Source organism: Chryseobacterium oranimense (assembly GCF_900129755.1).
Classification (GTDB): Bacteria; Bacteroidota; Bacteroidia; order Flavobacteriales; family Weeksellaceae; genus Chryseobacterium; species Chryseobacterium oranimense.
Genome location: NZ_FQWT01000001.1, coordinates 57,672 through 115,342 on the forward strand (window position 1 = coordinate 57,672; position 57,671 = coordinate 115,342).

Sequence of the window (57,671 nt, forward strand, 5' to 3'; positions counted from 1 at the left end):
CTGTCCCAAAGATCTGCGGAAGGCTTTATTTCGAGCCTTTCGTAATCAGACTTTAATTGTTTCAGTATTTCTTTTTTCATTTTCTTTTGCTTTTAAAAATTCTGTAAGCCATTTCTTTGCTTTGCTCAGCTGGCTTTTGCTGGTACCTTCTGAAATATTCAGGATCTCTGCAATTTCCTGATGCTTTTTTTCTTCAAAGACATACAGGTTGAAGATCAGCCTGTATCCTGCCGGCATCTGCGAAAATATCTCTTCAAGATTGATTTCTCCGAGGCTTTCGTCCATATCTTCATCAGAATAGTCATCCGCCACTTCTACATCCACATACAGGATGTTTCTGTTTTTCCTGACGAAACTTATAGAATCATTCACCACTATTTTTCTCAGCCAGAACGGGAAGCTTTTCCAGTCCCTGCATTCATCCAGTTTGGTAAAACATTTCATAAATGCACTTACCAGAATATCTTCCGCATCATGAAGGTTATTGGTATAAGAATTTGATATGGCCAGCATTTTCGCCGAAAACATTTCATAGAGAGCCTTCTGGGCCATCCGGTCCTGCTTTTTTGCCAGTAAAAAATTCTTTTCAAGGTTCTCCATGTATCAGTTTCTATCTATAAGACGAAATTTATTATAAAAGGTTGCCTGAAAATAAAAAAAATTGCACTTTTTTTCAAAAGTGCAATGTAATATTTTAATAATCAGCGTAATAAATTAATGATTTACATTCTCTACATCTTTCGGATCATGTTTGTGTTTAAACAAAAATGCAAAAAGAACAGCAAGAACCAAAGCATACGTCGCAAAAGCCAGCCAGATATTTGGCCAGTCTCTTAGCATTACTGCAGATGATAACGTACCGTCTGCATTTACTGCAGCATTGAATGTATTTTTAAGAATCTCTAAAAAACTCTGGTTATCAGGTGTTGTATCCAGATAAGATGATAATTCTGCCGCATTTGTAAATTTGTGCGTAAAGAACTTATCAATAGCCCAACCTGCAATATTACTTCCGAAATAAGCCCCGAAACCATTGGTCATCATCATGAATAATCCCTGTGCAGAAGAACGGATTTTTTTATCAGTAGTTGTTTCCACGAAAAGCGATCCCGAAATATTGAAAAAATCGAAAGCCATCCCATAAACAATACATGATAAAATGATCAATGAAACTCCATATCCGTCAGGAGTTCCGTAGGCAAAGAACCCGAATCTCAATACCCATGCAAACATTGAAATCAGCATTACTTTTTTAATTCCGTATCGCTTTAAAAAGAAAGGAATTGCCAGAATAAATAAGGTTTCAGAAACCTGGGAAATAGACATCACAATCGTAGATCTCTGAACTACAAATGAATCTGCATATTTGGGGAAATGAGAAAATTCACTCAAGAAAACATCTCCATAAGCATTGGTCAGCTGAAGGGCCGCTCCCAAAAGCATTGAAAACCCAAAGAACAACGCCATTTTATAGTTCCCGAATAGTTTGAACGCATTCAGTCCTAATTGTTCGAACAGAGGGGTATTTTTATCTATTAATTTCTGAGGCGGGCATTTCGGTAAGGTTAATGCATATATTCCCAAAATAATAGCTGCCGCTCCTCCAATGTAAAACTGGCCTTCTGTAGCTTTATTTCCAGTAAGGTTGGTCACCCACATTGCCACAATGAAACCTATTGTTCCCCAAACGCGAATCGGGGGGAAATCTTTAACAACATCCAGATTACTGTTCTTTAAAACAGTATAAGAGATAGAGTTTGCAAGGGCAATTGTCGGCATATAAAAGCACATTGCCACAAGCATTACATAGTAAAAAGAGTCAGGAGTTTCCGTATGAGGCAAAAAGAAAAGAACCAAACCATACAAAATTTGTAAAGCCGAAAAAATTCTTTCCGCATTTACCCAGCGGTCGGCAATAATTCCGGTAATAGTCGGCATAAAAATGGAAGCAATCCCCATTGTTCCGAAAACAGCTCCAAACTGTGCTCCGTCCCAATGTTTTGTGCCGAACCAAAAATTAGCCATCGTAATCAGCCAGGCTCCCCAAACAAAAAACTGGAGGAAGCTGAGGATGGTAAGTCGTAATTTTAAATTCATAGTTTATATAAAGTATCTCTTAATCAATTCTTTTCTTCCTTCTTTTAATTTCTTCCTGAATTTCCAAAGCGGTATCAAAATCTTCTTCCTTTACGGCTTCTTCAAGCAATTTTTGAAGTTCTTCCATAGATACGGCTTTTAAGTTGTCTTCAGACTGTACAGTTTCGGAGAACGGCTGTTCTTCTTTTGAAACATCTTCCAGCTCAAGAAGAATTCCCGCTTCATTAAGTACCTGCTGAGTGGTAAAGATAGGCGCGTCAAACCTTACGGCCATTGCTACTGCATCAGAAGTCCTTGCGTCCAGGATCAGTTCTTCATTATTAGCTTTATTTCTGAAATTAATATTAGAAAAAAATACGCCGTCTACGATCTGGTAAATAATTACTGAAACCAATTCATAATGGGTAGAAACTATAAATTTTGTAAATAAATCGTGAGTAAGGGGACGGGGCGGATGGATGTCTTTTTCCAGTCCCAGCGAAATAGACTGAGCCTCGAAATTTCCTATAACAACAGGTAATTTTATATGTGTTTCTTCATGCTCCAATAACAAAGCGTAAGCCCCCGATTGGGTCTGGCTGTACGATATTCCGCGAATAATTAGCTGCTTATAATCCATAGCTACAAATATAGATTAATTTTTTTATTGTGATTTCAGTTTTTACGCAAAAATAAAAGCCCGGAAAAGCCCGAGCTTTTATTTTTATTGTGAAAATTGTGAATGGTAAATAATCAATTTACGCTTTAATCTTCTGATCATATCAAAATTAAAAGCGCAACGAATTGATCATTCGCCATTGACTTTTTATCCTTTAATTGCTTTAATTTTCTCCGTTAATGCAGGAATGATCTGGAATGCATCTCCCACTACTCCATAATCAGCAGACTTGAAGAACGGTGCTTCAGCGTCATTATTGATTACTACGATTGTTTTAGAAGAGTTTACCCCAGCTAAGTGCTGAATAGCTCCTGAAATACCTACCGCAATATAAAGATTAGGTGAAATTGCTTTACCTGTCTGTCCTACGTGCTCTGTATGAGGTCTCCATCCGATATCGGAAACCGGCTTGGAACATGCTGTAGCAGCCCCAAGAACATTAGCCAGATTTTCGATCATTCCCCAGTTTTCAGGACCTTTCATCCCTCTTCCTGCAGAAACAACGATCTCAGCTTCTTTAAGGTCTAATTTACCTGAACTCTGCTCATGAGAGATTACTTTAGTATCTTCGTTTGCTACTGATAAGTTTTTAACTTCTTCAGAACCTGAAACTGCACTTTCTTTTACTCCGAAAGCATTCTGTGAAACCGTGATGATCACACCGTTTCCTTCAGCTTTTGCATGCATGAATCCTTTTCCTGAGAATGCTTTTCTCTTCACCTGGAACGGAGAAAGGCTTTCAGGAGCTTCCAGAACGTTGGTAATTAAAGAATAGTTCTTCATTACCGCAAGCATAGGAGCTACAGAAGATGCATCTGTCGTGTGAGGAAAAACGATAGTGTTTCCGTCCGCCACTTCACTTACAGCCTGTGCATAGGCTTTTGCCGAGAAGTTTTTAAGACCTTCATCTTTGATATTGATAACGTTTGATGCTCCATATTTGTACAATACATCTGAAGAATCCGTTGGGTTTACAGAGATCGCCGTAACGGTGTCTCCTGCCTGATCTGCAATTGCCTTAGCATAAGAAACTGCCTCCAAAGCTGCTTTTTTGTAAACTCCGTTTATATTTTCTGCGTATACGAATACTGCCATTTTTTTAAATTTAAAGATTAAAAAATTTAAGAATTAAAAGATTGTTAGATTACTTTAGCTTCTTCGTGAAGTAATCTTACCAATTCGTCCAGATTATCCGGAGAAACCATTTTAACAGCAGCTCTTGGCGGTACACTGTCATAAGTTACCCCTTGAACTTTCACTTCTGAAGAAGCAGGCTCTACTACTTGTAAAGGCTTTGTTCTTGCAGACATAATTCCTCTCATATTCGGGATGATAAGATCTTTTTCGTCTACCAATCCTTTTTGTCCTGCAATCACGGCAGGCAATTTTACTGATATAGTTTCTTTTCCGCCTTCAATTTCTCTCACTGCAGTAGCATCATTTCCGTTTACATCCAAACCTACAGATGCATTTACGAAAGGCTGGTTCAATAGCTGAGCCACCATTCCCGGTACAGACCCGCCATTGTAATCGATGGATTCTTTTCCGCAAAGAACAAGATCATATCCTCCGTTCTGAGCTACAGCAGCAATTTCTTTTGCTGTAGAATAGCTGTCCTTAGGATCCAGGTTTACTCTCACTGCATCGTTGGCACCAATAGCTAATGCTTTTCTTATTACAGGTTCTGTAGCAGCATCTCCTACATTGATCACTGTTACAGTTGCACCCTGAGTTTCCTGAAGTTTAACCGCTTTTGTCAATGCAAATTCATCTAGTGGATTGATTACCCACTGGATTCCATTTTTGTCGAAAGCAGATTTATCTGCCGTAAAGTTAATTTTGGAAGTAGTATCCGGAACACTACTGATACAAACTAATATTTTCATGTGTACTATTTTATTTTTTCCCTTTTTGTGCATAAAAACATAGCGTTCTATGCTGAGATTTTGTTATATTTTACAGTTGCTAATATAATTAAAAAATATATTATGCATGCATAATACTTATTTTTTTACTATTCAATACATTAAATGCATTGATCACGCTGGTTTTGTTGCCCTAAACTCTATCTTGCTGGGCAGGACACGGGGATTCATCTTTAAAATATCAAGCACAAGATTCCCCATATCTTCAGGCTGAATCTTCCAGTTATCTTTTTCTGAAGGAATATTCCCGTTAAAATTTGTAGCTACTGAGCCCGGCATAATGACGGTAGATTTGATGTTGTATTTTCGAAGATCAATCATTGCAGCCTGAGTGAATCCCACTACCCCAAATTTAGAAGCATTATAGCCTGTTCCGTTTTCAAAGAAATTGGCACCGGCAAGGCTTGAAATGGTGATATAATAACCTTCTGTCTTTTTCAGTTCTTCTACGGAAGCCTTTAACGTATAGAAAGCACCGGTCAGATTGGTTTCTATCATATCATTCCATTCTTCGGCAGTCAGTTGATCTACCGGTTTGAATATTCCCAGGCCTGCATTGGCAATGACAAAATCCAGCCTTCCAAATTTTGCAATGGTATATTTTACAGCTTCTACCTCACTTTCTAGGTTTCGTACATCTGAAACAATTCCCAGAACATTCTCTGAATATTTTTTAAGATCTTCTTCAGCTTTCGCTACATCATTTCTCTTACGTCCTGAAAATGCGACTGAAATACCATTCTCCAGTAATATCCTGGCTATTCCAAAACCTATTCCTTTGGTTCCTCCTGTTATATAAGCGACTTTATTTTCCGGCATATTGCTAAATTTTAATTCCCTAAAATAACAAAAACGCTCCAATTGAAGCGTTTTATATGACTAAGATTTGTCAGTAGTTTATTTTTTAATGAATTTAGTCAGAACAATTACCGATTTGTACAGATTATTATACTTTTTATTAAAAATAAATTTAAAACAATTTTATAATTTTCTCTGACTTTTAAATAAAAAACGCTCCGATGTGGAGCGTTATGTAATTAAGAGTTATCTATCTTATTTTTTTACAATTCTTTCTGTTACTTTTCCGTTAGAAGTTTCAATATTCAGTATATATACTCCAGCAGGTAGTTTTCTTAAATCTACTTTGTTATCTGAAACTGGTGTATCCAGCTTTTTGCCACCAAAATCATAAACTGCAATTGAGTTTATTTTGTCTTTTGATTCTACTACAACAAAATCGGAAGTTGGATTAGGATACATTTTGTAGTCCACTTTTTTCGTTGCTTCAGATGTGCCCAGTACACCGCTCACTACCTGAATTCCATCAAAATAAGCTGAACTGTTATAATTATCATTGGTAATCGCAATATTTCCAACCATAGTACCTCCTGCTACTACTCCGGTATAGATCAATGTTCCGTTTTGATAATATTTGGCTTCGTTATTTGTAAAATCCAATTGTATTTTATAGGTATTCCAGCCATTTCTGGTAAAGTTTGCCCCTGTGTCAATGTAAGCAAGCTGAAGAGTTAGCGGATCCATATCAATCACGTGAATATTGTTCTGGTAATCAAATCTCATCCTAGCATTGATTGTACTTTGAGCAGGTGATTGCGGAGAAAAGAAGAAATCACATTCATCTCCTGCCGTAGCGGCCGATGTAAAATAAGCATTAAAATATACGGTCACAATAGGTCCGTTTACAGTTACTGTAGGGCTAATGGCACCTGCTGAGGCATGGTTGGTTCCATTATTACCTGTAATTTTCAATGATTGTGTTCCCGGCTTAGCCTGCTCTGTTGTAACCACTGCAATATGTGCTGCAGCAGTACCTCCCCAGCCACCCTGACCGGCAATATTACCTGCATTAAATCCTTGAGATGTCTCAAAACTGTAGTTCATTTGAGCATTACCTAGCAGAAAACCGAATAATGCACCAGATAGTAAAATTTTCTTCATGATATTTTTTTTCATTATTAATTAGTCTAGTAAATATAGAACTTTTATTCTAATTTAAAAAGAAATTCCTATAATTCAATAACATAAGTTAATGTTTTATTCAAAATAATCAAAATATAACATTTATACCATTTTTGTTAAAAACATAAAATATAAATCAATTTTCTAAAAAAAAGACTTTTATAAAATATTTTAACTAAAAAAATAACAAAATACAAAAACAAATACCAGATCACGAAAAATCACCATAAGTACAAGAAAACTAACGCATTATAAATTCTTACATTATTTTTTAATAAACTTCTCAGAAAAATTACCATTTTCAGCTCTGATATTAATCAAATAAGTCCCCGGAGAAAGATTTTTTATGTCTACTCTATTATTTTCCAGCCCGGCCTGAACTTTTTTACCCGCTGTATCATAAATCTCTACGGTTTTTATTTTACCTGAAGAACTTATCTTAATGAAATCAGAAGCGGGATTTGGATATACTTCTACAGCTTTTTTATTCATTGCTTTTTCTGCTACGGATAATAATGCCTGATTATATACTTTAATATTATCAATATAGGCTGATCCGTCTGCATTATCATGCACAAAACGCAGCTGATTTATATCCATGGACTCTGCTGCCGTACCGGAATAGATCAAAACCCCATTGAGATAATACTTGATATCTGCTGGTGTTCCTACTACCGTTACTGGATACCACACATTCGGAAGCCAGCTTCCTGAGGCAGATTCCATTACGGGTATGCCTGAAATTGTTTTCAGAACCTTAATTGTGCCGGTATTATCAAAATCAAGTCTCACAATATATTTCTCGTCCGCACTGCTTACTCCCTGAAAGCTAAAAACGGATCCATTGAGCTGAGACATATTGATATCAAAAGAAACGGTAAAACTATTATAAGGAAGCAATACAGGAAGGTTATCAAATGCTCCGATTATCGGAATCGACTGGGTTCCATATGTATTTTCCTTCACTATCTTCAGGGAATTGGCTCCATGCGTTGCTGTATCAGCGCAAACCATCTGGTTAAGTACATTGGGAGGTACATCGCCTGTTGGAGTGCTGATCCATGTCCCCTGGCCATGAATGTCTCCGGTATGAAAGCCGTCTAAATATTCAAAAGAAACCATTTGCTGTGCAAGGGAAAATGTTGAAAACAAGCACAGTGTGAAGGGATAGATTTTTTTCATAATATTATTTTTAGGTTGAACTAAAAATAAACACATACATTATCAAAAAAAATATCATTTGATAGGGATATTATCATAAAAAAGCGTAAAGCGCTCCAATGTTGGAACGCTTTATACATTATGTTTATAAAATATTAATTATTTAGAATAATTTTCGAAGAATAAAGGGATGCTTTCAATTCCCTTATAGAAATTGAACAACCCGTAATGTTCGTTCGGTGAGTGGATTGCATCTGAATCCAGCCCAAAGCCCATTAATACAGACTTAGCCCCTAAAACTTTTTCGAACATCGCCGTGATCGGAATACTTCCGCCACTTCTGTAAGGAAGAACCTCTTTTCCAAAAGCAGTTTCCATAGCTTTTTTAGCAGCTAAAAATTCTTTAGTGTCGCTTGGTAAAACATATGGCATTCCTCCATGGTGAGGCGTTACTTTTACTTTCACATTCTCTGGAGCGATCTTTTCAAAGTATTTTGTGAATTTTTCTGAAATTTCTTCAGGAGTCTGATATGGAACCAAACGCATTGATATTTTAGCAGAAGCTTTGGAAGGAATCACTGTTTTGGCTCCTTCTCCCGTGTATCCTCCCCAGATTCCGTTGCAGTCCAAAGTAGGTCGGATAGAGGTTCTTTCAAGCGTTGTATAGCCTTTTTCCCCTTCCACACCGTTAAGACCGATAGACTTTTTGAATTCTTCAGGATTATCCTTCAGTTTATTCATATCTGCTCTTTCAGCATCTGATACGGTTTCTACATTGTCATAGAACCCATCGATAGTAATGTGTCCATCTTCATCAATCAGCTTGGCAATCATTCTGGAAAGCACATGAATAGGGTTGGGAACCGCTCCTCCGTAAAGCCCTGAATGAAGATCTCTGTTAGGTCCCTCCACTTCCACTTCTACATAGCTCAAACCTCTTAAACCTGTAGTTACGGTAGGCTGCTCATTGCTGTAGATATGGGTATCAGAGATAAGAATGCAGTCACAAGACAATTTTTCTTTATTTTCATTAACGAAATCTCCCAAACTTACAGAACCAACCTCTTCTTCACCCTCCAGGATGAATTTTACGTTGCAAGGAAGTGAGTTAGTCTTCATCATCGCTTCAAAAGCTTTCACATGCATGAAAAACTGTCCTTTATCATCTGCGGAACCTCTGGCAAAGATGGCTCCGTCAGGATGAAGTTCCGTTTTCTCGATATAAGGTTCAAAAGGTGGTTTTTTCCATAATTCCAGAGGATCGGCAGGCTGTACATCATAATGTCCGTATACAAGTACCGTAGGAAGGGTTTTATCTATGATTTTTTCTCCGAAAACGATAGGATAACCATTCGTTTTGCATACTTCAACATGATCGGCCCCTGCATTTTTAAGATGTTCTGCACATACGTCCGCACATTTCAATACATCATTTTTATAAGCCGGATCTGCAGAAATAGAAGGAATTCTCAATAACTCAAATAATTCATCCACGAAACGCTGTTTGTTTTCGTTGATGTAATTTAATGTCTCTTGCATTGTAAAAATTTGTTTCGTTAAAAATAAAAAAAATGCCCTGCTTGAGCAAGGCATTTATATACTTTATTGTATTTAACTTATTTTGTAAATCTTACAGACATTTTTCTGTCAGACGCTCTTTCTGCATCGGATGCTTTTGCGTCTACTTTTGCAAACTGGCTTCCGTATCCTTCTGCTGAAACGATCTGTCCTCCTGCACCTAGGCTTGTAAGTTGAGCTTTAATGAAGTTGGCTCTGTCCTGAGATAATTTCACATTTTTAGGTTCGTCTCCGGTTTTATCAGTATAACCGCCAATTTTAATTTTTGCATCCGGGTAAGCTTTCAGAATCTTGGCCAGGTTATCCAGCTGCTCCTGAGAACCTGCCTCTAACTGATTGGCAGAACCCATTTTGAAGTTCACATTATCGAAATCATACCATACAGATTTTAATCCGTCTTCAGTTGCAGAAGCGTATTGACCTGACTTCAGGTATTTTATCATGCTGTCTTCCATTCCGTTTGCAAAACCTTTCAGGGCAACTCCATTCAAATCAATAGAAACCTGAGATTTTTTCTCAGCATGTTCAGAACCGTGTCCTGCAGCAGCTTCATGACCGTGTGCTTCACCTCCTACCTGTACATCGTCGGAATATCTTTCTACTCCTTCTTCCAGTTTCAGAGTATTCTTGTTTCCTCCTGCCTGAATTTTTTTACAGCTTACGGCTACTGTTGCAACAGCTAAACATATAATTAATTTTTTCATATGCAAAATTTATTTTTGTAAGGTCATATGGAATCGCATTATTTAGTCTGTTTCAATTATTTTTACAGCAAGCGATTTCATGCTTAAATTTTTGATTGCCCAAAAGTAAGAAATCCTGCTTTTTTCGGCAACATTTTTATACTGATTTTAAAATTATTTTCCCTTTTTTGGATTGTGTAAAAATAAGATACCTGTCTCCCCCATCTTTTATCCCATATTTTTTTTTGATATCGTCAGGTTTTAAGGGATAGTTCTTTGAAATAATATTAAACTGCCCTTTCTTTTTAATCTGCTTGGATTCAACAACTTCCATTTCCAAAACCCTGCCGGGAAAACCGTCAGCCTTTTGAGCCGAAGTATAGAGGTGGGTATTCGGATGAAGTTTTTTAAGGTTGAACCTTTCTGAAATCAGATTAAAAACTCCGGCTTTTAAAATACTGTTATTGGGAATATAGATGAACTTTTCTGGCTCAGAATATACAGCCTGTACCTTTTCCTCTTCTCCAAATACAAACGAAAAATCAGATTCTTCACTTTCCAGATTGATACAGTTCACTGTAATGCCATCTCTTTTTTCATTGGACAAAAAGACAACAGCTTCTTTCACATCATTCTTTACAGCTATGATTTCTATCCTGAAAACACCTGGTAAAACTGAGATCAGATATTTCAAATCGATTAACGGTGAAAGTTTTATAATCACCTGATCTGCAGTCGCAAGAAGAATATCTTTAATCTGCAGGATATCCGGCGAAAGATCTTCCAGCAGAAAAACTTTGTTTTTATTCTGATCTCTCCTTGCAGGATCTAAATAAACAACATCAAAATATTCTTTATTCGTACTTAGAAAGTCTTCCAGATTTTGATTGACAAACGATGCTTCTCTGCCTAAAATTCCCCAATTATGTTCTACTATATCCAGTAATTCGTGGTTTTGTTCAACGAGAGTCACCTCATTGAAATTCCTGGAAAGATAATAGGCATCAATCCCAAAACCACTGGTCAGGTCCACGAATCTATTTCCTTTAAGGATCTTCGACTTGTAAAGTGCCGTTGTTTCCGAAGAAGCCTGTTCTAAATTAAGTTGCGGCGGGAAAATAATGCCATCTTTCAGCAGAAACGGAAATTTCTTCTGTGCTGTCTGTTTTCCTTTGATCTGTTGAACAATTTCCTGCATGGAAACATCAGGAAAGGGAGATTTTTTTAATAATAGTGCGTGCAAATCCGAATTCAGATTTACATTGATGTAGTTTTGAATGTCTTGGTTTACTATTTTATTTCTCACAGATTTCTCAGATAACATTTATCTTTTATAAAAAATATAATCTGTCAGTAACGGATCAATACCGATTTGCTTTAGAAGGGAATTGATCTGCCCCCGATGATAGGTTGAATGGTTTATGGCATGAAAAAGCATTTCGAAAATACTGTTTTCAAATTTTGTTCCTCTTGAATTTTGATATTCCACTCTTTGATCCAGATCAGATTTTTGGATGATATCAATACTTTTAAGAAAGTTCTGCTTATTAATTTCGTGGAGGGACTCAAAAGGGTTGACTTGCCAGACTTCAAATGATTTTTCACCCAATATTCTTGAATTCCAGATCTGTTGGGCATTCAATGTATGATTGATCAGGCTGATTGTTTTTTCATCAACTTTCGGCTTGTTTTCTGAAATATATTTTATCATTTCTTTATTGAAATGATGGGTGTATTCAAAAAGGTCAATCAGTTTTTCTTTCATTACTTTAGTTTGACTCTTTATGCATTATGATCGTATTGCGGGATAATGGATCTAAGATTTTAGGATCTTCATTATCAAAATCTATAAAAAATAAAAATTCCTTTTCGTTGGTAAATTCAATAAATCCCTTTAAAAATTGAACTTCCTCCAAATGTCCTTCCTGATTATTATAGGAAGCAATCATTTTAAACCTGTAAGGTTTTGCAGAAAAATCTACATCATATTGAACATGACCTTTTTTACCCTGATTAGGGCCGTCCGGAATTGCATAATCTCTGCCGTCGATCACCATTCCATTGTATTCAACATAGATAAAGCCGTCCGGAAAAAAAGTAAAAGACCCCTTATTATTTTTATCATCTGTTCCCGTCCATTTTCCATATAAATCTTTTACAGATTGTGAAAAACATGTTCCAAAAAACATTAGAAGAAGAAATATCCAGCTTTTTCTCATGAGAATATGTTATTCAAACATTTCAGCCCAACGTACGGCTTTTATTTCTTTTTCGCTGTAAAGATCTTCAATGGATCTTTTAACGTCCAATTTGGGGTATAAATTCACTCCTATCAGTTTTATTTTTCCTTCTTCCACCCATCTTTGCTCTTCAACGGCGTGGTCATAAATCTTTTTCTGAATGATTCCCTGTTTCAAAAGTTCCAGGTACCCTCCAGCCTCTTCTATTTCAACAAACAGTGCCCAGGATTTTTCTGCCATCTGACGGGTAATGTCTTCAACGTAATAGCTTCCGTTCGATGCATCTTCAAATACATTAATGATACTTTCGTAAGCCAGAACAATCTGCTGCTTAAAAGAGATCTCTTCGGAATTATCAGTACTCCTGTTCACGAGATAATTATTGCTGAAAACAGCATCTGCCCCTGCAATCATAGCAGAAGCGAGTTCTAAGGTTGAACGGATCAGGTTATTTTCATTATCGGCAACCGCTTTATTTCTTAAAGATGTTTCTGCAAAAATGTATGGGGTTTCATTTAGTCCGTATTCCCTGGAAAATTGGTTAAAAACGATCTTAAAAGCCCTCAGTTTAGCCATCTCAAAGAAATAATTTCCTCCGACCGCGATTCTGAAAATCAGTTTATTTAAAATTTCAGGACCATAGACTTCAATAAGCTCTTTAGCTTTTGCCAATGCAATTCCCAGCTGCTGATAAATAGCAGCTCCAGCATTCTGATGGAGCGAAATATCAACACAGATGTTTCTTCTGAAGTCTTTTGATAAAAGTTCTTTCGTCAGCTGGTCATCAATAGTTCCTTCATTTTCATTAAAAACATCAATCAGGGAAAAGTACTGGTCCTCTTCTTTCGGACTGATGTGGCCGGCAAGGTCTTTATTGTTTACAAAGATGGTTTTCTGCTCAAGATTTTCAACGTTATGGTCTAGAATAAAAGCAAAAACATCTTCTTCCAAACTTTCATGATATCTGGCTACAAGATGGGTGTTTTCTTCCACTTTCGGCAGATTTGCCAAGGGTTTCTGAACTTCACTGTAAAAAGGTTTTACATCAATTCCTTCAAGATTTTCTTTCTTTAGAATGGAATAAATGTCTTCTGTTTTCAGTTGTTTTTTTACTAAATTTTCCCAGTTTGGAAGTATATCTGCTGACATTGGCTGTTTATTATGGATCAATGGTGAATATTGCTTCGCAAGCCAGTAGTAAATTATAAAAATTGACTATTGAACATTCCAAAGCTCATTGAAATTTCACACTTTAAAATTCTTATTTTTTGGCAACATTTGTACTGTCTACCACCAGAATGAAGATTTCTTCATCCGGTTTTTTCATGAAATAATTTTCTCTGGCGTATTTTTCTTTCTCCGACTTATTGTTCATCAGCTTTTTGTAAAAATTATCATTTTTTTCATACTCTTTTTTATAGTATTCAAGCTGGTCTTCATATCGGCTGATCTCGCCGTTCAGTTCATTAATAACAAGGAAAGAGGTTTTATCAAAGAAAATCATCCAGACAAGGAACATACAAATGGTAATGGTGTATTTGTTCAGAACATATTTCTGGATCATTCTGAATGTTTCAGATTTCGGCTGAATGTCTTTAATAAGTTTGTTTTCTTTCATTTTAATGTTTTCTCAACGAATTTTTAATAACAGTAGTTAAAAAATCAATCGCTACGGAATTCTGTCTCATGTTCGGAATGATCAGATCGGCTTCATTCTTCGATGGTTCTATGAATTCCTGATGCATTGGCTTCAGTGTGGTCTGGTACCTGTGGAGTACCTCGTTCAGGTCTCTTCCCCTTTCCTGGGTATCTCTCCTGATTCTTCTGATCAGTCTTTCATCGGAATCTGCATGAACGAATACCTTAAGGTCAAACTCTTTCAGCAGTTCTTTATTAGTAAGGACCAGAATACCTTCTACCACCAATACATTTTTAGGTTCTACAGTGACATGGTCGCCGGTTCGGGAATGGGTTACAAAGCTGTAAATGGGCTGTTCTATAGACTCATTGTTTTTTAAAGCTTTTACATGTTTTATCATTAAATCGAAATCTATTGACTTGGGATGGTCGTAGTTGAGCGCTTCTCTCTCGGTCAGTGTCAGATTCGGGTTGTCGTGATAATAATTATCCTGGGAAAGGATGTTCATTCCTTCAATATCAAGCTGCTGCAGTATCTTGTCAACAACTGTAGTTTTGCCGGATCCTGTACCTCCGGCAATTCCTATTACAAGCATTCTTTTTTTGTTTCTTTATAGTTGGTACAAATATACTATTTTAGATGAATGCAAGTAAAACAATCCTTTTAGAATTTGTTTACAATAAAAAAATCCGGTGCCTGTCATCGGATTTAAAATGTTATCAGGTTTTATTTCCTGTTAAATTTAATCATTAATTCTAATAAAAAACTCTGCCATCCGGCAGAGTTCTGTTTATACTATTTCGCTTGTTAATTCCCTTGAAAGCAATTTCTCATGCATCGGCTTAAGAAGATCCATGGATCCTGTTTTAACGGTGCATTTTCCTTTGTAATGGACCAATATGGTACACTGTTCCGCCTGTTCCAGAGTATGCTTGCAGATTTCAACCAGACAATCTATTACATAATCAAAGGTATGAATATCGTCATTATGAAGCACCAGCTTATATACTTCATCAGTATCATCCAAAACCAGCACTTCTTCTTCATACTGCCGTTTCGGATCTTCGTAATCTTTTATACTGTTAAAAAAAATCATCTCTATTTTTTTAAACTTCTCCTATTTTATCGGCCAGGTCATTAATCACATTCGGGCCTTCATATACCAGTTCTACAAGCTCAACACTCTTATTATTCATTTTCAGAATTTTGAAGTGATAGTTTTCCAGATCGAATTCATCATTTTCTTCAGGAATATCTTCCAGTGCATGCAGGATGAAGCCTGCTAATGAGTTGTACTCACTTTCTTCAGAAAGAGGCAGCTTTTTAGGCAAATGCTCATTAATCTCGTCCAGCGGCTGTGTGGCCTGAATCCAATAAATATTATCGCCCATTTTATCTACCAGCTTATCTTCATCGTCTTCTTCGTCCTGAATTTCTCCCACAAGTTCCTCCAGAATGTCTTCCAGAGTTATAATTCCTTCCGTTCCACCAAATTCATCAATAACAATCGCAAGATGCTGTTTTTTCTGCTGGAAGATCTTCAGAAGGTCTGAAATCTTTTTACTTCCGACTACAAAGAATGCATCACGCATCAATTCTTTTAGGTCTTCATGATTAAGCTCTCCTTTTCTTTTAACAAATTCCCTGATGATCTCTTTTGTATAAAGAACTCCAATTATATTATCGATAGAATCAAGATATACCGGGATACGGGAATAGCCGCTATCCATGATCTTGTTGATGATTTCATTGATATCTTCCTCAAAGTCGATGGATGTGATATTCTGTCTCGGAACCATGATCTGCTTGGCCGAATGATCCGTAAAATCAAATGCATTCTTAATAATTTCATAGTTCTCTTCTTCAATTTCACCACTGTCCGCACTTTGCTTTACCAAAAGCTGAAGCTCTTCCGTAGAGTGAATTTCCTGTTCTGAAGCCGGATGTATTTTTACTAATCTTAAAAAAGTATTGGACATCAGGTTCATCAACCAGATAAAAGGCTTGAAAATCGTATAAAAAACTCTTAACGGCACTGCTGTAGCCATTGTAGTAGACTCAGATTTTCTAATTGCAATTGATTTTGGGATAAGCTCTCCGAATACGATATGCATTACCGTAATCAATACAAAACTGGTCACCACTGAAATTGTGGTGATTGTTGTTTGGGTTAAATCCACATTCAGAGAATGGAAGATACTTTCAACTACATGATGAAGAGCACTTTCTCCCACCCACCCCAATGCAAGGGATGCCAGGGTAATACCAAGCTGTGTAGCAGACAGGTACTCATCAAGATGCTTGATAATATGCTCTGCCTGTTTCGCCATAGAGTTACCTTCGGCTGCTTTTAACTGGATTTGTGAATAACGAACTTTAACAATTGAAAATTCTGCGGCCACGAAAAAGCCATTTAATAAAACAAGAAATAAGGCTAGCAAAAGCCTGACTATGTCCGAATCCATTTAGAAGTTGTATAATATTTTAGTTTACAAAGATAGATAAAATATAAATAACAAAAAAAGCATCGACAGTATCGATGCTTTAATATTATGTTAAAATAATTCTTTACGAATTTTTCAAAGCTTCTGCTCCTGAAACGATCTCAAGGATTTCGTTTGTAATAGCAGCCTGTCTTGCTTTGTTGTAGAAGATCACAAGATCATTCTTCAAAGCCTGGGCATTGTCTGTAGCTTTGTGCATGGCAGTCATTCTCGCTCCGTGCTCTGAAGCAACTGAATCTAAAACCGCTTTGAAAACCTGGGTTTTGATTGCCTTAGGAATCAAATTGTCCAGAATTTCGTTTCTGTTCGGCTCAAAGATATAATCTGTTTCTACCTGAGTATCTTCAGCTTTTTCAGCCATAGAAATCGGAAGAAGCTGTTCAGCGGTTACTTCCTGGGTAGCAGCATTAACAAATTTGTTGTAGATCAGATAAACTTCATCAAATTTGCCTTCTCTAAAGCTGGTCATTACTCCTTCAGCAACATGGGCTACTGTATCAAAATTTAAGTTATCAAAAACAGCACTTTCGTTGGAATATACTGCACGGGTTCTTCTTACCGCATCAAAAGCCTTTTTACCAATAGTAAGAACTTCAACTTCGTATTGAGATTTATCTCTGAACTGGTTGTTTAGCTCTTTTACAATAGATGAGTTAAAAGCTCCTGCAAGACCTCTGTTTGAAGTAACAGCGATGAAAAGAATTCTCTTCACTTCTCTTTTTTGAGCATAAACAGAAATCTGATCAGGATCAGAGCTAGAATTCACATTCTGGATGATTTCCTGCAGTTTTTCAGAATATGGTCTCAGCATTACGATTGCATCCTGTGCTTTTTTAAGCTTCGCAGCGGAAACCATTTTCATAGCACGGGTAATCTGCATCGTAGATGTAATTGACGTAATTCTGCCTCGTATTTCTTTTAAGTTTGCCATTAATTTGGGTTCAAAGTGTATGGTCTAAAGTTTAAGGTTCGAAACAGATTTCAAACCTTAAACAATGAAGATTTTAGTTATATTTAGAAGCTAAGTCGTTAGCTGCCTGCTTAAGAACGTTTGTAATATCGTTATCGATTTTACCAGCTTTAATAGCTGCCATTGTATCAGGGTGCTTAGATCTAAGGAATTCGATATATTCTACCTGGAATTCTTTCACTTTTCTGATAGGCACGTTTCTTAAAAGGTTCTCTGTTCCTGCGTAGATCATAGCTACCTGGCTATCTACAGGAAGTGGAGAGTTTACCGGCTGCTTAAGGATCTCAACGTTTCTTTCTCCTTTAGAAATTACTGCTAAAGTAGAAGCATCAAGGTCTGAACCGAATTTAGCGAACGCTTCCAATTCTTTATACTGAGCCTGGTCTAATTTAAGAGTACCAGATACTTTTTTCATTGATTTGATCTGAGCGTTACCTCCTACTCTGGATACAGAGATCCCTACGTTGATCGCAGGACGAACCCCTGAGTTGAATAGATCTGATTCAAGGAAAATCTGTCCGTCCGTAATAGAGATTACGTTGGTTGGAATATACGCAGAAACGTCACCAGCCTGAGTTTCGATAATCGGAAGGGCAGTTAATGAACCTCCTCCTTTTACGATTGGCTTAAGAGAATCCGGTAAGTCGTTCATCTGGCTCGCAATCTGGTCGTCAGCAATTACTTTTGCTGCTCTTTCCAATAGTCTTGAGTGTAGGTAGAAAACGTCTCCAGGATAAGCTTCACGGCCCGGTGGTCTTCTCAATAGTAGAGAAAGCTCACGGTAAGCTACCGCTTGCTTGGATAAATCATCATAAACGATCAATGCCGGTCTACCAGTGTCTCTGAAGAATTCACCGATAGATGCACCTGCCATTGCAGAATATACCTGCATTGGAACCGGATCCGAAGCATTAGCCGCAACGATTACAGTGTATGCTAAAGCACCTTTATCAGAAAGGGTTTTAACGATCTGTGCTACGGTAGAAGCTTTCTGACCGATCGCAACATATATACAATATACAGGATTACCTGCATCAAAGAATTCTTTCTGGTTGATGATCGTATCGATCGCAACAGTAGTTTTACCTGTCTGTCTGTCACCAATGATAAGCTCTCTCTGACCTCTTCCTACAGGAATCATAGAGTCGATCGCAACGATACCTGTCTGTAAAGGTTCAGTTACCGGCTGTCTGAAGATAACTCCAGGAGCTTTTCTTTCCAATGGCATTTCGTATAAATCCCCAGTAATAGGACCTTTACCATCGATAGGGTTACCAAGAGTATCTACTACTCTTCCTAACATACCTTCTCCTACTTTAATAGAAGAGATTCTGTTTGTTCTTCTTACTGTATCTCCTTCTTTTACTAATTTACTTTCCCCAAGTAGAGCAACACCCACGTTGTCTTCTTCAAGGTTAAGTACAATACCTTCTACATCACTAGAAAATTTCACCAACTCTCCGTATTGTACGTTTTCTAACCCGTATACACGAGCAATACCATCACCGATGGTTAAAACTGTACCTACTTCCTCAACGTTGGATTGAGTGTCGAAGTTGGCCAATTGCTGTTTTAAGATCGCAGATACTTCTGCCGGATTTATTTCTGCCATTGTATGGTTGTTTTTTCTTTAATTTAACTGAAAATCTTTTTTAACTTGGTTCAATTTGGTCTTTACAGATGCATCTACCTGCTGATCTCCTACTCTTAGAATGTATCCTCCTAAAATTTCAGGTTTTACGTTTAAGTTCAGATCAAAGTTTGAACCTGCTTTTACCAGATTGGTAGATCTTAGGATCTGATCAAGGTTTTCTTTGGAAAGCTGAGTTGCTGTTGTAAGAGTTACTCTCTGTACTCCGTTGATATCCTCTACTTTATTGATGAACTCCTGAGCGATATTTTTCAACTGGTTTTCACGTCCGTGCTTGATCACTAATCTGATCAGGTTCTGTGAAGAAACCGAGAAGTCTTTAAAGATCTGGTCTGCTACCTCTATTTTCTTTTTTGCATCAATGTAAGGCGTAAGAAAGAATTTGTTCAAATCTGCAGATTGAGACATGATCTTCTTTACATCTTTCATTTCAGAAAATACAGCAGCGGTCTGGCCTGTTTCATTGGTGAAATCAAGCAGTCCCTGTGCGTATCTTTTAGCTACTTTAGATGTAAGCATTCTTAGTTAAGGTTTGATTTGTTTAGATAATTTTGAACTAATTCGTTTTGAGCTTCGTTGTTATCCAACTTCTGCTTAAGGATAGATTCAGCGATGTTTACAGATAAAGCACCGATTTGAGTTTTAATGTCTGCCATAGCAGCATTTTTCTCAGTCTGGATAGTTTGCTTAGCTGCCTCGATCATTTTATCTCCTTCATTTTTAGCAGCATCTTTAGCCTCACCTACGATTCTATCTTTAATTTCTCTGGCTTCTTTAAGGATAGCATCTCTTTCGATTTTAGCTTCACGAATAATTCTTTCGTTATCCTCTTTTAAAGTCTCCATCTCTTTTCTTGCCAATTTAGCTTGATTAAGAGCATCAACAATAGAAGTTTCTCTGTCGTTGATTGATTTTAAAATAGGTTTCCAAGCGAATTTACCTAACAAAAATAATAATGCTAGAAAAATAACAGACTGGATAATAAATAATCCTGATGAAAACTGGTGAATTAATTCCATTATATAAATGTATAAATAATTATTACTTTTTTCTTTTTTAAATTAACATTGCTGCAGCCAACCGCTGCAACAATGTTTTTTTTGTTTGGCTTATGATGCGAATAACGCAGCAAATGCAACACCTTCTACTAGTGCAGCTGCAATAAGCATAGCAGTTTGGATTTTTCCAGATTGCTCAGGCTGTCTAGCGATAGCTTCAAGAGCAGCAGCTCCGATTTTACCAAGACCGATACCTACACCAAGTACGATAAGACCGCCACCAATAATTCTAGGGATTTCCATAATAAATATAATTTAAAAAATTGTTTTTAATTTAAGCTTCAAACTTGTTCTATATTAATGAGCAGCGTGATGTTCGTGCTCATGCTCTTCCACAGCCATTCCGATGAACAATGCAGAAAGCATTGTAAAGATATAAGCCTGAAGGAAAGCAACCAATACCTCAAGGATATAGATTACTAAAGTTAAGAATGGGAATGCAACTCCGGCAATCCAGTTCTTGAAAATATAAATTGATCCGATAAGCGTCATTACAACGATGTGTCCTGCCGTCATGTTCGCAAAAAGACGAATCATCAATGCAAAAGGCTTAGTCAGAGTTCCTAATAATTCGATCGGCAACATGATGAATTTCATTGGAACCGGTACACCTGGCATCCAGAAAATATGCTTCCAGTAATCTTTATTGGCTGAGAATGTTGTAATTAAATAAGTAAGGATAGCCAGGAAGAATGTCATGGTAATATTACCTGTAACATTGATTCCGAAAGGCATCAACCCTAAAACGTTTAAAAGTAAGATAAAGAAGAATACAGTTAATAAATAACCCATAAATCTTTTATACTTGTGTCCGATGTTCGGAATAGCGATCTCGTCTCTTACAAAAATAATCAAAGGCTCTAAAAATCTTGCAGCTCCTGTAGGAACTACAGACTTCTTATATGATCTTGCCATTCCTGTAAACAATACAAACATTAAAACTGCAACTAAGAAAATGATCAGTACACTTTTAGTAATTGAAAGGTCTAGAGGTTTTTCGTTTGTAGGATGACCGTCTTTATCTAAAGTTAAAGTTCCAGCAGCATCAGTCTTGTAGATTTTTTCGTGGTGCAATTTATAATAAGAACCATCTACTTCAGTGGTTTCACCATGCATAAAACCTTCTTTACTGTTGCTCATGAAAGCGTGAAAACCGTTATCATAAAAAATAACAGGAAGAGGAAAACCAATATGGTGCCCATCCTTATCTACCATCAATGTAAAATCGTGAGCATCCAACAAGTGGTGAGTGATGAACTCCTTGTTTTCTTTCGTTGCTTTGTCTTTCTCTGAAAGCTCTGTAGTAGCTGGACCTGCCTCAGCAGTAGCCTCACCGTGCTGTGCAGACACTAAGTTTAATACAAAAATACTGTAGAATAAAACTGCGAATTTCTTAAACATTGATAGGTTTTTTTCGTTGTGCAAAAATATAATATTTTTTCTAGTTTCAATAAATAATTTTACTGTTTTTTATCATGATTAATCAGCGTGATTGCATAGTACGTAAGCAGCGTAGTCAGGACAAAATATGGCAATATAAAATGAAATTTATAACCAGGAATCATTTCAAAGTTCAATTTTTTACGAATTAGATACATTAAACCGAATTTTAATAAGATAAGACCAATCACAGACAATCCTAAAAACTGTGGTACCGTTCTGTTGATTAATATTACCAGAGTAATCATCATCATAAACATCACACTTAAAAAAAGATAAAATTTGACGATAATAATCTCATCTAAGTGAAAAACAAATTTCCAAAGGGAAAAATGGATCAGAAATGTTAAGAAGAATAATACGGTGACAAGAATATTAGGGTTTAATTTCATTACAAACTATTTTCAGCTCTTAAATTAATAAGGTTTATTTAACTGATCGCAAAAATAGACTTTTTCTATTGAATTTTACATGATTTGATTTTTATCATTTTTTTTAACAATAATATTATAATACTATTTCCATGTTCTTACAGTAAAACATGCTTCTGTTTAGATTAATGAATGATTTTGCATCAACTACTCTACTATAAAATATTCATGAATTTATAAATATATAGCCCTAATTTATAAATATACATAGCCTTAATTTCTTTTATCTAAGATCGCATAGTAAGTTTGTTAAAGACAAATCATATGAGATTCTTTTCTAGATTCAATTAAAATTATAAGTACAGATCTTTTCGAAGCATTAATTAACTTTTACTATAAACCTAGGTAATATTATAGAGTCTGCTATTTGGACAAAATTAAATAGCTATCAAAAAAATTCCTTGATATAAAGAATGGAATTATCATTTAAAAAATTAACAGTATGAAATTTAAGTTCAATTTGAAATCAGATGCAAAAAAAATGGCAAAGCATTCTGATTTGTTGCAAGACAAGTTTTTAAAAAGAGAAATGAGCAAAACGATCAAAGGAGGTGAGGGTGAGCTTGAGCAACCTCTTGAAGAATGGTCAAATAATTGGTCAAACCTTGGCTGGAGCAATGCCTGGAGAAATGGCATTAATTGGTAAAATCAAGGCCTGTTTTTAACAGGCCTTTTAAATTAAAAGAAATGGAAATTAAAATTGTTGTATTAAAAATTGCCAGCAGATGTAATTTAAATTGTTCTTATTGCTATATGTACAATTTAGGTGATAAAACCTATAAAAATCAACCTAAAGTAATGAGCAAGGAAACAATTGAAAACATTTACAATAGAATAATTGAGCACTGCGAAGAACATAAAATTAAAAATTTCGGCATTATTCTTCATGGAGGAGAACCATTATTGGCAGGTCAGAAATACATTGAAGATTTTGTAAATACCGGAAGAAAATTATCAGAAGGAAAAGTAAATTTTCAATATGGCCTTCAAACGAACGGAATTTTAATTAACGAAGAAATTGCCAATTCTCTTGAAAAACTGCGCGTACACATCGGAGTAAGTCTTGATGGTCCCAAGGAGGTAAATGATAAACACAGGTTCTATCATAACGGAAAAGGCTCTTATGATGATGTTATTAAAGGTATAAATGTTTTACTTAAAAATAATTCATATAAAGACCGCTTAGGGTTATTATCTGTAATGAACATTGACTCGGATCCTATTAAGGCCTATAATCATATAAAAGATTTGAATTTAAACGGTGGAGATTTCTTATTTCCATATGGAACATACGATAACCCTCCGTTAGGCAAAACTGAAAACACTGAAAATACTCATTATGCAGATTGGCTGATCAAAATTTTTGACACCTGGTATAATGAAGATGAAGAAACAAGACCCTCAATCAGGCTATTTAAAGATATCACAGCTTCGATACTTGGTAATGATATTATGGCAGATTATCTGGGTAATAAAAACAATGAGGTCCTTGTTATCGAAACCGATGGTTCCATGGAAGCCGTGGATGGCTTGAAGTCATGCGGAAACGGATTTACAAAAACAGGTGCAAATGTAAGTTCATTTTCAATCAATCAGGCTTTAGATACTCCACTCGCAAAACTTTATCATTACAGTCATAAGCATCTGTGCAAAAAATGCAGATCATGTCCTATTAACGAAACATGCGGTGGTGGTGATTTAGCGAACAGATATTCTACCAAAAACGGATTCGATAATCCATCAATCTATTGTTCCGATCTGGAAAAACTGATTTCGCATATCCAAAATAAAATAATAGACAGGTTGCCTGAGCAGCTGATAGAAGAAGCAGAAATAGAAAGGTTAATACCCTCAAAAATCCAGGAAATCAGGAATCAGAATATCATTAAAGACAATGCCGTTTACGAAGATGAACTTTTAAGCTACTTTTACGCTAAAGCTTAATTCATAAACATATATTATATGATGTATAAATAAGAATTTTAAAATTAAATTCCTTATTTTTGCAAACCTATAATTTACAATAAATATGTTTAATAGTTTACAGGATAAATTAGACAAGGCTCTACATAATATTTCCGGACGCGGAAAAATCACAGAGATCAACGTAGCGGAAACCGTAAAGGAAATCCGTAGAGCGCTGGTAGATGCTGACGTTAACTATAAAGTCGCAAAAGATCTTACAAAAAGAGTTCAGGACAAAGCTTTAGGACAGAACGTTCTTACTTCCCTTACTCCGGGACAGCTGATGACCAAAATCGTTCATGACGAATTGGTAGATCTTATGGGAGGTTCTCAGGAAGGAATCAATCTTTCAGGAAAACCTACCGTAATCCTTATTGCCGGTCTTCAGGGTTCGGGTAAGACGACTTTCTCCGGAAAACTTGCCAATTATCTAAAAACAAAAAGAACCAAAAAGCCTTTATTGGTTGCCTGTGACGTTTACCGTCCTGCAGCAATTGACCAGCTTAAAGTTCTGGGTGGCCAGATTGGGGTTCCCGTATTTACAGAAGAAGGTTCTACCAACCCTTCCACTATTGCTGAAAATGCTATTAATTTCGCAAAAGCAAATGGTCATGATGTAGTAATCGTCGATACAGCGGGACGTCTTGCAATTGATGAGCAGATGATGAATGAGATCAAGTCTGTACATTATTTCATCAAGCCTCATGAAACCTTATTCGTGGTAGATTCCATGACAGGTCAGGATGCTGTAAATACAGCAAAAGCATTCAACGATGCCCTAAACTTTGACGGTGTTGTCCTAACTAAATTAGATGGTGATACAAGAGGGGGTGCTGCTTTAACGATCCGTTCTGTTGTTGAAAAACCGATCAAATTTATCTCTACCGGTGAGAAGATGGAAGCCTTGGATCTTTTCTACCCGGAAAGGATGGCAGACAGAATCTTAGGAATGGGAGACGTAGTTTCCTTAGTAGAAAGAGCCCAGGAGCAGTTTGATGAAGAAGAAGCTAAAAAACTTCACAAAAAAATTGCTAAAAACGAATTCGGTTTTGATGATTTCCTGAAGCAGATCAACCAGATCAAAAAGATGGGTAATATGAAAGACCTTATGGGAATGATTCCGGGGGTCGGAAAGGCCATTAAAGACGTCGAGATCAGTGATGATGCTTTCAAGCACATTGAAGCTATTATCTACTCTATGACACCTGACGAAAGAAGAAGACCTTCTATCATCAATACCCAGAGAAAGCAGAGGATTGCAAAAGGAGCAGGAAGAAAGATCGAAGATGTGAATCAGCTGATGAAGCAGTTCGAGCAGATGGGTAAAATGATGAAGATGATGCAGGGACCTCAGGGAAAACAGATGATGCAGATGATGAGCAAAATGCCGAACATGCCTGGAATGGGCGGAATGTTTGGAAAATAACAAAGTTTATAACAAAACACTATAAAAAAAACTCTCAGAAATTTCTGAGAGTTTTTTTATTTTATTTGAATTTGTATCCTAATCCGATCTGGAAGAAATTCATTTTCAGTTTTTCGTCGTTTACAGGATGCTTGATCATATTGGTCAGTCCGAAGCTGTAACGGGCATCTACAAATAAACCTTTATATATGTTGTAATCAGCCCCTAAAACCAAACCGAATTCTGAAGACTTAAGATTATCATCAAAATTCTTTTCAAGGAACTGTTCACCTTCATTAATCGCCTGTTGATTGGCCATTCCTCCTGATACGTCAATATTTACTTTCGTGCTTGTTCTAAAGCTTACGAAAGGTCCTGCGTATACTCCAAGCTCAGGGGTAGCATAATATCTTGCCGTTACAGGAATCACAATTCTGTTGAAATTGAATTTTTCTGTAACCGTAATTCCCATTGTTGAAACTTCAACTTTTCCGCCCAGATTTGCATACTGAACTTCTCCCTGTACAGCAAATTTATTATTGAATTGATGTTCTACCAAAGCGCCTACATAAAAGCCTGATTTAGATTTCAAACCTCCGCTTACGCCTTCAAAGGCATCAAGATCGTCATTAGAGTTTAGTTTTGATAAGGCATACCCTGCTTTTACGCCAAATTTTGTCTGCGCATTCATTCCTGCACAAAAAGCAAGTGCCGATGCCAATAAGATTTTTTTCATGGTTATTTATTTAAAAAATGTTTTCAAAGATAAAAAAAGCCCTAAATAATTAGGGCTTCTATGTTTACAAATGCTTTGTTACTATTACTTAGCAAATACATATTTAACTCCGAAAGTTACGGAAGATAAGTTCAATCCGAACTTGTAGTTATTTACGCTCTTAGCACCATCAACATCTAATTTAGAAGTGTTGTATCCAAATTCACCGATAGTAGCTTCAATGCTCCAGTTTTTGTTTAAGAAATAATCTAAACCTGGCTTAACGTTAACACCGATTGAAGTGTAGTTAGCTTTGTCAGAAGTAGAAGTAGTGTTCGTAGTTGATCCTAATGTAGTTGTTGTTGTAGCTTCGTCTTTAAATTGTCCGAATTCCATTGGAACTTCCAATTGACCGAAGATATATAATTTATCAGCTAAAGTCCAATATTTTCTTACGAAAGGAGCAACAACAAATGCAGATTGAGTACCTTTAGTTTCAGAAACAAAGCTACCTCCTCCAACTGATCCAGTTGTAGTTTTAGTAACTTTATCACTTGCATAACCTACTCCTAAACCTACAGCAAGGTTAGTACCTACAAAGTAACCAGCAGTTGGAACGATTCTGAAGCTTTCTACTTTAGTATCATTGTTGTTGTTTTCTTCCTGAGAATAACCAACTTGCCCTGAAATATATGCAGTTCCTTTTGCAATCTGTGCATTAGATAAACCAAAAAGTGCAACAGCACCCGCTAATAATAATTTTTTCATTTTTAAAAAATTTTAATACTTTCTGAGGGCAAAGTTACACTGGGTCCCGCTAATATTAAAATTTGTTAATGTGATTAATATCATCGATAGATATTGGTTTTTTCCGGCAATAAAATGTAATAAATATAATCCTTTGACTTTTTCACAATATTATGAATAAAAAAATTACAATTTCTCAATAAGAGCGAAATATACTTAGTTTATTTTATTTCACAATTTTCTTCAAATTATGTATTTTTTCAATAGGCATCAGGGATAATCAGACGATAATGTGTTAATATTTAACATATTAGTATTAATATTAAGCAAAAATTTATACTCAAAAATGTTTTTTCTCTTTATAAAGTTATAATTATAAAAAACTCCGGCTGTTAACAGCCGGAGTTCTTAATTATTTTCTACTTTTTCTTATTTGATAAAGAAATTGTATCCAAGATTAATAGCACCTACGTTCCAGTTTGCTGTATACCAACCGTAATCACGTTTGTTGCTGATCGTCTGATACCCTAAATAAAGCTCACCTGTAGCCATCTGGTAACCAAACTTAGGCTGTGCATAGAAACCACCGTCTACCCCATCTTTTACAGAAATTCCATATCCAAGGTCTAATCCTACAAAGATAGGCGCTCCTGAAAACTTATATTTTCCGGAAACCGCCACAGGAATAAATCCGAAATCATCGAAATGATCTTTTCCAAAGAAATGAGAATATCCTGTTGCCACCCCAAGATCTAGACCTTTTGTAATATTCCACATATAAGCAGCATCTACTCCTAATGTAAATGAAGAGGCATCGCTGGCATCACCTACCGGAACACCGATATGACCACCCAGTTTAAAACCTTCCTGCGCCTGTGCAGCACCGCCCAGCAGCGCAAAAGCACCTAGTAAAAATAACTTTTTCATTTTTTAAATAGTTTGATTGATGCCACAAAATTACTAATTATTTTTATTATTAACATAAAATTAACAGCAACCTCTATTCAGAAACAAAAAAAGCGGGTCAAGATTGGCCCGCTTCATATTCTTAAAAAGTCTTTTAAAAATTAGTTTCCTCCGAATTTGAAACCAACACCTACCTGGAAGAAGCTGTTAGTTAATTTTCCGTCTCCGGAATCTTTAGCTAAGTTAGAAACTCCCATGTTGTATCTGGCGTCAAAAAACAAACCGTTTTCCAATGCATACTCTGCCCCTAAGAAAGGAGCAATATTCAGAGTATTGGTTTGATCTTTAATGTCTCTCTCATCATCTGCAGAAATTTCAAATCCAGGGATCATACCTAATCCAAGGTCTGCCACAGTTTTTGTTTTGGCAGAAATGATCAGTCCGAAATTTGCTCCCGCAGAAACTGATAAACCTTCAGTAATAAAGTATTTAGCAGAAACAGGAATCAAAATAGTTCCGAAAGTGGTCTTGTTCTTAATGTTAAAAAACGTACCTGCTTCATCTTGATCTTCTACTCTTTCAGTGATTTTACCTCCCAGTGGCGAATATAAAACTTCACCCTGAAGAGCAAATTTATCACTTAGTTTATGCTCTACCAAAGCACCTACATAGAAAGTGTGTGAAGGATCTGTGTTTTCAGAATCTCCGTTGTCTTTAAACTTTAAAGTTGAAAGTGAGTAACCAGCTTTAGCTCCAAATCTTGTTTCTTGAGCGCTCAGATTAGCGCCAACCACAGCCGCTGCTGCAATTAGTAAAAATTTTTTCATGATTATTTTTTAGTATTCGGTGGCAAAACTAAGCTTTTTTTTTAAAACACCAAATAGTGGCTAAAAATTAGTGCAAATAATTAATCATAAACAGGAAAAATTTAATTAAAACAAGTTCAGATAGCCTGAATCTAATCTTTCAGTCTTTTATCTTCTTCATTGTAGGCCAGAATGATCTTTTTCACCACAGGATGTCTTACAACATCTTCTTCTGTAAGATGTACAAAACCAATTTCTTTAACGTCTCTTAGAATTCTCATAGCTTCCTTTAATCCGGATTGTTGTTTCGGCGGCAAATCGATCTGAGTTGGGTCTCCGGTGATGATAAACTTGGCATTCATCCCCATCCTTGTCAGAAACATCTTCATTTGGGCATGGGTCGTGTTCTGGGCTTCATCCAGAATTACAAAGGCATCATCCAGCGTACGTCCTCTCATAAAAGCCAGCGGAGCTACTTCAATTACTTTTTTCTCCATAAACCCTTCCAGCTTCTCATGAGGAATCATATCTCTTAATGCGTCATATAGAGGCTGTAAATACGGATCCAGCTTTTCTTTCAGATCTCCCGGAAGGAATCCAAGGCTCTCCCCTGCTTCTACAGCGGGCCTGGTCAGGATAATTCTTTTTACCTGCTTATCTCTTAAAGCTCTTGCTGCCAATGCCACACTGGTATAGGTTTTCCCGGTTCCGGCTGGCCCGATGGCAAAAACCATATCTTTTTTCTCGGTCTCTTTAACCAGTTTTTTAAGATTGGTAGTTTTCGCTTTAATGATCTTACCATTAACGCCTTTTACAATGATATCCTGATCAAAAATCAATTGTTTCTCATTCTCATCCTTAATATTCAGGACATTTTCAACGTCTTTTAAAGCGATAGAATTATTTTCAGAGATAAATTTTACAAGGTTATCCAGTTTTTGTTTTAATATATCCAAAGCTTCCTGATTGCCCATTGCAAAGATAAAATGATCTCTTCCTGTGATCTTAAGCGTGGGAAAGCTTGATTTTAATAAGTTGAAATATTGGTTATTAACGCCATAGAAGGTCTTTACATCGATGTCCTCCAAATCATATGTTAATTCAAACATGCAGTATTTTATTTTTATTAGATTTTAAAATTAAAGCTTTTTTTCAAATTTATATCAATTCTTTTCTACAATCTTTTGTGGCTTTCTTTATATTTTAAATAACTTTGCAGGAAACACTATTTATTCTATCACAATCCATGTCGATTATTACCCTTACTTCGGATTTCGGAAATTTAGATTACAGAGTTGCAGCTGTGAAAGGCAAAATCCTGTCTCTAAATCCTAAGGTTAATATTATTGATATTACCCATGATATCCAGGCTTTCAATCTTATACAAACCTCATATATAGTACGGAACGCCTACAAATATTTTCCAAAAGGAACTATTCATATCCTTTCTGTAGACAGTTTTTATAACAGATCAAGGAAAAATATCCTGTATAAGGCAGACGGATCTTATTTTTTGGCAGCAGACAACGGACTTCTAAGCCTTATCTTTTTTGATATAAAGCCGGAAGCCATATATGAAATTACCTTAAACAACCGCTTTGATGATGTGATCAACTTCACTTCTACTGATGTTTTTGTTCCTGCGGCAGTACATCTGGCCAATGGCGGACTTCCGGAAGTGATCGGAAGGAAAATAGACACCTCCAAACAACTTCTGTTCCCGAAACCCGTATTCAATGAGTCTGAAAAAATGATCATTGGAGAAGTAACGTATATTGATAATTTCGGAAATATAATATCAAATATCAGCAAAGACTTTTTCGAAAGCAGTGGTAAAGGAAATGAAGGTTTTACCATAAAATTCAGAAATTTAACTCTTTCGAGGGTATATTCCAGCCATACAGAAGTGGTTTCGGACTGGGAAAGAGAAACGGAATTTCACGGACAGTCCGCAGCAATCTTCAATGACAGTCAGCTTTTGGAGCTTACCATCTATAAAGGAAGTAAAAAAAACGGGGCAAAAAGCCTGTTTGGACTCAATGTAGGCGAGAATATCTACGTTGAATTTGTCTAAAATTATATATTCCATAAAAAAACCGATTTTTTTTATATATTTGTCAAAATCTAAAAATTAAAAATGGCAGAATACAAATTATTGCTTCCTTCCATGGGAGAAGGTGTTATGGAAGCGACAATTATCACTTGGTTATTCAATGAAGGTGATAATGTAAAAGAGGATGATTCCGTAGTAGAAATTGCAACAGATAAGGTAGATTCAGACGTTCCGACACCAGTTTCGGGGAAAATTGTAAAAATACTTAAACAGAAGGACGAAGTTGCTAAAGTTGGTGAAGCCATTGCTATTTTAGAAATTGAAGGAGAAGGCGGAAATACAGCTTCAGAAGAAGTAACAACAGAAGCTCCGGCAGCTACTCCTGATACAGAAACTTTAAAGACCATTGAAGCGCCGTTACAGGCTACTCACTCCAATGTAGAATTTTCAGGTGACCTTTACCTGTCGCCGCTTGTAAAATCAATTGCACAGCAGGAAAACATTTCCGAATCTGAGCTTAAAACGATTAAAGGAAGTGGTTTAGAAGGAAGAATTACAAAAGAAGATATATTAGGATACGTTTCCAACAGAGGAAATCAACCGGCTCAGCAGGCAGCACCTGTACAAACTGCAACTCCGGCAGCACCACAGGCTGTAGCTTCAGCTCCGGTTTCCACAGTTCCTGTAGCAGCTGGTGATGAGATCATTCCAATGGACAGAATGAGAAAAATCATTGCTGAAAACATGGTAAAAGCAAAACAGATTGCTCCCCATGTTACTTCTTTCATTGAAACAGACGTTACCAATGTTGTAAAATGGAGAAATAAGCATAAAGATATTTTTGAGAAACGTGAAGGAGAAAAACTGACTTTCATGCCGATTTTCGTGAAAGCTGTAGTGAAAGCTATCCAGGATTTCCCAATGATCAATGTTTCTGTCAATGGTGACAATATCATCAAAAAGAAAAATATCAATATCGGTATGGCGACTGCTTTACCGGATGGAAACCTTATCGTTCCAGTCATCAAGAATGCAGACCAGCTTTCACTTTCAGGTTTGGCAAAAGCAATCAACGACTTGGCTTACAGAGCAAGAAACAAGAAATTAAGACCTGAAGATACTCAGGGAGCTACTTATACGATTTCTAACGTAGGCAGCTTTGGAAACCTGATGGGTACGCCTATTATTCCTCAGCCTCAGGTGGCAATTTTAGCTATCGGTGCTATTGTAAAGAAGCCTGCTGTTCTTGAAACCAAAGACGGGGATGTAATTGCTATCCGTCAGCTGATGTTTATGTCTCACTCTTATGACCACAGAGTGGTAGACGGATCTTTAGGTGGAATGATGCTGAAACATGTTCATGATTATCTTCAGAACTGGGATCTGAATACAGAAATTTAATATAGGATGACTGATAAGTGACCCATTATTTCAAAATCATGTGAAACCTATCAAAACATCTTACAATACAAAACCTTCGATATTTTCGAAGGTTTTTTCTATTAAAAGATTATCTGTACATTTGAGTCAAATACGAAAACTAACCGTAAAACAAAATAATTTTAAATAAAACACCACAACCCCATCTCAAAGTATGAAAGAAGTAACTTTACTTGCAATTATTTCATTATGCATTATCATCGCCACTTATTTTATCGAATTGATCATAGGATTTTTCAACATTAATGAGATCATGTACGTATACCGTATTTGTGCTGTAATAAGCCTTCTGGGCTATGTCGGCATCTTGCCTTTCTTTATTAAGCTTTATCAAAAACAGCGATAATGGATCAGGAATTAAGAGAACTTTTCGAGATCAAAGAAGATGAAAAAACATTGGCTTCAAAAAAGAAACCGGATATTATAAAGCATGTTCTCATCCGTCTTGGAATATTAATAGCCGGAACCATTGGTTTTACCATAGTAATATTTAATGCCAGCGGTTGGGATGTTTTAGGTTACCTGATATTTATGTTTGGGTTTCATGCTTTATGGCTTGTCTGTATTCTTATCGAATCAATCATTTTGCATATCAACAGAAAATACACTCTCAGGAATACCAATTTGATATTTACTGCTGCTATGCTGGTTCTTTATTGTATAGGATATATTACGGTGTTCAACCCACAGTTTTAATCAATATCAAAATGAATATAAAAGCTTCCGAAGGGAAGCTTTTTATTTTAGTGACGAATATGGGAGATTCTCTCAATAATAAATTAAAACTGACGTTGAAATTTCTTTGATCACTCCAAAAATCTGTAACATTTTATAATAAATACGAACTAACTATGTAATTGAATATCTCATTAACTGTTTTATAACAAACACCAATTCCAAAATATGAAACAAATTCTTCTGACTGCTTTAACTTTAAATATTTCTGCCTTCGCTTTTTCACAACAAACCAATCCGTTCAAATTAATTGATCATTATGCAAAAGAAGCTATTAAAACAAATCAAATTCCTGGCTTAGCTATTGGCATTATAAAGGATAATAAAGTAATTTTTGAGCAATATTACGGTGCAGAAAACTCAGAAAAAGGTAGGCCCTGATTCAATGTTCAGGATCTATTCTACTTCAAAATTAATGACCAATGTCGGCATTTTCCAGCTGATCGAACAGGGAAAATTATCTTTAGAAGACAATGTTTCAAAATATGTTGAAAACCTTCCGGAAGACTGGCAAAATATTAAGGTAAAGAACCTCCTGACCCATTCTTCAGGAATGCCGGATTTTATTGCTTTTAATGATATTTTACCTGAATATTCCGGTTCTAAGACTATTGAACGTTTGAGCAAAGAAAAGATGGATTTTAAAACAGGAAATGAATTCAGATATAATCAAACGAATTATATGCTCCTTTCGATGATTATTGAGAAAATCACCGGACAATCTTTCGGGGATTTCATTTTGAACAGTCAATTTTATGATGCTAAAAACCAGGTGGTTTTTTCTTCAAATGCTCTTGAAAAAATTCCCAATCGTATTATAAAGTATAATTACAATCCGGAAACAGAAAAATATGAAAAGTCTACAGATGTCGAAGGAAAAAAGGCATACCCGGGAAATGGATTGGCCATTACCCTACCTGCTTTCTTAAAATGGTGCAGTCATTTGAGTAAAAATGATTTTTTAAGTCAAGGAACGAAAGATATGATGTGGCAGCCATTTGAGTATGGAAACAAAAAAGATGTTTTTGCCTATGGCTGGGAAATCAATAAAACGAATAATATTCCGTCTTATGGTTTTTCTGGTGGAAATGTCAGCGCTTACAGGATTTTTCCACAAAATAATATGGCAATCATCATGATGTCAAACGGATATAATTTTTTCCCTGCACAATATCACATGATTAATCATCTTGCAGCTATTATGGACAAAAATTTAACCGATAATTATCTGCTGGCAGAAGAATCCATTATTGCTGAATTCGCTAAACCGGATAATCCTGATGCTGAAAAAAATTACTACAAGATCAAAGCAAAAGACCCAAAATGGGATTTTGAAGGTACATTAAATAATATCGGATATATTCTACTCAGAAATTCAAGGGCTAACGAAGCTATAAAGGTTTTTGCATTAAATGTTAAAGAAAAACCTCAGTCAGCGAATGCTTTTGATAGCTTGGGTGAAGGTTATTTTTCAATTAAAAATTATACCCTGGCTCTGGAAAGTTATAAAAAATCTTTAGAGTTAAATCCTGAAAACACTAATGCTTCAAATATGATTAATAAAATACAGAATTTAACAACAAAAAATTAAATAGATTTAAATCAAATCGTTCAATAAAATCAATCCCGCGAAAGTTGGGATTTTTTTATTTGAAAATTTGAGTAATAATTTTATCTTTAAAACGAAACTGTTTAAAAGATTGGAATTTGAATTTAAGATAAGTTTTTAAAGCAATTTGTCTAAATTGAAAGACTAATTATATCATTGATTATTTAGCTGTAAATTCACACCACAAAAATACAAAATGCTGAAAATCCTCTTCCTCATCCAAAAAGGCCTTAAAAAGTCTTTCGATAACATCCGCAACGAACAGCTGAAAAATAATCTGCTACAGGCTATTCCTTTCTGGATAGGCTCTGTCATCACAGGATTTTTTGCTGTAATGTATGCCAAGATATTCGCATGGGGAGAACACCTGTTGAATTTCATCATGAACTGGCACGCCTGGATGATTTTCATCATTGCTCCGATAGGTTTTGTTCTTTCCTGGTGGTTGGTAAAGGAGTTTGCCCCGAATGCTAAAGGCAGCGGTATTCCGCAGGTGATGGCGGCAGTAGAACTGGCCAATCCAAAGGAGCATACCAAGATCAGAAGTCTTCTTAGCTTAAAGATTATTGTTTTTAAAATCATTTCATCCGTAGTTCTGGTTATCGGTGGCGGAGCTGTGGGACGAGAAGGACCTACCATCCAGATCGCCGGATCGGTTTTCAGAAAAGTGAATGAATATCTTCCGCACTGGTGGCCGAAGATTTCTAAAAAAAATATGATCATGACAGGTGCGGCAGCGGGACTTGCGGCAGCATTTAATACTCCTTTGGGAGGAATTGTATTTGCAGTGGAAGAACTTTCCAAAACGCATATCAATTATTTTAAAACAGCTTTATTTACTGCTGTGATCATTGCAGGTTTAACCGCACAGACTTTAGCAGGATCTTATTTATACTTAGGATATCCCAAAACGAATGATGTTTCACTGATGGTCATGTTCCCCATTATCCTTGTAGCAGGAACAGCCGGAATTCTGGCCAGCCAGCTTTCCGTAATGATGCTCAAAATGAATGACTGGAAAAAAAGAAAACTTAAAACCGACAGAGCCAATGTCCTTTTCCTCGTACTTTGTGCTTTGTTCATTGCCTCTATAGCCTATTTTATCAACCGTGAAATTCTGGGCTCAGGAAAAGAAATTATGGAAAGAGTTCTTTTTACCCAGGATAAACATGAAGAATGGTATGTCCCGGTTTTAAGGATGCTTGGTCCCGCTCTTTCTTTTACATCAGGTGGCGCAGGTGGAATCTTTGCCCCTGCCCTTACAGCTGGGGCCAGCATCGGTTCTGTGATCTCAGGAGCGATTCATTTAACTCCTAACGAAACGAACGTTGTCATCCTCGGAGGAATGGTCGCTTTCCTTACCGGAATCACAAGAGCTCCGTTTACATCCGCCATTATCGTACTTGAAATGACTGACAGGCATTCCCTTATCTTTCACCTGATGCTGGCCGGTATGGTCTCTTCCCTTGTTTCTATTCTGGTAAGCAGACATTCCTTATATGATGTGATTAAAGTGAATTTCCTTACAGAGATCAGAGGTAAAAATTAGTTCCGTGGTCCGGGATACAGGATTCGGGGTTTCAGTTGCTGTTTTTTTAACTTTGAATACGGAACTTTAAATTAAAACCCGCATTACGAAACCCGAAACTATTTAACTCCCGGTATTGCATATTAGAAATATATTTTCTAATTTTGCACCTCGAAATAATTAACAAATTCATTTAACATTATGAACAATTACGAAACTGTTTTCATTTTAACTCCCGTTCTATCTGATGCTCAGGTAGAGGAAGCAGTGAAAAAATTTGAAGATCTTTTAAAAGAAAAGAACTGTGAAATCGTTGCCAAAGAAAACTGGGGATTAAAAAAACTAGCTTATCCGATCCAATTAAAAAAGAACGGATTCTACACTTTAATCGAGTTTAAAGGTGAAGGTACTGTAGTTGCTGATTTAGAATTGGCATTCAAACGTGACGAAAGAGTAATCCGTTACCTGACTACAAAACTTGACAAGCACGCTGTTGAGTATGCTGTAACTAGAAGAACTAAAATCAAAGCAGCTAGAGCTTAATTATTAACCCTATTTTTAAAAAAGACAAGACATGGCAATAGACGAAATGGCTAAACAAGCCTCAGCTGGAGGAGAATCTGAAGTAAAATTCCTTACTCCACTTGATATCAATACAAAATCTGAAAAGAAATATTGTAGATTCAAAAAATACGGAATTAAGCACGTTGATTACAAAGATGCTGATTTCTTATTACAGTTCGTAAACGAGCAAGGTAAAATCTTACCAAGAAGATACACTGGAACTTCTTTAAAATACCAAAGAAAAGTTTCTGCTGCTATCAAAAGAGCAAGACACCTTTCTTTACTACCTTACGTAGCTGACTTATTGAAATAAGACAAAAAAATAAATAAGAGAAGAGGGCAACCTCTTCTTTTGTTGCTGAATAAAATAATTAATTCTAACTTGATTTTAGATTTCAGATGTCAGAACAAAGGCTTAAGGCTAACTTCTAATATCTAACTTCTAACATCTAAAAAAAGGACAACAACAATGGATATCATCCTAAAAAAAGACGTAGAAAACTTAGGACTTGAGTTTGATACAGTAAGCGTAAAACCTGGTTATGCAAGAAACTTCCTAATCCCTCAAGGATTTGCACTTTTAGCTACTCCTAAAAACAAAGCAGCTTTAGAAGCTACTTTAGAGGCTAGAAAAGAAGAAGAAGCTAAATTAATCGCTACAGCTAACGGTGTAGTTGAGCAATTGAAGAAAACATCTATTACTATCCCTGCAAAAGTAGGTTCTGGTGATAAATTATTCGGATCTATCAACAATGCTGATCTTGCTGAAGCTTTAGGAAAAGCTGGTGTTTCTGTAGAGAAAAAATACATCAAAATTCCTGGTAACACAATCAAGAGAACTGGTAAATTCTCAGCTCTTATCAGACTTCACAGAAATGTTGAGTACAACTATGAATTCGACATTGTATCTGATGCTCCTGTAGTAGCTGCTCCAGCTGCTAAAAAAGAGGAAGTAAAATCTGAAGAAGAAGCTTAATAAGCTAACTGAGAGTTTTCTCTAAATATAAAACCACTTCGTTCGAAGTGGTTTTTTTGTGCTTAATTTGCGGATACTTTTAACTACCCCTTCTTTTTACTCTGCAAAATCCACCCCTTCAGGGAAGGGGAATCTGGTAATGATATAAATTCTATATAATTACCTAAGAAATCGTTACCTTGCAATATATCACGTAACTCGAATCACGAATCACGAATCACGAATCCCGAACCCAAAAACTCTCCTACTTTCCAACTCTCCAAGCAGCTTATCTATCCCCTCTCAGTTTCTGCTGATACTCCGTTGGCGGTACTCCAATAACCTTCTTAAAGATATTACTGAATGAGGACAGGCTGTTGTATCCCACCATCATAGATATTTCGTACATATTGTACTTTCCCTCCAGCATGAGCTCCAGAGAACGGGTAATCCTCAATGCACGCAGAAAACGGACGTAATTCATCCCGAGAATCTCTTTAAACTTCCGCGAAAGGGTTCTTGTACTCATTCCGAATTCTTTTGCCGTAGATTCAATGGTAAGAGGCTTTTCCAGGTTGGCGTGAATATATTTTGCAATCTTCAGCAGGGTTTCGTCTTTGGGAAACGGATGCTGCACCGGAAAAGCCAGTTTCTTATCTCTTTTCTCAGGAAGAATTCCTTTTAAAGCTTTGAGGAAATAATATTTTGCCCCGTCATTTTTTGTGATTTTCCCATCCCAGCCTTTTGTATATAAAATCATTTCTCTAAGCAAATGGCTCACTGAATAAATATTAATTTCATCAAAAAAGCCATTTTCGTTTTCTTCTTTTTTAAAATAGAAATTGTAAAGATCAACTTTGGGACTTGTTGAAAAAATATAGTGCGGGGTTCCTGCAGGGATCCACATAAAACATCTTGCGGGAAGATACCAGTGTTTGAGATCTGTAAAAACATGAACGATTCCGCCCTCTGCATAAACCAATTGGGCGGAACTGTGATGATGAATATCCGTAGTTACATCCCCTGTAAGTACATTGTAGATATAAAATTCCGCATCCTCTTCTTCTACTGCTTTAAAATGGCTGTCATTCATTACATAAAGATATAAAGAAAATTTTGAATTGGCGTAAATGAGCAAATCTTTTTCTGTTTTCACAAATCGGGTCTTATAGCGGACTCCGTAACTTTGCTGCATCAAAATCAATCTAGCAAAAATCCTTTAATTAAATTATGAATATGATATTTAACGCATGCCGATATCAGTGCATGACGTTGTGCTTGCTGCTGGCTGGCAGTTTTTTACATTCACAAATGATCGATTATCAGCATCTCAGCCTTCAACAGGCTATTGAGACCGGTTTGAAAAACAACAAGAACATACAGATAAGCCATCTGAAAAAGGAAATGTCTGCCACAAGAGAAAAAGACCTTGCCATGGAAAGACTTCCGGATATAGAATTCCATACCAGTTATAACCAGGTAACCAATCTTTTTCAGCATCAGAACGGTTTTTTTAATAAAGCCACCAAATATGATATCATCAACGGGATGTATGATTTTACACTTTCCGCATCCATTCCGGTGTACATGGGTGGAAAAATCAGGAACACAGAAAAAAAAGCATCTATAGACACTGAAATCTCGGCATTAAGAACCCACCTGGACGAAAGACAGCTTAAAATGGAGATCATTACCGCCTTTCTTCAGATTCATCATTTAAAAGAGCAGCAGAGCCTTATCAATGATAAAATGAAAGAGGATTCCATCAATATCAAACAGGTAAAAAGTTTAAAAGCCAATGGAGTTGTAACGGTAAATGAAGTACTGAGAACGTCTTTACAGCTTTCCAACCACACGATGAGCTGGACAGAACTTGATAATGACATCCAGATCGCAGAACATAAGCTTAAAACCATTCTTTCTCTTCCGGAAAACCAGGAAATGCATGTGGATACAGAAAACCTTATTTCCGACAAAGCCACGATTCCTTATATTGAAGAGCTTACAGAAACAGCCTTAAATAAGAATGAATCTGTAGAAATATCCCATAAAAATCTTTCGCTGAAAGAATTGGACCAGAAAATTATAAAAGCGAATTATTTACCTAAAATTACAGCAGGCGGAGAATATTTCATCAAATACCCCAATATGATGTTCTTTCCACCTGAACCTTATGCTTACCGCCTGGGGATGCTGGGGGTAAACCTTACCTATCCTATCGGAAACCTGTATAAAAATAAGTACAGGATGCAGGAAGCCAGGGAAAATATTGATCTGGCGAGATTGCAGATCGAGGAAAACGACGAAAAAATAAGACACAGCGTCTATGAAGCATACAAAAAGTTTGAAGAAACGGATCAGAAAGTAAAGATTGCTGAAGAAGCCATCGGCCAGGCCAAAGAAAACTACCGTATCGTAAAAACAAAATATGTCAATAAACTGAGTCTGATCACAGAACTTATCGATGCTGATAATGCCTATCTGGAGGCCGAATCCAACCTTATTTCCGTAAAAATCAACCGACAATTAAAATACTACCAACTTCAATATACGATTGGAAACTTATAAAAACTATGGCAAAGAAACAACTGACACAAAAAGAAAAAAGAATCAACAAAATAATCACCTTTCTGGCCTGGATCCTGATCATCAGTGGAATTGCAGGAATGGTAAGCTTTTATATTTTCTCAAGGAAAAATGTTACCACCAATGATGCCCAGATTGAACAGTACATTACCCCGGTCTCCAGTAAGGTTTCAGGATTTATTAAAACCATCCGCTTTGAAGAAAATCAGTTTGTACATAAAGGTGATACTTTGATTGTGATCGACAACAGGGAATTTATCAATCAGGTCAAAATGGCTGAAGCAGGTCTCCATGCCAATGCTGAAAATATCACAACCATTGAAAGTGGTGTCAATACAAAAGAAAGCGACTTCAAAATTATCGACGCTAAAATAGCTTCCGCAAAAATTGATATCTGGAGAACAGAGCAGGATTTTAACCGGTATAAAAATCTGGTTGCAGAAGATGCTGCCACCGAGCAGCAATTTGAAAATGTAAAAGCTTCCTATGAGCAGGCAAAAGCTAATCTTTTAGCCTTGGAGCAGCAGAAAAATGCCGTAAGAGCCGGTGCAAGCGAACAACACAGTAAAGTAGCTCCTGTTAAAAGCCAGATCCAGCAGAGCTCTGCCAACCTGAACAATGCCAGACTTTTTCTTTCCTATACAGTCATTACAGCCCCATACGACGGGTGGGTGGGTAAAAAAACCATTCAGGAAGGACAACTGATCAAAGAAGGCCAGGCCCTGGTACAGATCGTAAGCAAGGAAAAGTGGATCATTGCCAATTACAAAGAGACCCAGCTTGGACAGATTGATACCCGAAAGGAAGTAACCATCACTGCAGATGCTTATCCGGATATCGAATTCAAAGGAAAGGTGGTTTCAGTATCGCCGGCATCGGGCTCACAGTTTTCTTTGGTTAAGCCTGACAATGCCACAGGAAACTTTGTTAAAATTGAGCAGAGGTTTCCGGTAAAAATCATTCTGGATACTAATCAAAACAATGAAAAACTGCTATCCGGAATGAATGTTCTGGTAAGCGCGAAAAAGATTTGAAAATAATAGAGTTTGAGAGTGCTAGAGTTTGAGGATGATCTCGCTGGATAATGTTTATGAAAACTTGCACTCTCAACTCTTTTCTTTACTACTCTTTAATCTTGATCCTTGGTTCTTGATTCTTAATTTTCCCCCATATACATTACCATGCAACATAATACAGTTTATCATCAATGGGTCCCGCAATGGCTGAAACTTCCGCTTTTGGTGCTGGCATTGTTTCCTCACCTGATGTTGTTGTCGTTACTACATTCCAACAGTGCCTTCACCTCTTCTTTTATGGATGTAGATTCAGATGACATCCAGTATTTAATGATCCTTATGTACGGAACATTTGTAGTGACCATGCTCGTTTTACAGCGGTTTATGGCTTATTTCAGTGTGAAATATTATGTGCTGCTGATGTCTTCCATCTCCGTGATTATTCTGTACATCCTGTCCGTCACCAATAATTACCAGGTTATTCTGGTCATACGCTTCCTGGAAGGTATTTTCGGCCTTCTGGAAGGGGCTATTTTTCTTCCGTTGATCATTGCTGAACTGAAAACAAGACATGCCAAGGTAATCGCCTATCTTTTCATGTATACCATTATGCTGACAGGTGGAACGGTTACCACTTCTTTGCTGAAATCAAGTATAGAAAATTATGATTTCCAGCATATGATCCTGATGATGGTTTATTTTCATGTCTTTGTCCTGATTATTGGAGTTGCCTTGTTCAATACCAACAGGTTTTTCCCTAAAATGCCGCTTTATCAGCTGGATATTACAAGCTGGTTCCTCTTATGGGCTTGTCTTCAGTCAGGAGGGTATGCTATTATTTATGGAAAAAGACTGATGTGGTTTCAATCGGATACCATTGTCATGTGCTTCTTTATATTCCTGCTTTCCGGAGGTTTGTTTATGCTCAAACAAAGGAACTCCAAGAGACCCATCTTTCATTTTGAAGTTTTCAGTTCAAGAAACGTTGTTGCCGGAATGGTTTTGTTTTTCATCTTCTATCTGATCCGCTCCGGACTCAATAATGTCTACAGCATTATGGCAACAGTCTGGAAATGGCCGTGGGATTATATTGTAAATATCCAATACTGGAACGTAGCAGGAACACTTATGGGTATTATTTTATCCGGAGTCTGCCTGATGCGTGGTATTTCTTCCAGAATCGTTTTCTTTATGGGATTTCTGCTGCTGGCAGTAGATTGTGCATGGTTTACCTATACATTTTATCCTGACACTACCCTTTCAACCATCTGTCCTCCGCTATTTCTGCAGGGAGCCGCACAGGGATTGCTGTTTACACCTCTCGTTTTCTTTCTGATTTCCGGAATGCCTGATAAATATGTTGCCAATGCAACAGCCCTGGGAACAACAACACGTTTCTGGACCACTGCGATCGGATATGCTTTAATGCAGAACCTGATGCTGTTTTTAACATTAAAGCATTCTGATACACTCAGTTTTAACCTGACAGATACCAACCCTGTTTTTTACAGCCAGTGGAACCAGATATTCGGAGCTCAGTTATCCAGACTGCCGGTTAATGAATCTTTATCCCTTACTGCCGGAGCTTTTAAAGCGAAAATAACAGCGCAATCTATTCTCCTTTCCAATATGGAGATTTTTACAGGATTGTTCTGGCTGGCTTTAATTACTGCATTCGCTTTACTGCTATATCATCCTGTGAAAATAGCGGTGAGAAATATAATGTGATTTAGGCCGAAAATTTGCTGTAGTTTCTGAAATTCGCATGTATGAACATTCAGGAAATCGTAAATCATCAGAAAGATTTTTTCAAAACGCAACAGACGAAGAGTATTAAGTTCAGGAAAATGTATCTTGAAAAGCTTAAAAACATCGTTATCAATAACGAGGAACTTTTGTATGAAGCCATTGACAAAGATTTTGGCAAATCAAGGTTTGATACTTTTACAACCGAAATCTCTTTTATACTGAATGATATCAATTATTATCTTAAAAACATAAATTCACTTTCAAAACCCAGAAAAGTCAGAACCAACCTGGCCAATCAGTTGGGAAAAAGCAGAATTCATTCCGAACCTTTGGGAAATGTTCTTGTCATAGGTGCCTGGAACTATCCTTACCAATTATCATTTTCTCCCGTAATTGCAGCTCTTGCTGCGGGAAACTGCTGTATTTTAAAGCCAAGTGAAATTGCAGAAAATACAATGAAACTGATGGCAAAGCTCATCAATGAAAACTTTCCTCCCGAATATCTGTATGTGTATGAGGGTGGTATTGATGAAACCACAGAGCTTTTGAAGCTCAAATTTGATAAAATATTTTTCACCGGAAGCACCAGGGTTGGAAAGATCGTTTATCAGGCTGCTGCAGAGCATTTAACGCCTGTTGTTCTTGAATTAGGTGGAAAATCTCCCGTTATTGTCTCCAAAGATGCCGACCTTGAAGTTGCTGCCAAACGAATTGTATGGGGAAAGTTTCTCAATGCCGGGCAAACCTGTGTTGCTCCTGATTATCTTTTGGTTGAAGAGCCCGTCCGTGAACAGTTCCTCGAAATGTTGAGAAAGTATATTACAGAATTTAAATATGCTCCGGATGCCGATTCTTATACAAGAATCATCAACCGCAAAAATTTCGATCGATTGATAAAGCTTATAAACAGGGATAAAATTTATTTTGGCGGAAATTCTGATGAAACAAAACTGTTTATAGAACCTACCCTTCTGAATAACGTAAACTGGGAGGATGAAATCATGCAGGAAGAGATCTTCGGCCCAATTCTTCCGATCATCAGCTTTACAAATTTCAACCTGGCCATCAATACCATTCTTGAACTGGAAAAGCCTCTTTCAGCCTATCTTTTTACCCGGAATTCTGAGGAAAAAGGAATTTTCACTTCGAAACTGTCGTTTGGAGGAGGCTGCATCAATGATGTCATTATGCATTTAGGCAACCACCGTCTGCCTTTTGGCGGAGTCGGGAATTCCGGTATCGGCAGTTACCACGGATCTTATGGTTTTGAAGCCTTTTCACATCAGAAATCTGTCCTGGAAAAATCGACCTGGGGAGAGCCTGATATCAAATATCCCCCTTATTCGGATAAAAAATTAAGCTGGATCAGGAAGCTGTTGTAAATAAAAAAACCGGGAGATTTTCCCGGTTTTTTTATGATTTAGGAGCCCATTCGTTAAAGAACTCTTGTACTTTTTCCTTACTGTATCCTTTTCCTTCTTCAAGGACCGAACTGTCTTTTAAAACATGAACTATTTTGCCATCTTTATCCAGAACAATGAAAAAAGGATACCCCAGCTTTTCTTTGATATCTACATATTTAGAAAAAACTTTTTCATTTTTATTATCCGGTGAATAATTCAGGTGATAATATACATAGTTCTTATCTACAGCTTCCTTCAGTTCAGGAGTATTCTGAACGAAATTATTAAAACGCAGACACCAGATACACCAGTTTCCACCGGCCTGGATCATTATATTCTTCCCTTCTTTTTTAGCTTGGGCAATCAGCTTATTAATATCAGCTTCAGCATTCGCTTTCGGATCATAAGGTTTTGGCAGTTTGGCTTTTTCTTCTGCTGCTTTCTTTTTAGCGTCCAATTCTGCTTGATCAGCTTTTACCAGAAGAGCATTATCCTGCTTCCTTCCTTCCGGTGTATTTGTTTTTTCCTGAGAAAAAGCCAGTATGCTTAATCCAAGAAAGGCTATGATCGACAATTTTTTCATAACATAAAAATAAAAAAAATAATACTTATTGCAAGCAAAAATAGAACCATAATTTTATTATCACTAAATTTGCATGTTTTATGAATTTCCTGATCAAAATATTATATTTAATTTCCAAGCTTCCGCTTAAAGTATTGTATATTTTTTCGGACGTGATGTTTTTCTTAAACTATTACCTTGTAGGCTACCGAAAGAAGGTAATCACACAGAATCTCAGAAATTCTTTTCCTGAAAAAACAGAAGAAGAGATCGGGGACATCAAGAAGAAATTCTACCTTAATTTTTCCGATTATCTTGTAGAAACCATTAAATCTTTCAGTATTTCTGAAACGGAATCGCGGGTAAGAATGCAGCATATCAATCAGGAGGTCTTCCATGAAGCCAAGGCAGAAGGTAAAAATGTAATTATGCTTGCCGGACATGTCTTTAACTGGGAGTGGATCAATGCCCTTGCGAAAATTATCCCGCAAAAACACTGTCATCCGGTTTACAGAAAGGTAAACAGTGATTTTTGGGAAAACCAGATGAAAATAGTAAGAAACAAGTTTGGAAATGAAGCACTTGAGGCTAATGAAGTAATCATGAATATCTTCAGATCTAAAAACGACGGTGATTCCGCTTATATGTTTGTAGCGGACCAAACACCGCACGTTGCCCATGTCAATTACGGATTGGAATTTCTACATCAGAGAACGCCTGCTTTCATCGGCTATGATAAACTTGCTACGAGAATGGATCTTGCTTTTATCTACTGCGAAATGAAAAAGGTAAAACGAGGCTATTATCAGGTAAATTATCATAGGATTTATCCCGAAGGTGAAAAATTTACAGAACATGAAGTGGTAAGAAAATTTCATCAACTGCTGGAAAATACTTTAAACAAGCACCCGGATAATTATCTTTGGTCCCACAGAAAATGGAAGTACCAGGATTCCATTAAAACGTTTGATGCTGAAAAAATATAATCCTGATGCCGAATAATTTAGCAGTTGTCATTTTAAACTGGAATGGTAAAAACTGGCTCGAAAAATTTCTTCCCAGTGTAGTCCGCTTTTCCCAGGATGCAGATATTTATGTAATAGATAACCTTTCTACTGATGATTCTATCTCTTTTGTAGAATCCCATTTTCCTACTGTAAAAATTGTCAGAAACAACAAAAATTACGGTTTTGCAGGCGGATATAATGAAGGTTTAAAAGAAATAAAAAACGAATATTACTGCCTTCTCAATTCAGATATGGAGGTCACTGAAAACTGGATAAACCCTGTATTAAATTTATTTCAAAAAGATCCCGCAATCTCAGCAATACAGCCTAAAATCTTATCCTTTAACAATAAGAAACAGTTTGAATTTGCAGGTGCAGCCGGGGGGCTTATCGACAATCTGGGCTACCCTTACTGCCGCGGACGAATATTTGATGATCTGGAAGAGGATAACGGACAATATGACGACGAAACAGAAATCTTCTGGGCTTCAGGATGTTGCTTTTTTGTCCGTTCAAAAGATTTCTGGGAACAAAACGGTTTTGATGAAAGGTTCTTTGCCCATCAGGAAGAAATAGATCTTTGCTGGCGACTGATCAATTCAGGAAAAAAGATTTTCTATACAGGAAGATCAAAAGTATATCACGTAGGCGGCGGAACCCTGAATAAGCAAAGTGCACAAAAGACTTATCTTAATATCAGGAACAATCTCTCCATGATGCTGAAAAACCTGCCATTCCCAAAGCTTATAGGTCTTATATTTTTCAGATTGTGTTTAGATGGAATTGCCGGAATTTATTTCGGGCTGAAAAATGGATTCCCACATTTATGGGCTGTTGTAAGAGCTCATTTTGGGTTTTACGGGCAGTTTCCGCAAACATGGAAACTTCGTCAGGAACATCAGAAATCTGAGTTCTATCAATCGAAATGGCTGATCTTTAAGCATTTTTTGGGTGGTAAATAGTTTTTCCGGGATTCGGGTTTCGTGATGAGAGATACGAGATATAATATGTTCAGATTTAATTTCTACTATAAGTTTTCCAAGAATGCCTTTAATTCCCCTGAAAGGGTGGGTTTTACAAAGCAAAAAGACGGATAGTTTAAAAATAATGACACATGAAACTGATCTCACAAAAATTTCATAACTTACATCTATAAACAACTTATATTTAATTTAAATTACTCACAATTAAAACATGGATTTTTGCGCAATAGACTTTGAAACCGCCACTCACGAAAAAAGCTCGGCTTGTGAAATGGGCATTTGTATTGTTCAGGATTCCAAAATTGTGGAAACGAAAACGTGGCTGATCAAACCGCCCAGCTTTCCTTATTTCAGCAGATTTAATATTGGAGTTCACGGGATAACCCCGGAAGATGTAAAGGACGCACCTACTTTTGATGAAATCTGGTACGAAGCCGAAGAAATGATGTATGGAACCCTTATGATTGCACATAATGCAAGCTTTGATGCGGGTGTTCTAAGAGGCTGTTTCGAGCACTACGGTATGTTTACCCCAAAACTGAATTATCTCTGCAGCATTCAACTGGCTAAAAAATCATGGAATTATCTTCCGAAATACGGACTGAAGCATTTAGCGGAACATCACCAAATCAGCCTTAACCACCACCGTGCCGGGGACGATGCGGAAGCCTGTGCAAAAATTTCACTTCTGGCTTTTGAAAAATTGATCATGACAGAAAATGAAGAGATCCATAGTTCTTTTCTCAATAAGTATATCAAAAAACTGTAATAAGCTACAATCCTATTTACAGGAATTCCTTTAATTGCTTAAAACTTCAGATAGCAGGTTGAACTTTGGAATTTCAATTTCGAAGGTTTCCTGGGTATCCATGTTTTTAACAAGGTATTTTCCGCTCATATTTCCTACGCCGGACCGAAGCATTACATTGGAGAAATAAGCAAAATTTTCGCTTATGGGAATCTCTGGTGTCAATCCTATCACCCCATCACCTATAATCTCTGTGTATCCAAAACCTACGTCGAAAATGAGCCATTTTCTTTTAAGCACTTTAATGGGAAAGCTGCCGTCATTTTCTATCGTAATATTATACTTGAAGACGTAACGGTTTTCAGATGGATAACTGTTTTTACTATCATATTCAGGTATTACTGAAACTTTGATATTAGAAGTCATTTTTGAGAACATCATCTTAGTATTTTTCTTAAGAGATACAAAAATCTCGCCTTTTTGGGGCGAGATTGTGTTAATATTAAAATTTCTTAAATTTTATAATCCAAGACCTTTTCTTTCGTCACCTCCCATTAGTATTTCAACAGGATTGTCGATACCTTCTTTTACCGCTACAAGGAACCCTACAGATTCTTTACCGTCGATAATTCTGTGGTCATAAGACATCGCTACATACATCATCGGTCTGATTACTACCTGCCCGTCAACAGCTACCGGTCTCTGGATAATGTTGTGCATTCCTAAGATCGCAGATTGTGGTGGGTTAATAATTGGTGTAGACATCATAGATCCGAAAGTACCACCGTTGGTAATAGTAAATGTACCGCCAGTCATTTCATCAACCGTAATTTTACCGTCTCTTACTTTGGTAGCAAGATCTTTGATATTAGCCTCAACTCCTGCGAAAGACATGTTTTCAGCATTTCTCAATACAGGAACCATTAGACCTTTAGGGCCTGAAACGGCAATTGAAATATCGCAGAAATCGTAGTTTACTTTGAAATCTCCGTCAATAGATGCATTTACATCCGGATACATCTGTAATGCTCTTGTTACCGCTTTTGTAAAGAAAGACATGAAACCAAGTCCAACTCCGTGCTTTTGAGCAAATTCTTCTTTATATTGCTTTCTTAATCTGAAGATTTCAGACATGTCAACTTCGTTGAAAGTCGTTAACATTGCTGTTTCGTTCTTTACAGCAACCAATCTTGAAGCAATTTTTCTTCTTAGAACTGAAAGTTTAGTCGTCGTAGTAGTACGTGCACCTGTTGCTGTAGAAGGGCTTCCTCCTAAAGCAGGAACAGCAGCCAATTCTGCATCAGTTTTAGTGATTCTTCCGTCTCTTCCGCTTCCTGAAACCTGTCCGGCTTCAATACCTTTCTCGTCAAGAATCTTTTTAGCAGCCGGAGATGGAGCTCCTGTTGCATATGTTTGTGGCGCAGCTACCGGAGCAGCAGGTTTTGGTGCTTCCTGTTTAGCGGGTTCAGCAGCCTTCGGAGCCTCTTCCTGTTTTGGAGCTTCAGCAGCCGGAGCGCTTGCACCTTCAGGCTTGGCAGCATCCATATCAATTAAACAAACTACCTGGCCAACCTGTACTACATCACCCTCTTCTGCTTTTAACGTGATCACACCGCTTTGTTCTGCAGGTAATTCAAGAGTTGCTTTATCTGAGTCTACTTCTGCGATGGGCTGATCTTTTTCTACATAATCACCATCTTTCACAAGCCAAGTTGCAATTTCAACTTCTGTAATGGATTCTCCCGGTGAAGGAACTTTCATTTCTAAAACTGACATATTGAGTATTTTTTATTTTTTTAATTGGATATTATTCTTAATTACGCTGTAACAGGTCTTTTTACTGGAGCATCGTCTCTGTCGAAAACTCTGTTGATTACAGCATTCTGATTTTTCTCAAACATTTTGTGACTTCCCGGAGCCGGAGCACCGCTTGGTACCGGAGCGATTACCTGGATTCCCGTATCTCTGAAGTTTCTCAGGATATAAGACCATGCCCCCATGTTTTCAGGTTCCTCCTGAGCCCACACCAGTTGCGTTCTGTTGTCATATTTGCTGAAGATCGCTTCAATAGCATCTGTCTGAAGCGGATATAACTGCTCGAATCTTACTAATGCAATATTTTCACAGTTCAGTTCTTCTTTCTTGGCTAATAATTCGAAGTATAATTTACCTGAACACAACACTAGTTTCTCTACCTTTTTAGGATCTGCTGAAGGATCGTCCAGGATTGGCTGGAATGAACCGTTTGCAAAATCTTCAAGCGGAGAAACCACTTTAGGGTGTCTCAGTAAAGATTTAGGGCTCATTACGATCAACGGTTTTCTGAATGACCATTTCAGCTGTCTTCTTAATAAGTGGAAATAGTTGGCAGGTGAAGTGATATTCGCAACCACCATATTTTCGTTCGCACAAAGCGTTAAGAATCTTTCTAATCTTGCTGAAGAGTGTTCTGCACCCTGGCCTTCCGAACCGTGAGGCAATAACATCACCAATCCATCCTGGATTTTCCATTTTTCCTCAGCTGCAGCCAGATACTGGTCAACGATGATCTGAGCACCATTCACGAAATCTCCGAACTGCGCTTCCCAGATGGTTAATGTATTAGGAGAAGCCATAGCATATCCGTAATCGAAACCTAGAACCCCATATTCAGAAAGGTGAGAGTTGTATACATCAAATCTGTTTTCAGATACGTGTCTTAACGGGATATATTCTTCTTCCGTATCTTCAGTCTTCACAACGGCATGTCTGTGAGAGAATGTTCCTCTTTCCACATCTTCCCCGGAAATTCTCACGTTGTGCCCTTCCACAAGAAGTGTAGCATAAGCTAACCACTCTCCTAAAGCCCAATCTAATGAGTTTCCTTCAATAGCTTTGATACGGTTCTCGAATAGTCTTGTAATTTTATTGATGAACTTTTTATCAGCAGGAAGGGTTGACATTTTAATAGCCAGCTCCTTAAGCTTCTCTAAGTTATATTTTGTATCTACAGGAATCTGAACAGCTCCTCTTTTTCCAATCGGGTAATTGGTCCAGTCTTCAGCCATGAACAGGTCCATAACATTTTTCTCAATCTCTTTGGACGCATCAAAATCTTTATCCAGAAGAGCTTTGAATTCCGTTTCCATTTTAGCAATCACATCATTGGATGTAATGCTGTCTTTAAGCAATTTATCTTTATAAATTTCTCTTGGATTCGGGTGTTTTGAAATGGTTTTATATAAATTAGGCTGTGTAAATCTTGGCTCATCACCTTCATTGTGTCCATATTTTCTATATCCTAAAAGGTCGATGTAAACATCTTTCCCGAATTTAGCTCTGAAATCGGCCGCAAAGTGGATGGCATGAACAACAGCTTCGGCATCATCTGCATTGACGTGCATTACAGGAGATTCCGTAACCTTTGCAATGTCTGTACAATACGTTGAAGATCTTGCATCCATATAATTGGTTGTAAATGAAACCTGGTTATTGACAACGATATGAACCGTACCTCCTGTTCTGTACCCTTCCAAAGTCATCATCTGGGCAACTTCGTAAGCAATACCTTGTCCGGCAATGGCTCCATCACCATGGATGATGATCGGTAAAACTTTAGAGTAGTCTTTATATTTATCGTCTACTTTCGCACGGCAGATCCCTTCTACAAGAGCAGCCACTGTTTCAAGGTGAGACGGGTTAGGAGTCAGGTTTATGGAAACCTCTTCTCCTGAAGCTGTTTTGATCTTTTTAGATGATCCTAAGTGATATTTAACGTCACCGGAGAATACATCTTCTTCGAACTCCTTCCCTTCAAATTCCGAGAAGATCTGCTTGTAAGATTTCCCGAAAATATTGGTCAGTACATTCAATCTACCTCTGTGGGCCATTCCCAATACCACCTCATCCACTCCCAGCTGAGAAGACCTTGTGATCAACTGATCCAAAGCAGGAATCAATGTTTCACCTCCTTCCAGTGAGAATCTTTTCTGTCCTACAAATTTTGTGTGAAGATAGTTTTCAAAGGCTACTGCCTGATTTAATTTTAATAAAATCTCAGTTTTTTCATTCGCAGAAAGGTTTGGGTGATTTTCATTCACCTGAAGCCATTTTTTGATGAAATCTTTTTCTTCAACGTTGTTGATGTGCATATATTCCACCCCAATAGAATCGCAGTAGATATTTTCAAGATGCTTGATCAGATCTGCCAGTGTTGCAGGTTCTTTCATTCCTGTTTCAACGGCGCAGTTGAATTTTGTATTTAAATCTTCTTTCGAAAGACCGAAGTTTTCTATGTCTAAAGTAGGAGTATAGTGTCTTCTTTCTCTTACTGGGTTTGTTTTGGTAAACAGGTGCCCTCTCGTTCTATAAGCCTCAATAAGGTTTACTACCTTGAATTCTTTTTTGATGTGCTCAGGAATTTCCCCACCGGCAGCTGCCTGGGAAATCTGCTGTACTGCCGGAGCAGCGCTGGCCGGAGCCTGGATGTATTGGATGTTATCGTCATCTCCGTAGTTCTCCAAAGCGAAATCAAACCCTTGAAAAAAGGCTTTCCATGATGGCTCTAAAGAATCCGGGAATTTTAAGTACTGTTGGTATAAATCCTCAATTAACTGAGAATGAGCTGCGTTTAGGAATGAAAATCTGTCCATTATTACAGTTTATCTATTATTAAAATTTATTTGTAGAATTAATCTTCAAATTTAATAAAAAAAACCGAGTTAAGACAGCCTGAAACCGTTAAAAAAAATTAAGAAAAAAATAATCGGAAAAAAATTACTTATACACTGATAATGAGAGCTTAAGATTCACCTCCTGTCCTTCAATCGGACGCTCAATAAAGGTCTGGCGGATATCCCCGAAGCGCATCTCATCTTTTTTGGCCTTCTGAATCAGCTGCTGAACAGCCCGTATTCTGCCTTCATAATTTCCTTTGTAGTACATTACGTAATTCTGGGAAGGATTTACAGTCCGGAAACTGAAATTATTATCCGGAACTCCGATCTTTTTGGAAAGGGGAATTCCCAGGAAATAGGAAACTTCTTTATCTTTATAGTTGTCGGCATCGGTAATCAGTACCGGAAAGCCGAATTCATCATCTTTTTTACCAAGATCCATCGTCACATAGTTATAAACTTTGCTGTAATTCATAACGATATTTTTATAGAGCGCCTCTTTTTTGTTGGATGCGCTTACATTAATTCCCAGAAGCAGCTTATTTTCTTCATTTTCCACCATTAAGCTGTCGTATTTAATGGAAGCCATCTGGTTATCCTTTTCCACTTTGTTACCCAGTACGTTTTTGAGATTCACCATGCTTTTGTTGATGTTTTCAGCAAAGCGGTCTTCTGTCCAGAAATTTTCCACTCTTCTCAGTACGGAAAGTTTAGGAGTATGCACGTACCAGGTAATTTTTGTTTTATCCGGAGAAACAGCCTTGAACTGAACATCCACTACCGTCGGGTTTTCATTCCGGTCTTCGAAAAGCTGGTATCTCAGGCTTTTTGCCGGATTTTCATAGCGGATGAACATTTCCCCATCCGTATCATTTTTCGGGTCTACATAACTGATAGCGCTTCCCTGCCCTTCGTAAGGCGTATAATAATCGATATCAATGGATGGTGAACTTGTAAAAAAGTTGTTCCATCTGGTGAAATGCTGAAGATTATTAAACTGGGAAAAGACTTTATCCAATGGATAATCGATCTCCTTTTCAATCTTAAAATCCTTGTTTTCGTCCACGAAAAAATACATGGAAGCAGCATAAGCACCTACCACAAGAACAAGAATTACGGCTATTATTTTAAAAAAACGCATCGCACAAAAGTAATACAAATAAAAAAAGTAACCAATATCTTAATTATTTTGGTCCATGAAGCTGTAAAATAAACCAGATTTAAAAAGGTGAATTATATCATTTAATTTTTTGAAAAAACCTCATTTTAACTGGCAATTTTAATTATTAATGAACTATTTTATAAAAATAACTCCACTTTTAAACAACAAAATAACGGTATATTTTTTGATGGGTGAAAAACCCTAAAATTAAATATTTTTCTATGAAGAAGTTATTTGTATTTCCTTTGATTTTACTCTTTTCAATGGGCTTTGCCCAGTATTCAGTTTCAGAAATCCCTGAAGACGGCTATCTTAAAGATTTCGATATTGCAGTGGATATTATCCGGAAGCAGCATCCTAATCCTTACAGGTTTCACAGCAAAGAAATTATTACCAGAAAACTGGATTCACTTCGTAATGAAATTAAAAAAGATCCCGGCTATATTAATTTACTGATTAACAATCCTACAAGAATAATTGGTGACGGCCACAGTTCTTTTGGTACCGATTCCAATTATTTTGAGGATGTTATGAACTCCATCTACTACTTCCCTCTTTCAACTTACGTACATAACGGGATTATATATGTAAACGGAGCCAACAAATACGCTATCGAAACAGGAAGTGAAATCCTTGAAATTAACGGTTTAAATGCAGATTCCATTCTGAAAAGAATCCCTAAAGCCGCAGATGGAAATATTAAAGTGGAAGATGTAGATATAGCCTTCAATATCCCTTTTATTTTAAAGAACCGGACCAACGATTTTACCGTAAAATATAAAGCTTTAAACGGAGCGCAAAAAACAGTGAAAATAAACGGTATAAAGTATCCTCAATATTACTATGAAGCCAAACATGCCGTACTGCCTATTGACCTGGTTTCGGAAAGCTACGGAATTTACGGTTACAAAATAGATCCGGAAACCTATTATTTATCGGTAAAATCCTTCTCTTACGACGAAAGTTTTTTTTATGAAAGATTAAAGAAGTATTTCCAGGAAATGAGGAATCTGAAATCCAAAAAGCTTATCATAGATATTCGTAACAATTCAGGCGGTGCTATCAGTAACGTAGCTTTATTGTATTCTTTTATAGCTACAGATAAAAGCTTCAATAATGAATACAAATACGGAACCCAGGTTGTTGATATCAACTACACTGACTATCTGATAGATCCGCAAACCAGCCAGTATTATTCCGATAAAGACATTACAGATCTGAATAATTTTATGAGGCAGCGTTTTGACAAAGGAGAAAAAGGAGACTATTATTTCGGAAATTCAAGGCTTGATAATACCTATATAAAAAGCTATCCCAGAGATGGATTGTTTTTTGATGGTAAGACTATGCTTCTGACCAATAACCGCACTTTCTCCGCGGCCACTTATTTTGCTTCTTTATTCAAAACTGAAAAAAGAGGAGAAATTGTAGGGAAAGAAACAGGCTCATGCAGTAATTTCACCACTGCGGCATGGTTTATTACTTACAAGCTTCCTCATACTAAATCCACTCTTTCCATTCCACGGACAGAAATTTTCTTTAATAATAATGATCAAGACCATGTTGCCAATTGCACAGGCGTAATCCCTGATCATACTATTAAAAGTGATTATTTTTTGAAATCGTTAAAAGAACAGAAAGATCCCGAGCTGGAATACTCCCTGAAACTGCTTTCTCAATAAAAGATTGAAGTTTGAATATACAAAAAGAGGAAACCTTTGGTTTCCTCTTTTCTTTTTAGACTAATCAATCAGCCAGTCCTATTTTTTTATTAACCGATATGGGTTCCTGAAGGAAGAACGGCTCCTTTTTTCACCACTACAATTCCATCCTGAACGGAATGGGTTCCGTAGTCGCCATCCGGAATGTGTTTTCCTCCTATAATTTTCACGTTATCGCCAATGTAGCAATTTTTGTCAAGGATCGCTTTTTCAATGTAACAGTATTTCCCTATACCCATATTCGGTCGTCCGCTTCTGTCGTTAAGGACAATTTCTGTGGTGTTCTGATAAAAATCCGCACCCATAACGTAAGAATTCACGATGGTACTTCCTTTATCTATTCTCGTTCTGTTTCCAATCACAGAATTTTCGATCTTATCGGCCATAATGATACATCCGTCTCCGAAAACAGCTTTACTTACATATGAACCGTTGATTTTTGACGGTGGAAGCATTCTTGCTCTTGTATAGATCGGTGAAGAGGAAAAAAGATTAAACTGTGGAAAATCCTGACATAAATCCAGATTGGCCTCATAAAATGATTCTATCGTTCCGATATCTGTCCAATAACCTTCATACTGATAACTTAATGTTTTGTATTTCCCGATTGAATTCGGAATAATATCTTTCCCGAAATCGTCGCCGGCTCCTTCTTCAAACATTTTTTTAAGAATGGTTCTCGTGAAGATATAAATTCCCATCGAGGCCAGATATTCTTTTCCTTTATGCTTGTTTTCTTCCGAAACTTCAGATTTCAGCCCTTCCAGGATATCATACTCCGGTTTTTCATAAAAAGAGGTAATGTTTCCGTCATCATCAGACTTCAAAATTCCGAATCCTGTAGCATCCTTTGCCACTACGGGGATAGTCGCAATGGTGACATCGCCTCCGTTTTCAATATGAAAATCCAGCATTTCCCTGAAATCCATCTGGTAAAGCTGGTCGCCGGAAAGGATCAGGATATAATCGTAATCATACTTTTCAAGATGCTTCATCGACTGGCGGACCGCATCTGCCGTTCCCTGATACCAGCTGTCATTTTCCACATTCTGTTCAGCAGCAAGGATATCTACAAAGCCTTTGCTGAAAATATCAAAGTGATAGGAATTCTTGATATGTGAATTTAACGAAGCTGAGTTGAACTGTGTTAAAACCAGGATCTTATTCAGTCCCGAGTTCAGACAGTTGGATATAGGAATATCTACCAGCCTGTATTTTCCTGCAATAGGAACTGCCGGTTTTGATCTTGAATACGTTAACGGGAATAATCTTGTTCCCCTGCCGCCTCCCAATACAATGGAGATTACATTTCGTTTCATATATATCGTGCGTTTATTGAATTATATTTACTGTTCTGTTCTTAGTGTTTACGACCAACCTGAAGCATTCTTTATTTTCATATTTGAGATCCTGATTATAGACAATAACCCTGAAGTCGCCATTATTATTCAGTTCCAGTACTTCTCTGTCTACATTATAGATTTCTATATAATGCTTCTTCAGTTCGCTCCTGAATAATGCATTGGTTATCAGAACGTCCATCACATCTACGGTCTTCATGGCAAAATCATCCATATCTTTTCTGTACAAAGCCTGCCAGCCTTTCCCGTATTTCTGTTCCAGTGCTGCATAGGTTCTTTTATTTGCAGCATTAACCATTTTTTCCTGTTCAGGATCAATCATACAACCGGCTACGGAATAATGCTTAATTTTCCATTTTTCCGAAATACCATCCATTGCTTCCTGTGCCCCCATTACCGGAAGTCCGTATCCGTAAATCCAGTAATATCCTCCATGATAACTCCCTTCATCTTTTTTACATGAAAAAAGAATTGCCATCATTATGAAAAGGGAACAGAAAACTTTCATCCATCAGTTATTATATAAAGCTATGTATTTCTCAGCAGATTTCTCCCATGCAAAATCAAAATTCATATTGGCATGGATAAGATCTTCCATTACCCCTTTCTGATTGTAGATGGCAATTGCCCTGTTCATGGCATGTACTATATCATCTACTCCCGGATAGGTAAAATTCAATCCCGCACCTCCGGTTGAAATATCTTCTACCGTATCTCTTAATCCTCCGGTATATCGTACGACAGGAACTGTACCGTATCTCATCGAATACATCTGGTTCAGTCCGCAAGGCTCTACCCTGGACGGCATCAGCAGAAAATCTGCGGAAGCGTATATCTTATGGGAAAGATACTCTTTATATCCAAGATCCAATGCGAAATTGGTATAGGTATATTCATATTCTTTCAGCTTATTTTCTATATAAGAATTTCCTGAACCCAAAATCATAATATTCAATGCTCCGTAGCTCTGTTTAATACTTTTCCAGACGACATCCGGCAGGAGATCCGCCCCTTTTTCAGTAGCAAATCTTCCGATAAAGGCAAACAGCGGTAATTCAGGCTTCAGACCATATTCTTTGCAAAGCTTTTCTTTGTTTTTCTTTTTCTGAGCTACGGCATTTTTAATACTAAAGTTAAAATCCAGCATCGGATCCGTTTCAGGATCCCAGACTTCCGTATCAATTCCGTTGATGATTCCGTATGCTTTTCCAAACTCCTGGCGCACCAGGCTTTCGAGTCCGCGGAAACTGATAAAAAGTTCCTCCAGGTATCCTT

At 37.0% G+C, this 57,671-nt stretch carries 59 protein-coding genes (2 of these 59 cut by a window edge); 20 read left to right on the plus strand and 39 right to left on the minus strand.

What is annotated here, in order from left to right; all coding sequences use genetic code 11:
• The 25 genes from BUB03_RS00290 to atpB all read right to left on the minus strand — a co-directional run.
• Positions 1-80: the 5' end (the start) of a hypothetical protein gene (locus tag BUB03_RS00290; RefSeq protein WP_073059449.1), read on the minus strand. The gene continues 631 nt to the left of window position 1, outside the view; 80 of the gene's 711 nt are visible here — the first part of the coding sequence; it begins with the start codon at positions 78-80; the stop codon falls past the left edge of the window.
• Entirely contained in the window at positions 46-600 is a 555-nt protein-coding gene (locus tag BUB03_RS00295) for an RNA polymerase sigma factor (RefSeq protein ID WP_073059450.1), read from the minus strand. Before BUB03_RS00295 ends, BUB03_RS00290 begins: the two co-directional genes overlap by 35 nt.
• 114 nt (positions 601-714) lie before the next feature.
• The gene (locus tag BUB03_RS00300) at positions 715-2,097 is read right to left on the minus strand and encodes a nucleoside permease (RefSeq protein WP_040994861.1); all 1,383 of its coding nucleotides are present in this window, start codon (positions 2,095-2,097) and stop codon (positions 715-717) included.
• 19 nt (positions 2,098-2,116) lie between these two features.
• Positions 2,117-2,716, minus strand: a complete 600-nt coding sequence (locus BUB03_RS00305; protein ID WP_073059452.1) for a bifunctional nuclease family protein — start codon at positions 2,714-2,716, stop codon at positions 2,117-2,119.
• 186 nt (positions 2,717-2,902) lie between these two features.
• Positions 2,903-3,850 carry an electron transfer flavoprotein subunit alpha/FixB family protein gene (locus BUB03_RS00310; protein WP_073059454.1) on the minus strand — a complete coding sequence of 316 codons (948 nt, stop codon included), beginning with the start codon at positions 3,848-3,850 and terminating at the stop codon, positions 2,903-2,905.
• Positions 3,851-3,894: 44 nt separating this feature from the next.
• Positions 3,895-4,641, minus strand: a complete 747-nt coding sequence (locus tag BUB03_RS00315; protein WP_073059456.1) for an electron transfer flavoprotein subunit beta/FixA family protein — start codon at positions 4,639-4,641, stop codon at positions 3,895-3,897.
• Positions 4,642-4,794: 153 nt separating this feature from the next.
• Positions 4,795-5,499, minus strand: coding sequence for an SDR family oxidoreductase (locus BUB03_RS00320; protein WP_040994857.1), 705 nt, complete (start codon positions 5,497-5,499; stop codon positions 4,795-4,797).
• 234 nt (positions 5,500-5,733) lie between these two features.
• Positions 5,734-6,639 (minus strand): T9SS type A sorting domain-containing protein, encoded by a 906-nt coding sequence (locus BUB03_RS00325; protein WP_040994856.1) that lies wholly within the window; start codon positions 6,637-6,639, stop codon positions 5,734-5,736.
• Between the two features lie 285 nt (positions 6,640-6,924).
• Positions 6,925-7,842 (minus strand): T9SS type A sorting domain-containing protein, encoded by a 918-nt coding sequence (locus BUB03_RS00330; protein WP_073059460.1) that lies wholly within the window; start codon positions 7,840-7,842, stop codon positions 6,925-6,927.
• 138 nt (positions 7,843-7,980) lie between these two features.
• Positions 7,981-9,360 (minus strand): dipeptidase, encoded by a 1,380-nt coding sequence (locus tag BUB03_RS00335; RefSeq protein WP_073059462.1) that lies wholly within the window; start codon positions 9,358-9,360, stop codon positions 7,981-7,983.
• Between the two features lie 77 nt (positions 9,361-9,437).
• Entirely contained in the window at positions 9,438-10,103 is a 666-nt protein-coding gene (locus BUB03_RS00340; protein WP_040994851.1) for an OmpA family protein, read from the minus strand.
• Positions 10,104-10,239: 136 nt separating this feature from the next.
• Positions 10,240-11,406: a class I SAM-dependent methyltransferase gene (locus BUB03_RS00345; protein WP_073059464.1), complete on the minus strand. Its 1,167-nt coding sequence runs from the start codon at positions 11,404-11,406 to the stop codon at positions 10,240-10,242.
• Positions 11,407-11,847, minus strand: coding sequence for a DinB family protein (locus BUB03_RS00350; protein ID WP_073059466.1), 441 nt, complete (start codon positions 11,845-11,847; stop codon positions 11,407-11,409). It lies immediately after the preceding gene.
• 4 nt (positions 11,848-11,851) lie between these two features.
• Positions 11,852-12,301: a hypothetical protein gene (locus BUB03_RS00355; RefSeq protein WP_073059467.1), complete on the minus strand. Its 450-nt coding sequence runs from the start codon at positions 12,299-12,301 to the stop codon at positions 11,852-11,854.
• A gap of 9 nt (positions 12,302-12,310) precedes the next feature.
• Positions 12,311-13,471 (minus strand): methylmalonyl-CoA mutase family protein, encoded by a 1,161-nt coding sequence (locus BUB03_RS00360; RefSeq protein WP_073059469.1) that lies wholly within the window; start codon positions 13,469-13,471, stop codon positions 12,311-12,313.
• 112 nt (positions 13,472-13,583) lie between these two features.
• On the minus strand, positions 13,584-13,940 hold the full coding sequence (locus BUB03_RS00365) for an FtsB family cell division protein (RefSeq protein WP_040994844.1): 357 nt from the start codon (positions 13,938-13,940) through the stop codon (positions 13,584-13,586).
• Position 13,941: 1 nt separating this feature from the next.
• The gene (gene udk / locus BUB03_RS00370; protein WP_040994842.1) at positions 13,942-14,556 is read right to left on the minus strand and encodes a uridine kinase; all 615 of its coding nucleotides are present in this window, start codon (positions 14,554-14,556) and stop codon (positions 13,942-13,944) included.
• Positions 14,557-14,751: 195 nt separating this feature from the next.
• A complete protein-coding gene (locus BUB03_RS00375; protein ID WP_040994840.1) occupies positions 14,752-15,057 on the minus strand; it encodes an ATP-dependent Clp protease adaptor ClpS in 306 nt (101 codons plus the stop codon).
• Positions 15,058-15,067: 10 nt separating this feature from the next.
• Positions 15,068-16,426: a hemolysin family protein gene (locus BUB03_RS00380; RefSeq protein ID WP_073059471.1), complete on the minus strand. Its 1,359-nt coding sequence runs from the start codon at positions 16,424-16,426 to the stop codon at positions 15,068-15,070.
• Between the two features lie 103 nt (positions 16,427-16,529).
• Complete coding sequence (gene atpG / locus BUB03_RS00385) at positions 16,530-17,396, minus strand: ATP synthase F1 subunit gamma (RefSeq protein WP_073059473.1); 867 nt, start codon at positions 17,394-17,396, stop codon at positions 16,530-16,532.
• 73 nt (positions 17,397-17,469) lie between these two features.
• Complete coding sequence (gene atpA, locus BUB03_RS00390) at positions 17,470-19,047, minus strand: F0F1 ATP synthase subunit alpha (protein ID WP_073059475.1); 1,578 nt, start codon at positions 19,045-19,047, stop codon at positions 17,470-17,472.
• Positions 19,048-19,065: 18 nt separating this feature from the next.
• Positions 19,066-19,605, minus strand: coding sequence for an ATP synthase F1 subunit delta (gene atpH, locus BUB03_RS00395; RefSeq protein WP_040994834.1), 540 nt, complete (start codon positions 19,603-19,605; stop codon positions 19,066-19,068).
• Positions 19,606-19,607: 2 nt separating this feature from the next.
• The gene (locus BUB03_RS00400) at positions 19,608-20,105 is read right to left on the minus strand and encodes a F0F1 ATP synthase subunit B (protein ID WP_034725377.1); all 498 of its coding nucleotides are present in this window, start codon (positions 20,103-20,105) and stop codon (positions 19,608-19,610) included.
• A 90-nt stretch (positions 20,106-20,195) separates the two neighbouring features.
• Positions 20,196-20,387: an ATP synthase F0 subunit C gene (gene atpE / locus BUB03_RS00405; RefSeq protein ID WP_040994829.1), complete on the minus strand. Its 192-nt coding sequence runs from the start codon at positions 20,385-20,387 to the stop codon at positions 20,196-20,198.
• A gap of 54 nt (positions 20,388-20,441) precedes the next feature.
• A complete protein-coding gene (gene atpB, locus BUB03_RS00410) occupies positions 20,442-21,545 on the minus strand; it encodes a F0F1 ATP synthase subunit A (protein ID WP_073059477.1) in 1,104 nt (367 codons plus the stop codon).
• A 912-nt stretch (positions 21,546-22,457) separates the two neighbouring features.
• On the opposite strand from atpB, the gene BUB03_RS00420 reads away from it, so the two are divergent.
• The 3 genes from BUB03_RS00420 (at position 22,458) to ffh (ending at position 25,406) form a co-directional block, all read left to right on the plus strand.
• A complete protein-coding gene (locus BUB03_RS00420; protein ID WP_040994823.1) occupies positions 22,458-22,661 on the plus strand; it encodes a hypothetical protein in 204 nt (67 codons plus the stop codon).
• Between the two features lie 41 nt (positions 22,662-22,702).
• Positions 22,703-23,959 carry a radical SAM protein gene (locus BUB03_RS00425; protein ID WP_073059480.1) on the plus strand — a complete coding sequence of 419 codons (1,257 nt, stop codon included), beginning with the start codon at positions 22,703-22,705 and terminating at the stop codon, positions 23,957-23,959.
• Positions 23,960-24,044: 85 nt separating this feature from the next.
• Positions 24,045-25,406, plus strand: a complete 1,362-nt coding sequence (gene ffh, locus BUB03_RS00430; protein ID WP_040994822.1) for a signal recognition particle protein — start codon at positions 24,045-24,047, stop codon at positions 25,404-25,406.
• A 61-nt stretch (positions 25,407-25,467) separates the two neighbouring features.
• On the opposite strand, the gene BUB03_RS00435 is transcribed toward ffh, so the two are convergent.
• From BUB03_RS00435 to BUB03_RS00455, 5 genes are all read right to left on the minus strand, one after another.
• Positions 25,468-26,121 carry a porin family protein gene (locus tag BUB03_RS00435; protein WP_073059482.1) on the minus strand — a complete coding sequence of 218 codons (654 nt, stop codon included), beginning with the start codon at positions 26,119-26,121 and terminating at the stop codon, positions 25,468-25,470.
• Between the two features lie 84 nt (positions 26,122-26,205).
• A complete protein-coding gene (locus BUB03_RS00440) occupies positions 26,206-26,868 on the minus strand; it encodes an outer membrane beta-barrel protein (RefSeq protein ID WP_073059484.1) in 663 nt (220 codons plus the stop codon).
• Between the two features lie 408 nt (positions 26,869-27,276).
• Entirely contained in the window at positions 27,277-27,774 is a 498-nt protein-coding gene (locus BUB03_RS00445) for a hypothetical protein (protein WP_040994816.1), read from the minus strand.
• Positions 27,775-27,914: 140 nt separating this feature from the next.
• Positions 27,915-28,580 (minus strand): porin family protein, encoded by a 666-nt coding sequence (locus tag BUB03_RS00450; RefSeq protein ID WP_040994814.1) that lies wholly within the window; start codon positions 28,578-28,580, stop codon positions 27,915-27,917.
• A gap of 131 nt (positions 28,581-28,711) precedes the next feature.
• Positions 28,712-29,668, minus strand: a complete 957-nt coding sequence (locus BUB03_RS00455; protein ID WP_073059485.1) for a PhoH family protein — start codon at positions 29,666-29,668, stop codon at positions 28,712-28,714.
• 137 nt (positions 29,669-29,805) lie between these two features.
• Between BUB03_RS00455 and BUB03_RS00460 the strand changes: the two genes are divergently transcribed.
• The 9 genes from BUB03_RS00460 to rplI all read left to right on the plus strand — a co-directional run bounded on the left by BUB03_RS00460 (position 29,806) and on the right by rplI (position 37,464).
• A complete protein-coding gene (locus BUB03_RS00460; protein WP_040994811.1) occupies positions 29,806-30,633 on the plus strand; it encodes an SAM hydrolase/SAM-dependent halogenase family protein in 828 nt (275 codons plus the stop codon).
• A gap of 63 nt (positions 30,634-30,696) precedes the next feature.
• On the plus strand, positions 30,697-32,013 hold the full coding sequence (locus BUB03_RS00465) for a dihydrolipoamide acetyltransferase family protein (RefSeq protein WP_040994809.1): 1,317 nt from the start codon (positions 30,697-30,699) through the stop codon (positions 32,011-32,013).
• A 384-nt stretch (positions 32,014-32,397) separates the two neighbouring features.
• Entirely contained in the window at positions 32,398-32,748 is a 351-nt protein-coding gene (locus BUB03_RS00475; protein ID WP_073059489.1) for a hypothetical protein, read from the plus strand.
• A 207-nt stretch (positions 32,749-32,955) separates the two neighbouring features.
• Positions 32,956-33,168 carry a serine hydrolase gene (locus BUB03_RS21615; RefSeq protein ID WP_139258720.1) on the plus strand — a complete coding sequence of 71 codons (213 nt, stop codon included), beginning with the start codon at positions 32,956-32,958 and terminating at the stop codon, positions 33,166-33,168.
• Positions 33,122-34,378: a serine hydrolase domain-containing protein gene (locus BUB03_RS00480; protein WP_139258722.1), complete on the plus strand. Its 1,257-nt coding sequence runs from the start codon at positions 33,122-33,124 to the stop codon at positions 34,376-34,378. Before BUB03_RS21615 ends, BUB03_RS00480 begins: the two co-directional genes overlap by 47 nt.
• Positions 34,379-34,592: 214 nt before the next feature.
• Positions 34,593-35,945 carry a chloride channel protein gene (locus tag BUB03_RS00485; protein WP_073059490.1) on the plus strand — a complete coding sequence of 451 codons (1,353 nt, stop codon included), beginning with the start codon at positions 34,593-34,595 and terminating at the stop codon, positions 35,943-35,945.
• Between the two features lie 180 nt (positions 35,946-36,125).
• Positions 36,126-36,467, plus strand: a complete 342-nt coding sequence (gene rpsF / locus BUB03_RS00490) for a 30S ribosomal protein S6 (RefSeq protein ID WP_034706729.1) — start codon at positions 36,126-36,128, stop codon at positions 36,465-36,467.
• Between the two features lie 31 nt (positions 36,468-36,498).
• Complete coding sequence (gene rpsR, locus BUB03_RS00495; protein ID WP_034706728.1) at positions 36,499-36,801, plus strand: 30S ribosomal protein S18; 303 nt, start codon at positions 36,499-36,501, stop codon at positions 36,799-36,801.
• Between the two features lie 156 nt (positions 36,802-36,957).
• A complete protein-coding gene (gene rplI, locus BUB03_RS00500) occupies positions 36,958-37,464 on the plus strand; it encodes a 50S ribosomal protein L9 (protein WP_040994798.1) in 507 nt (168 codons plus the stop codon).
• Between the two features lie 268 nt (positions 37,465-37,732).
• Here the strand turns inward: rplI and BUB03_RS00505 are convergent, their stop codons facing one another.
• Positions 37,733-38,638: a helix-turn-helix domain-containing protein gene (locus BUB03_RS00505; RefSeq protein WP_228417721.1), complete on the minus strand. Its 906-nt coding sequence runs from the start codon at positions 38,636-38,638 to the stop codon at positions 37,733-37,735.
• Between the two features lie 35 nt (positions 38,639-38,673).
• On the opposite strand from BUB03_RS00505, the gene BUB03_RS00510 reads away from it, so the two are divergent.
• The 4 genes from BUB03_RS00510 to BUB03_RS00525 all read left to right on the plus strand — a co-directional run bounded on the left by BUB03_RS00510 (position 38,674) and on the right by BUB03_RS00525 (position 44,176).
• On the plus strand, positions 38,674-40,011 hold the full coding sequence (locus BUB03_RS00510; RefSeq protein ID WP_228417724.1) for a TolC family protein: 1,338 nt from the start codon (positions 38,674-38,676) through the stop codon (positions 40,009-40,011).
• Positions 40,012-40,016: 5 nt separating this feature from the next.
• Entirely contained in the window at positions 40,017-41,063 is a 1,047-nt protein-coding gene (locus BUB03_RS00515) for an HlyD family secretion protein (RefSeq protein WP_073059495.1), read from the plus strand.
• 147 nt (positions 41,064-41,210) lie between these two features.
• Positions 41,211-42,773 carry an MFS transporter gene (locus BUB03_RS00520; RefSeq protein WP_073059497.1) on the plus strand — a complete coding sequence of 521 codons (1,563 nt, stop codon included), beginning with the start codon at positions 41,211-41,213 and terminating at the stop codon, positions 42,771-42,773.
• Positions 42,774-42,814: 41 nt separating this feature from the next.
• Positions 42,815-44,176 (plus strand): aldehyde dehydrogenase, encoded by a 1,362-nt coding sequence (locus tag BUB03_RS00525; RefSeq protein ID WP_073059499.1) that lies wholly within the window; start codon positions 42,815-42,817, stop codon positions 44,174-44,176.
• Positions 44,177-44,207: 31 nt separating this feature from the next.
• On the opposite strand, the gene BUB03_RS00530 is transcribed toward BUB03_RS00525, so the two are convergent.
• Positions 44,208-44,780, minus strand: a complete 573-nt coding sequence (locus tag BUB03_RS00530; RefSeq protein ID WP_073059501.1) for a thioredoxin family protein — start codon at positions 44,778-44,780, stop codon at positions 44,208-44,210.
• An 80-nt stretch (positions 44,781-44,860) separates the two neighbouring features.
• Between BUB03_RS00530 and BUB03_RS00535 the strand changes: the two genes are divergently transcribed.
• From BUB03_RS00535 to BUB03_RS00545, 3 genes are all read left to right on the plus strand, one after another.
• Entirely contained in the window at positions 44,861-45,745 is an 885-nt protein-coding gene (locus tag BUB03_RS00535; protein ID WP_073059503.1) for a lysophospholipid acyltransferase family protein, read from the plus strand.
• Positions 45,746-45,750: 5 nt separating this feature from the next.
• A complete protein-coding gene (locus tag BUB03_RS00540) occupies positions 45,751-46,728 on the plus strand; it encodes a glycosyltransferase family 2 protein (RefSeq protein ID WP_073059505.1) in 978 nt (325 codons plus the stop codon).
• Between the two features lie 232 nt (positions 46,729-46,960).
• A complete protein-coding gene (locus BUB03_RS00545; RefSeq protein WP_040994782.1) occupies positions 46,961-47,518 on the plus strand; it encodes a 3'-5' exonuclease in 558 nt (185 codons plus the stop codon).
• Positions 47,519-47,548: 30 nt separating this feature from the next.
• Here the strand turns inward: BUB03_RS00545 and apaG are convergent, their stop codons facing one another.
• The 4 genes from apaG to BUB03_RS00565 form a co-directional block, all read right to left on the minus strand.
• The gene (gene apaG / locus BUB03_RS00550; RefSeq protein ID WP_040994780.1) at positions 47,549-47,938 is read right to left on the minus strand and encodes a Co2+/Mg2+ efflux protein ApaG; all 390 of its coding nucleotides are present in this window, start codon (positions 47,936-47,938) and stop codon (positions 47,549-47,551) included.
• A 78-nt stretch (positions 47,939-48,016) separates the two neighbouring features.
• Complete coding sequence (gene odhB, locus BUB03_RS00555; RefSeq protein ID WP_040994778.1) at positions 48,017-49,273, minus strand: 2-oxoglutarate dehydrogenase complex dihydrolipoyllysine-residue succinyltransferase; 1,257 nt, start codon at positions 49,271-49,273, stop codon at positions 48,017-48,019.
• A gap of 41 nt (positions 49,274-49,314) precedes the next feature.
• Positions 49,315-52,128, minus strand: a complete 2,814-nt coding sequence (locus BUB03_RS00560) for a 2-oxoglutarate dehydrogenase E1 component (RefSeq protein WP_073059507.1) — start codon at positions 52,126-52,128, stop codon at positions 49,315-49,317.
• 124 nt (positions 52,129-52,252) lie between these two features.
• Positions 52,253-53,293 (minus strand): SRPBCC domain-containing protein, encoded by a 1,041-nt coding sequence (locus tag BUB03_RS00565; RefSeq protein ID WP_073059509.1) that lies wholly within the window; start codon positions 53,291-53,293, stop codon positions 52,253-52,255.
• A gap of 242 nt (positions 53,294-53,535) precedes the next feature.
• On the opposite strand from BUB03_RS00565, the gene BUB03_RS00570 reads away from it, so the two are divergent.
• Positions 53,536-54,996, plus strand: coding sequence for a S41 family peptidase (locus tag BUB03_RS00570; RefSeq protein WP_073059510.1), 1,461 nt, complete (start codon positions 53,536-53,538; stop codon positions 54,994-54,996).
• An 89-nt stretch (positions 54,997-55,085) separates the two neighbouring features.
• On the opposite strand, the gene BUB03_RS00575 is transcribed toward BUB03_RS00570, so the two are convergent.
• The 3 genes in view from BUB03_RS00575 to BUB03_RS00585 are tightly spaced (at most 30 nt apart) and all read right to left on the minus strand, a layout consistent with a single transcriptional unit that may run on beyond the window.
• Complete coding sequence (locus BUB03_RS00575) at positions 55,086-56,354, minus strand: glucose-1-phosphate adenylyltransferase (protein WP_073059512.1); 1,269 nt, start codon at positions 56,352-56,354, stop codon at positions 55,086-55,088.
• Between the two features lie 13 nt (positions 56,355-56,367).
• Positions 56,368-56,877, minus strand: a complete 510-nt coding sequence (locus tag BUB03_RS00580) for an FEKKY domain-containing protein (protein WP_139258724.1) — start codon at positions 56,875-56,877, stop codon at positions 56,368-56,370.
• A gap of 30 nt (positions 56,878-56,907) precedes the next feature.
• Positions 56,908-57,671: the 3' portion of a glycogen synthase gene (locus BUB03_RS00585; protein ID WP_040994768.1), read on the minus strand. 643 nt of this gene lie beyond the right edge of the window; the window shows 764 of its 1,407 coding nt (coding positions 644-1,407); its start codon lies off the right edge, out of view; its stop codon occupies positions 56,908-56,910.

Bases quoted from the DNA above. Each gene is read 5' to 3' on its own strand.
- BUB03_RS00460 (WP_040994811.1), top strand. From the start codon at position 29,806: ATGTCGATTATTACCCTTACTTCGGATTTCGGAAATTTAGATTACAGA.
- rplI (WP_040994798.1), top strand. From the start codon at position 36,958: ATGGATATCATCCTAAAAAAAGACGTAGAAAACTTAGGACTTGAGTTT.
- BUB03_RS00380 (WP_073059471.1), bottom strand. From the start codon at position 16,426: ATGGATTCGGACATAGTCAGGCTTTTGCTAGCCTTATTTCTTGTTTTA.
- BUB03_RS00435 (WP_073059482.1), bottom strand. From the start codon at position 26,121: ATGAAAAAAATCTTATTGGCATCGGCACTTGCTTTTTGTGCAGGAATG.
- rpsF (WP_034706729.1), top strand. From the start codon at position 36,126: ATGAACAATTACGAAACTGTTTTCATTTTAACTCCCGTTCTATCTGAT.
- BUB03_RS00445 (WP_040994816.1), bottom strand. From the start codon at position 27,774: ATGAAAAAGTTATTTTTACTAGGTGCTTTTGCGCTGCTGGGCGGTGCT.
- BUB03_RS00375 (WP_040994840.1), bottom strand. From the start codon at position 15,057: ATGATTTTTTTTAACAGTATAAAAGATTACGAAGATCCGAAACGGCAG.
- ffh (WP_040994822.1), top strand. From the start codon at position 24,045: ATGTTTAATAGTTTACAGGATAAATTAGACAAGGCTCTACATAATATT.
- BUB03_RS00485 (WP_073059490.1), top strand. From the start codon at position 34,593: ATGCTGAAAATCCTCTTCCTCATCCAAAAAGGCCTTAAAAAGTCTTTC.
- BUB03_RS00565 (WP_073059509.1), bottom strand. From the start codon at position 53,293: ATGCGTTTTTTTAAAATAATAGCCGTAATTCTTGTTCTTGTGGTAGGT.
- BUB03_RS00340 (WP_040994851.1), bottom strand. From the start codon at position 10,103: ATGAAAAAATTAATTATATGTTTAGCTGTTGCAACAGTAGCCGTAAGC.
- BUB03_RS00425 (WP_073059480.1), top strand. From the start codon at position 22,703: ATGGAAATTAAAATTGTTGTATTAAAAATTGCCAGCAGATGTAATTTA.
- BUB03_RS00350 (WP_073059466.1), bottom strand. From the start codon at position 11,847: ATGAAAGAAAAACTGATTGACCTTTTTGAATACACCCATCATTTCAAT.
- atpH (WP_040994834.1), bottom strand. From the start codon at position 19,605: ATGCTTACATCTAAAGTAGCTAAAAGATACGCACAGGGACTGCTTGAT.
- atpE (WP_040994829.1), bottom strand. From the start codon at position 20,387: ATGGAAATCCCTAGAATTATTGGTGGCGGTCTTATCGTACTTGGTGTA.
- atpB (WP_073059477.1), bottom strand. From the start codon at position 21,545: ATGTTTAAGAAATTCGCAGTTTTATTCTACAGTATTTTTGTATTAAAC.
- BUB03_RS00315 (WP_073059456.1), bottom strand. From the start codon at position 4,641: ATGAAAATATTAGTTTGTATCAGTAGTGTTCCGGATACTACTTCCAAA.
- atpG (WP_073059473.1), bottom strand. From the start codon at position 17,396: ATGGCAAACTTAAAAGAAATACGAGGCAGAATTACGTCAATTACATCT.
- rpsR (WP_034706728.1), top strand. From the start codon at position 36,499: ATGGCAATAGACGAAATGGCTAAACAAGCCTCAGCTGGAGGAGAATCT.
- BUB03_RS00305 (WP_073059452.1), bottom strand. From the start codon at position 2,716: ATGGATTATAAGCAGCTAATTATTCGCGGAATATCGTACAGCCAGACC.
- udk (WP_040994842.1), bottom strand. From the start codon at position 14,556: ATGCTTGTAATAGGAATTGCCGGAGGTACAGGATCCGGCAAAACTACA.
- BUB03_RS00400 (WP_034725377.1), bottom strand. From the start codon at position 20,105: ATGGAATTAATTCACCAGTTTTCATCAGGATTATTTATTATCCAGTCT.
- BUB03_RS00515 (WP_073059495.1), top strand. From the start codon at position 40,017: ATGGCAAAGAAACAACTGACACAAAAAGAAAAAAGAATCAACAAAATA.
- BUB03_RS00360 (WP_073059469.1), bottom strand. From the start codon at position 13,471: ATGTCAGCAGATATACTTCCAAACTGGGAAAATTTAGTAAAAAAACAA.
- BUB03_RS21615 (WP_139258720.1), top strand. From the start codon at position 32,956: ATGAAACAAATTCTTCTGACTGCTTTAACTTTAAATATTTCTGCCTTC.
- BUB03_RS00575 (WP_073059512.1), bottom strand. From the start codon at position 56,354: ATGAAACGAAATGTAATCTCCATTGTATTGGGAGGCGGCAGGGGAACA.
- BUB03_RS00580 (WP_139258724.1), bottom strand. From the start codon at position 56,877: ATGATGGCAATTCTTTTTTCATGTAAAAAAGATGAAGGGAGTTATCAT.
- BUB03_RS00450 (WP_040994814.1), bottom strand. From the start codon at position 28,580: ATGAAAAAATTTTTACTAATTGCAGCAGCGGCTGTGGTTGGCGCTAAT.
- BUB03_RS00320 (WP_040994857.1), bottom strand. From the start codon at position 5,499: ATGCCGGAAAATAAAGTCGCTTATATAACAGGAGGAACCAAAGGAATA.
- BUB03_RS00345 (WP_073059464.1), bottom strand. From the start codon at position 11,406: ATGTTATCTGAGAAATCTGTGAGAAATAAAATAGTAAACCAAGACATT.
- BUB03_RS00310 (WP_073059454.1), bottom strand. From the start codon at position 3,850: ATGGCAGTATTCGTATACGCAGAAAATATAAACGGAGTTTACAAAAAA.
- BUB03_RS00545 (WP_040994782.1), top strand. From the start codon at position 46,961: ATGGATTTTTGCGCAATAGACTTTGAAACCGCCACTCACGAAAAAAGC.
- BUB03_RS00440 (WP_073059484.1), bottom strand. From the start codon at position 26,868: ATGAAAAAATTATTATTAGCGGGTGCTGTTGCACTTTTTGGTTTATCT.
- BUB03_RS00560 (WP_073059507.1), bottom strand. From the start codon at position 52,128: ATGGACAGATTTTCATTCCTAAACGCAGCTCATTCTCAGTTAATTGAG.
- BUB03_RS00505 (WP_228417721.1), bottom strand. From the start codon at position 38,638: ATGCAGCAAAGTTACGGAGTCCGCTATAAGACCCGATTTGTGAAAACA.
- BUB03_RS00335 (WP_073059462.1), bottom strand. From the start codon at position 9,360: ATGCAAGAGACATTAAATTACATCAACGAAAACAAACAGCGTTTCGTG.
- odhB (WP_040994778.1), bottom strand. From the start codon at position 49,273: ATGTCAGTTTTAGAAATGAAAGTTCCTTCACCGGGAGAATCCATTACA.
- BUB03_RS00300 (WP_040994861.1), bottom strand. From the start codon at position 2,097: ATGAATTTAAAATTACGACTTACCATCCTCAGCTTCCTCCAGTTTTTT.
- BUB03_RS00355 (WP_073059467.1), bottom strand. From the start codon at position 12,301: ATGAGAAAAAGCTGGATATTTCTTCTTCTAATGTTTTTTGGAACATGT.
- BUB03_RS00510 (WP_228417724.1), top strand. From the start codon at position 38,674: ATGAATATGATATTTAACGCATGCCGATATCAGTGCATGACGTTGTGC.
- BUB03_RS00525 (WP_073059499.1), top strand. From the start codon at position 42,815: ATGAACATTCAGGAAATCGTAAATCATCAGAAAGATTTTTTCAAAACG.
- BUB03_RS00330 (WP_073059460.1), bottom strand. From the start codon at position 7,842: ATGAAAAAAATCTATCCCTTCACACTGTGCTTGTTTTCAACATTTTCC.
- BUB03_RS00295 (WP_073059450.1), bottom strand. From the start codon at position 600: ATGGAGAACCTTGAAAAGAATTTTTTACTGGCAAAAAAGCAGGACCGG.
- BUB03_RS00530 (WP_073059501.1), bottom strand. From the start codon at position 44,780: ATGAAAAAATTGTCGATCATAGCCTTTCTTGGATTAAGCATACTGGCT.
- BUB03_RS00465 (WP_040994809.1), top strand. From the start codon at position 30,697: ATGGCAGAATACAAATTATTGCTTCCTTCCATGGGAGAAGGTGTTATG.
- BUB03_RS00365 (WP_040994844.1), bottom strand. From the start codon at position 13,940: ATGAAAGAAAACAAACTTATTAAAGACATTCAGCCGAAATCTGAAACA.
- BUB03_RS00570 (WP_073059510.1), top strand. From the start codon at position 53,536: ATGAAGAAGTTATTTGTATTTCCTTTGATTTTACTCTTTTCAATGGGC.
- BUB03_RS00325 (WP_040994856.1), bottom strand. From the start codon at position 6,639: ATGAAGAAAATTTTACTATCTGGTGCATTATTCGGTTTTCTGCTAGGT.
- BUB03_RS00520 (WP_073059497.1), top strand. From the start codon at position 41,211: ATGCAACATAATACAGTTTATCATCAATGGGTCCCGCAATGGCTGAAA.
- apaG (WP_040994780.1), bottom strand. From the start codon at position 47,938: ATGATGTTCTCAAAAATGACTTCTAATATCAAAGTTTCAGTAATACCT.
- BUB03_RS00420 (WP_040994823.1), top strand. From the start codon at position 22,458: ATGAAATTTAAGTTCAATTTGAAATCAGATGCAAAAAAAATGGCAAAG.
- BUB03_RS00475 (WP_073059489.1), top strand. From the start codon at position 32,398: ATGGATCAGGAATTAAGAGAACTTTTCGAGATCAAAGAAGATGAAAAA.
- BUB03_RS00455 (WP_073059485.1), bottom strand. From the start codon at position 29,668: ATGTTTGAATTAACATATGATTTGGAGGACATCGATGTAAAGACCTTC.
- atpA (WP_073059475.1), bottom strand. From the start codon at position 19,047: ATGGCAGAAATAAATCCGGCAGAAGTATCTGCGATCTTAAAACAGCAA.
- BUB03_RS00540 (WP_073059505.1), top strand. From the start codon at position 45,751: ATGCCGAATAATTTAGCAGTTGTCATTTTAAACTGGAATGGTAAAAAC.
- BUB03_RS00535 (WP_073059503.1), top strand. From the start codon at position 44,861: ATGAATTTCCTGATCAAAATATTATATTTAATTTCCAAGCTTCCGCTT.